Source organism: Ornithinibacillus sp. 4-3 (assembly GCF_040958695.1).
Lineage (GTDB): Bacteria > Bacillota > Bacilli > Bacillales > Amphibacillaceae > CALAMD01.
Genome location: NZ_CP162599.1, coordinates 2,710,555 through 2,768,225 on the forward strand (window position 1 = coordinate 2,710,555; position 57,671 = coordinate 2,768,225).

Annotated in this window: 47 protein-coding genes (1 of these 47 running past the window's edge); 14 read left to right on the plus strand and 33 right to left on the minus strand. The window is 35.1% G+C overall.

Annotation, left to right across the window (positions count from 1 at the left end):
* Positions 1-287, minus strand: the 5' portion of a protein-coding gene (locus tag AB4Y30_RS13345; RefSeq protein WP_368652713.1) for a GntR family transcriptional regulator. Its footprint begins 103 nt before the window's first position; only the first 287 of its 390 coding nucleotides appear in the window; its start codon is at positions 285-287; its stop codon lies off the left edge, out of view.
* A gap of 297 nt (positions 288-584) precedes the next feature.
* Between AB4Y30_RS13345 and AB4Y30_RS13350 the strand changes: the two genes are divergently transcribed.
* Positions 585-1,232 (plus strand): uridine kinase, encoded by a 648-nt coding sequence (locus AB4Y30_RS13350; RefSeq protein ID WP_368652714.1) that lies wholly within the window; start codon positions 585-587, stop codon positions 1,230-1,232.
* Positions 1,233-1,427: 195 nt separating this feature from the next.
* Here the strand turns inward: AB4Y30_RS13350 and AB4Y30_RS13355 are convergent, their stop codons facing one another.
* The 5 genes from AB4Y30_RS13355 to AB4Y30_RS13375 form a co-directional block, all read right to left on the minus strand.
* Positions 1,428-1,607, minus strand: coding sequence for an Arc family DNA-binding protein (locus AB4Y30_RS13355; protein WP_368652715.1), 180 nt, complete (start codon positions 1,605-1,607; stop codon positions 1,428-1,430).
* Between the two features lie 97 nt (positions 1,608-1,704).
* Positions 1,705-2,550 carry an SPFH domain-containing protein gene (locus tag AB4Y30_RS13360; RefSeq protein ID WP_368652716.1) on the minus strand — a complete coding sequence of 282 codons (846 nt, stop codon included), beginning with the start codon at positions 2,548-2,550 and terminating at the stop codon, positions 1,705-1,707.
* Positions 2,551-2,723: 173 nt separating this feature from the next.
* Positions 2,724-4,859, minus strand: a complete 2,136-nt coding sequence (locus AB4Y30_RS13365; protein WP_368655227.1) for an AAA family ATPase — start codon at positions 4,857-4,859, stop codon at positions 2,724-2,726.
* A gap of 314 nt (positions 4,860-5,173) precedes the next feature.
* Positions 5,174-5,947, minus strand: a complete 774-nt coding sequence (gene pdaA / locus AB4Y30_RS13370) for a delta-lactam-biosynthetic de-N-acetylase (protein ID WP_368652717.1) — start codon at positions 5,945-5,947, stop codon at positions 5,174-5,176.
* On the minus strand, positions 5,944-6,762 hold the full coding sequence (locus AB4Y30_RS13375; RefSeq protein ID WP_368652718.1) for a YfkD family protein: 819 nt from the start codon (positions 6,760-6,762) through the stop codon (positions 5,944-5,946). Before AB4Y30_RS13375 ends, pdaA begins: the two co-directional genes overlap by 4 nt.
* Positions 6,763-6,916: 154 nt before the next feature.
* On the opposite strand from AB4Y30_RS13375, the gene AB4Y30_RS13380 reads away from it, so the two are divergent.
* Entirely contained in the window at positions 6,917-8,194 is a 1,278-nt protein-coding gene (locus AB4Y30_RS13380) for an MFS transporter (protein ID WP_368652719.1), read from the plus strand.
* A 53-nt stretch (positions 8,195-8,247) separates the two neighbouring features.
* On the opposite strand, the gene AB4Y30_RS13385 is transcribed toward AB4Y30_RS13380, so the two are convergent.
* The 8 genes from AB4Y30_RS13385 to AB4Y30_RS13420 all read right to left on the minus strand — a co-directional run bounded on the left by AB4Y30_RS13385 (position 8,248) and on the right by AB4Y30_RS13420 (position 13,888).
* Positions 8,248-8,631: an OsmC family protein gene (locus AB4Y30_RS13385; protein WP_368652720.1), complete on the minus strand. Its 384-nt coding sequence runs from the start codon at positions 8,629-8,631 to the stop codon at positions 8,248-8,250.
* A gap of 240 nt (positions 8,632-8,871) precedes the next feature.
* A complete protein-coding gene (locus tag AB4Y30_RS13390; RefSeq protein WP_368652721.1) occupies positions 8,872-9,555 on the minus strand; it encodes an amino acid ABC transporter permease in 684 nt (227 codons plus the stop codon).
* A 12-nt stretch (positions 9,556-9,567) separates the two neighbouring features.
* A complete protein-coding gene (locus AB4Y30_RS13395; RefSeq protein ID WP_368652722.1) occupies positions 9,568-10,416 on the minus strand; it encodes a transporter substrate-binding domain-containing protein in 849 nt (282 codons plus the stop codon).
* A gap of 178 nt (positions 10,417-10,594) precedes the next feature.
* The gene (locus tag AB4Y30_RS13400) at positions 10,595-11,443 is read right to left on the minus strand and encodes a YihY/virulence factor BrkB family protein (RefSeq protein WP_368652723.1); all 849 of its coding nucleotides are present in this window, start codon (positions 11,441-11,443) and stop codon (positions 10,595-10,597) included.
* Between the two features lie 23 nt (positions 11,444-11,466).
* The gene (locus tag AB4Y30_RS13405; RefSeq protein ID WP_368652724.1) at positions 11,467-11,745 is read right to left on the minus strand and encodes a YtxH domain-containing protein; all 279 of its coding nucleotides are present in this window, start codon (positions 11,743-11,745) and stop codon (positions 11,467-11,469) included.
* A gap of 21 nt (positions 11,746-11,766) precedes the next feature.
* Positions 11,767-12,231, minus strand: coding sequence for a low molecular weight protein-tyrosine-phosphatase (locus AB4Y30_RS13410; RefSeq protein WP_368652725.1), 465 nt, complete (start codon positions 12,229-12,231; stop codon positions 11,767-11,769).
* Between the two features lie 77 nt (positions 12,232-12,308).
* The gene (locus AB4Y30_RS13415) at positions 12,309-12,977 is read right to left on the minus strand and encodes an SOS response-associated peptidase (protein ID WP_368652726.1); all 669 of its coding nucleotides are present in this window, start codon (positions 12,975-12,977) and stop codon (positions 12,309-12,311) included.
* A 140-nt stretch (positions 12,978-13,117) separates the two neighbouring features.
* Positions 13,118-13,888, minus strand: a complete 771-nt coding sequence (locus AB4Y30_RS13420) for a CAP domain-containing protein (RefSeq protein ID WP_368652727.1) — start codon at positions 13,886-13,888, stop codon at positions 13,118-13,120.
* A 716-nt stretch (positions 13,889-14,604) separates the two neighbouring features.
* On the opposite strand from AB4Y30_RS13420, the gene mreBH reads away from it, so the two are divergent.
* From mreBH to AB4Y30_RS13445, 5 genes are all read left to right on the plus strand, one after another.
* Positions 14,605-15,615, plus strand: coding sequence for a rod-share determining protein MreBH (gene mreBH / locus AB4Y30_RS13425; protein ID WP_368652728.1), 1,011 nt, complete (start codon positions 14,605-14,607; stop codon positions 15,613-15,615).
* Between the two features lie 435 nt (positions 15,616-16,050).
* The gene (gene erm / locus AB4Y30_RS13430; RefSeq protein ID WP_368655228.1) at positions 16,051-16,911 is read left to right on the plus strand and encodes a 23S ribosomal RNA methyltransferase Erm; all 861 of its coding nucleotides are present in this window, start codon (positions 16,051-16,053) and stop codon (positions 16,909-16,911) included.
* Positions 16,912-17,292: 381 nt separating this feature from the next.
* Complete coding sequence (locus AB4Y30_RS13435) at positions 17,293-18,447, plus strand: CaiB/BaiF CoA transferase family protein (RefSeq protein WP_368652729.1); 1,155 nt, start codon at positions 17,293-17,295, stop codon at positions 18,445-18,447.
* Between the two features lie 24 nt (positions 18,448-18,471).
* Complete coding sequence (locus AB4Y30_RS13440) at positions 18,472-19,659, plus strand: acyl-CoA dehydrogenase family protein (protein WP_368652730.1); 1,188 nt, start codon at positions 18,472-18,474, stop codon at positions 19,657-19,659.
* A gap of 87 nt (positions 19,660-19,746) precedes the next feature.
* Positions 19,747-21,189 (plus strand): NAD-dependent succinate-semialdehyde dehydrogenase, encoded by a 1,443-nt coding sequence (locus AB4Y30_RS13445; protein WP_368652731.1) that lies wholly within the window; start codon positions 19,747-19,749, stop codon positions 21,187-21,189.
* Positions 21,190-21,234: 45 nt separating this feature from the next.
* Here AB4Y30_RS13445 and AB4Y30_RS13450 read toward each other — a convergent pair whose 3' ends face one another.
* The 8 genes from AB4Y30_RS13450 to AB4Y30_RS13485 all read right to left on the minus strand — a co-directional run bounded on the left by AB4Y30_RS13450 (position 21,235) and on the right by AB4Y30_RS13485 (position 31,568).
* On the minus strand, positions 21,235-21,552 hold the full coding sequence (locus AB4Y30_RS13450; protein ID WP_368652732.1) for a DUF3870 domain-containing protein: 318 nt from the start codon (positions 21,550-21,552) through the stop codon (positions 21,235-21,237).
* Positions 21,553-21,724: 172 nt separating this feature from the next.
* Entirely contained in the window at positions 21,725-22,492 is a 768-nt protein-coding gene (locus tag AB4Y30_RS13455) for an IclR family transcriptional regulator (RefSeq protein ID WP_368652733.1), read from the minus strand.
* A gap of 117 nt (positions 22,493-22,609) precedes the next feature.
* A complete protein-coding gene (locus AB4Y30_RS13460) occupies positions 22,610-23,752 on the minus strand; it encodes a saccharopine dehydrogenase family protein (protein ID WP_368652734.1) in 1,143 nt (380 codons plus the stop codon).
* 112 nt (positions 23,753-23,864) lie between these two features.
* Positions 23,865-25,361 carry an aldehyde dehydrogenase family protein gene (locus AB4Y30_RS13465; protein ID WP_368652735.1) on the minus strand — a complete coding sequence of 499 codons (1,497 nt, stop codon included), beginning with the start codon at positions 25,359-25,361 and terminating at the stop codon, positions 23,865-23,867.
* A gap of 81 nt (positions 25,362-25,442) precedes the next feature.
* Positions 25,443-27,119, minus strand: a complete 1,677-nt coding sequence (locus AB4Y30_RS13470) for a thiamine pyrophosphate-dependent enzyme (protein WP_368652736.1) — start codon at positions 27,117-27,119, stop codon at positions 25,443-25,445.
* 66 nt (positions 27,120-27,185) lie between these two features.
* Entirely contained in the window at positions 27,186-28,367 is a 1,182-nt protein-coding gene (locus AB4Y30_RS13475; RefSeq protein ID WP_368652737.1) for a M20 family metallopeptidase, read from the minus strand.
* A 175-nt stretch (positions 28,368-28,542) separates the two neighbouring features.
* Positions 28,543-30,141, minus strand: a complete 1,599-nt coding sequence (locus AB4Y30_RS13480; protein WP_368652738.1) for an ABC transporter substrate-binding protein — start codon at positions 30,139-30,141, stop codon at positions 28,543-28,545.
* Positions 30,142-30,389: 248 nt separating this feature from the next.
* The gene (locus tag AB4Y30_RS13485; RefSeq protein WP_368652739.1) at positions 30,390-31,568 is read right to left on the minus strand and encodes a M20 family metallopeptidase; all 1,179 of its coding nucleotides are present in this window, start codon (positions 31,566-31,568) and stop codon (positions 30,390-30,392) included.
* A gap of 125 nt (positions 31,569-31,693) precedes the next feature.
* Between AB4Y30_RS13485 and kynU the strand changes: the two genes are divergently transcribed.
* The 3 genes from kynU to kynA are packed head-to-tail and all read left to right on the plus strand — an operon-like array spanning position 31,694 to position 34,456.
* Positions 31,694-32,974 (plus strand): kynureninase, encoded by a 1,281-nt coding sequence (gene kynU, locus AB4Y30_RS13490; RefSeq protein WP_368652740.1) that lies wholly within the window; start codon positions 31,694-31,696, stop codon positions 32,972-32,974.
* Positions 32,971-33,621, plus strand: coding sequence for an arylformamidase (gene kynB, locus AB4Y30_RS13495; RefSeq protein WP_368655229.1), 651 nt, complete (start codon positions 32,971-32,973; stop codon positions 33,619-33,621). The genes kynU and kynB overlap by 4 nt, the downstream gene beginning before the upstream one ends.
* Positions 33,614-34,456 carry a tryptophan 2,3-dioxygenase gene (gene kynA, locus AB4Y30_RS13500; RefSeq protein ID WP_368652741.1) on the plus strand — a complete coding sequence of 281 codons (843 nt, stop codon included), beginning with the start codon at positions 33,614-33,616 and terminating at the stop codon, positions 34,454-34,456. The genes kynB and kynA overlap by 8 nt, the downstream gene beginning before the upstream one ends.
* A gap of 64 nt (positions 34,457-34,520) precedes the next feature.
* On the opposite strand, the gene AB4Y30_RS13505 is transcribed toward kynA, so the two are convergent.
* The 3 genes from AB4Y30_RS13505 to AB4Y30_RS13515 are packed head-to-tail and all read right to left on the minus strand — an operon-like array spanning position 34,521 to position 37,726.
* Positions 34,521-35,573: a C45 family autoproteolytic acyltransferase/hydolase gene (locus AB4Y30_RS13505; protein WP_368652742.1), complete on the minus strand. Its 1,053-nt coding sequence runs from the start codon at positions 35,571-35,573 to the stop codon at positions 34,521-34,523.
* A 28-nt stretch (positions 35,574-35,601) separates the two neighbouring features.
* Positions 35,602-37,482 (minus strand): ABC-F family ATP-binding cassette domain-containing protein, encoded by a 1,881-nt coding sequence (locus AB4Y30_RS13510; protein WP_368652743.1) that lies wholly within the window; start codon positions 37,480-37,482, stop codon positions 35,602-35,604.
* A gap of 22 nt (positions 37,483-37,504) precedes the next feature.
* Positions 37,505-37,726, minus strand: a complete 222-nt coding sequence (locus tag AB4Y30_RS13515; protein WP_368652744.1) for a hypothetical protein — start codon at positions 37,724-37,726, stop codon at positions 37,505-37,507.
* Positions 37,727-37,925: 199 nt separating this feature from the next.
* Here AB4Y30_RS13515 and AB4Y30_RS13520 point away from each other — a divergent pair, with 199 nt between their 5' ends.
* Positions 37,926-38,915 carry a P1 family peptidase gene (locus AB4Y30_RS13520; protein ID WP_368652745.1) on the plus strand — a complete coding sequence of 330 codons (990 nt, stop codon included), beginning with the start codon at positions 37,926-37,928 and terminating at the stop codon, positions 38,913-38,915.
* Between the two features lie 498 nt (positions 38,916-39,413).
* Here AB4Y30_RS13520 and AB4Y30_RS13525 read toward each other — a convergent pair whose 3' ends face one another.
* A complete protein-coding gene (locus AB4Y30_RS13525; protein ID WP_368652746.1) occupies positions 39,414-40,085 on the minus strand; it encodes a uracil-DNA glycosylase in 672 nt (223 codons plus the stop codon).
* A gap of 74 nt (positions 40,086-40,159) precedes the next feature.
* Entirely contained in the window at positions 40,160-45,355 is a 5,196-nt protein-coding gene (locus AB4Y30_RS13530; protein ID WP_368652747.1) for an AAA family ATPase, read from the minus strand.
* A gap of 379 nt (positions 45,356-45,734) precedes the next feature.
* On the opposite strand from AB4Y30_RS13530, the gene AB4Y30_RS13535 reads away from it, so the two are divergent.
* On the plus strand, positions 45,735-46,859 hold the full coding sequence (locus AB4Y30_RS13535) for an IS4 family transposase (RefSeq protein ID WP_368652633.1): 1,125 nt from the start codon (positions 45,735-45,737) through the stop codon (positions 46,857-46,859).
* 227 nt (positions 46,860-47,086) lie between these two features.
* A complete protein-coding gene (locus AB4Y30_RS13540; protein WP_368652748.1) occupies positions 47,087-47,224 on the plus strand; it encodes an anti-repressor SinI family protein in 138 nt (45 codons plus the stop codon).
* Here the strand turns inward: AB4Y30_RS13540 and AB4Y30_RS13545 are convergent.
* A complete protein-coding gene (locus tag AB4Y30_RS13545) occupies positions 47,211-47,939 on the minus strand; it encodes a response regulator transcription factor (protein WP_368652749.1) in 729 nt (242 codons plus the stop codon). The two genes, AB4Y30_RS13540 and AB4Y30_RS13545, sit on opposite strands and share 14 nt — an antisense overlap.
* A 449-nt stretch (positions 47,940-48,388) precedes the next feature.
* On the minus strand, positions 48,389-49,345 hold the full coding sequence (locus AB4Y30_RS13550) for a Gfo/Idh/MocA family protein (protein ID WP_368652750.1): 957 nt from the start codon (positions 49,343-49,345) through the stop codon (positions 48,389-48,391).
* 330 nt (positions 49,346-49,675) lie between these two features.
* Here AB4Y30_RS13550 and AB4Y30_RS13555 point away from each other — a divergent pair, with 330 nt between their 5' ends.
* Entirely contained in the window at positions 49,676-51,160 is a 1,485-nt protein-coding gene (locus AB4Y30_RS13555; RefSeq protein WP_368652751.1) for a catalase, read from the plus strand.
* Between the two features lie 129 nt (positions 51,161-51,289).
* Here AB4Y30_RS13555 and AB4Y30_RS13560 read toward each other — a convergent pair whose 3' ends face one another.
* The 4 genes from AB4Y30_RS13560 to hprK form a co-directional block, all read right to left on the minus strand.
* On the minus strand, positions 51,290-53,020 hold the full coding sequence (locus AB4Y30_RS13560; RefSeq protein WP_368652752.1) for a methyl-accepting chemotaxis protein: 1,731 nt from the start codon (positions 53,018-53,020) through the stop codon (positions 51,290-51,292).
* Between the two features lie 37 nt (positions 53,021-53,057).
* Positions 53,058-55,193, minus strand: coding sequence for an EAL domain-containing protein (locus tag AB4Y30_RS13565; protein ID WP_368652753.1), 2,136 nt, complete (start codon positions 55,191-55,193; stop codon positions 53,058-53,060).
* Positions 55,194-55,424: 231 nt separating this feature from the next.
* Positions 55,425-56,582, minus strand: a complete 1,158-nt coding sequence (locus AB4Y30_RS13570; protein ID WP_368652754.1) for an NAD(P)/FAD-dependent oxidoreductase — start codon at positions 56,580-56,582, stop codon at positions 55,425-55,427.
* 68 nt (positions 56,583-56,650) lie between these two features.
* Positions 56,651-57,565 (minus strand): HPr(Ser) kinase/phosphatase, encoded by a 915-nt coding sequence (gene hprK, locus AB4Y30_RS13575; protein WP_368652755.1) that lies wholly within the window; start codon positions 57,563-57,565, stop codon positions 56,651-56,653.
* Positions 57,566-57,671 lie beyond the last annotated feature (106 nt).

Genomic DNA, 57,671 nt, shown 5'->3' on the forward strand with positions numbered 1-57,671 from the left:
AATATTTCTTGCATTTCTTCTTGAAAAGATACATCTGCCTTTGGAACTCCATCTGGGTTAATCACAACCCCTTTTTGACGATGATTTAAAATAAATCCTTTTTGTTCCAGCTCTTTATATGCTTTATTCACGGTGTGTAAATTGATTCCGATATCTGCTGCTAATGAACGAACAGATGGCAATCGTTCACCTGCAACAAGCTCCTGCTTGGCAATACCTGCAATAATACGATGAATAAGCTGTACATAAATTGGCGTTTTAGACTCAAACTCTAAATGAATAATCAAAGGAATCCATACTCCTTTCTAAAGAATTCATGTTATACTTGTAATATAACATACATTCCGAATATATCAAAGAGGTTTCATAAAAAACTGCCTTAATTGTTTTTATAAAAACAATTAAGGCAGTTTTTCATTGGATTGGGAATTATCATTATTAAGTTGATTTAGAAATTAGGATATGTAAGTATTATTATTTGAATGAAAAATGCAGTATTTAACAGGACGATTACCAAAAAAACCATCTTGTAGTATTAATAAAGAAGGCAAGGAAAAATAAAGAGTAATAAAAGCGAGGGAATTATGGACAATATATTGTATAAGATAGCTAAATTAATCAGAAGTAATGAAAGAAAAGTCATAATCGGTGTTTCGGGTCATGGTGCTGCTGGAAAAACAACGTTCACTAATCAACTTATAAAATTATTAGGACAAGATGATGTAAATTATATTAATACAGACCCTTACATCATTAGTACTTCTAATATGAGAAAGTATGCTGTTATTAATTACGAATATAAGAATGAAAACCACCGTTATAAGATGACAGCTTGTCACCCAGCTGCTCATAATATATCAATTTTAGAGCGTGATATACATATGATTAGAGATGGTTTAGATATTTATACATTAAGCATAGATAATACGAAGAGTAAATTGAGCTCTTCCGAAAAAAAGATACATATTATAGAAGGTATGAGTGTTGCATTTACCAATCCAGATTTATTTGATTTAAAAATTTACTTGTATACGGATGGAGAAACGGAATTAATGAGAAGGTCTTTTCGTGATGTTACTGAAAGAAGAGTAAACTTAGATTTTTTAAGGCAATCTCACGAAGAGCGTAGAATTCAATATGAGCTTTTTATGCATCCTTACCATCAGGATTTTGATATTGTTATAAGAAATTCCAATGAAGGTTTCTTTCTAGAAAAAGACAATCTAAATTAAATGTGATGTGTTGTAATTCAATGAGGTCAAAAGACCTTCAATATAGGTATTATATTGAAGGTCTTTTGATACAAGAAAATATTCTTTTAATAAATTTTTACCCATTTGTTAATTCGTATATCCTTGATATAAATCAGGCTATAATGATCTGTTTAAACTTAAAATTTCTCAATACAGTTCTCGCAAAAAAACCGTTCACTCTTCATCTTCCTGCTGGTGTTTCTTCGGCAGACGACCAGCCCGCTTGACTGCATCGCGTAAGATAAATTCTAGATGGCTGTTAACACTTCGAAATTCATCCTTTGCCCATGCTTGCAAGACATCGTATAATTTCGGGTCTATGCGCAAAGGAAAGCTCTTCTTTTTATTCGACATAGAACCCCTTCTTTCTTATCAATATTTTCATCTTCAACTTATCTAAGTATCGCCTAATGAGTAACATTTTGACAAGTGGTTTAGATGGAAAAATCATTTATTGATATAGAGATCCCGTGTTAAGGACTGGCTGTGTACCATTTTCCGACACAATTGCTACTAATAAATTATTAATCATTGTCACTCGACGTTCATCATCCAATTCAATAATTCCTTCTTGTTCAATTTTTTCAATTGCATGCTGAACCATACCTACAGCACCTTCCACAATTAATTTACGCGCTTCGATAATAGCACTTGCTTGTTGACGTTGTAACATAGCTTGAGCAATTTCAGTAGAATATGCTAAATGTGTTAATCGTGTTTCAATCACTTCTACACCTGCTACCTTTAAACGCTCTTGCAATTCTACTGCTAACTCGTCTGAAATCCCTTCCGTATTGCTCCGTAAAGTGAGTACTGAATCATCAAATGAATCATAAGGATATTTTGTTGCTACTGCCCGAATTGCAGTTTCACTTTGAATAGATACAAATTGCTCATATTTATCAACATCAAAAATAGCCTTTGCTGAATCTACCACTTTAAAAACAATAACCGCTGCAATTTCAATGGGATTACCATTTATATCGTTTACTTTTAATGTTTTACTATTAAAGTTACGGACACGTAAGGAGACTATTTTACGTACTGAAAATGGAACAGTAATTAAAATACCTTCTTGGCGTATACTCCCCATATATTTCCCAAGAAAAATGACAACTGCTGCTTGATTCGGTTGAACTAATGTAACTCCACTTCCCAGTGCTGCAGCAATAAGTAATGCAATTACTCCAATAATAAATTGTTGTTGAATAAAACTAAAAACCGTTGCACCAATAAGCAGAATAATAATGAAAATACCTACATAACCATTGATCGTCCAAGCTTTTTTCTCCTGCATTTTATTCACTCCTCTATAATCAAATCATTTATATATTAAAATGATATCACTTTAATATAACTTTATGCAAGAATTATCTTTTAAGAAGTCGGAATTTCAAGTATCAATTTTTGAAAGATTAAATATCTAAACAAAAAAACCCTGAGAAAATTTTCTCAGGGGGCATTTATACATTATTTACTTTGTACAACGATCTCTTCATCTACTACATCTACTTGTACATGGTCAATTTCATCATTTTCTAATAAGAGATCTGTTAATTGATCTTCAATTTTATCTTGAATAACTCGGCGTAAAGGTCTAGCACCAAATCGCTTATCGTAGCCAAGTCTCACTAATTCTTGCTTCGCTTCATCTGAAATAGCGATTTGAATATTACGTTCTTCCACTGTTTCTTCTAGCTCGACAAGCATTAAGTCTACAATTTGTAGTAAATCTTCTTCTGTTAATTCATTAAATGGAATAATCGCATCAAATCGATTTAGAAACTCTGGTTTAAAGTAATTATTTAAGTTTTCTAGGATAGATACTGACTCGTGGTTCGGTGAATTAAATCCAACGTTTGTGATTTTATCGCCAGTTCCAGCATTACTTGTCATAATAATTACCGTATCCTTAAAGCTAACTGTACGACCATGAGAATCTGTCAAATGACCATCTTCCATAATTTGTAGGAACATATTCTGTACATCTGGATGTGCTTTTTCAATTTCGTCTAATAAAAGAATTGAGTATGGGTTGCGACGAATTCTTTCCGTTAACTGTCCTGCCTCCTCATGTCCTACATATCCTGGAGGTGAACCAATAATTTTTGATACAGAATGCCTTTCCATGTATTCACTCATATCTAAGCGAACATATGCGTCACGACTTCCAAATAATTCTTCAGCTAGAACCTTCGTTAGCTCTGTCTTACCTACTCCAGTAGGCCCAACAAATAAGAAAGATCCAATTGGTCGATGTTTTGCCTTTAATCCTGCTCTACTACGACGGATAGCCTTAGCAATCTTATCGACTGCTTCTTTTTGACCAATTACTTTTGCACCTAATTGTACGGCTAAATTTTGCATTTTTTTCTGTTCATCAGCTTGTAGTTTCGTAACAGGAATACCTGTTTTTTCTTCTACAATCAATTGTACATCTTCTAAAGTAACTTCAGCATGTGCTTCTTTAGCATTTTCTTTTGCTTTCTCTAATTGCTTTTGTAATTGTATTTCTTGGAATCGTAAGTTAGCAGCTCTTTCATAATCTTCTACTTCTGCTGCTGCTTCCTTCTCCTTAACGATTTCCTGCAAACGGAGTTCAATCGAATCAGAATCTTTCTCTCCATTTAATAAATTAATTCGTGAACCAACTTCATCCATTAAATCAATTGCTTTATCTGGTAAGAATCGATCTTGAATATAACGTGCAGAAAGTGCAACAAATGCTTCAATAATCTCATCTGAGTACTTCACTTCATGAAATGCCTCGTAACGATCTTTAATTCCATGTAAAATTTGAATAGCATCCTCTTTAGATGGCTCTTTCACAATAATTGGTTGGAAACGACGTTCTAATGCAGCATCTTTTTCAATTTGACGATATTCTTTTAATGTTGTTGCCCCAATGATCTGCATATCCCCACGAGCTAGAGCAGGTTTTAAAATATTTCCGGCATCCATTTGTGAATTCTCCGCAGAGCCAGCTCCAACAAGTAAATGAATCTCATCAATAAATACAATTACTTCCTCACGGTTGCGAATTTCTTCAATTAATTGCTTCATACGCTCTTCAAATTGTCCTCGAATACCTGTATTAGCAACTAATGACGCTACATCGAGAATATATACTTCCTTGTCCATCAATTTAGCAGGTACATCGCCTTCGACAATTTTTACAGCTAAGCCTTCCGCAATTGCTGTTTTACCTACGCCTGGTTCCCCAATAAGCACTGGATTATTTTTATTTCGACGATTTAATGTCTCAATAACTCGCTTAATTTCATTTGTTCTACCAATTACTGGATCAATTTCATTTGCTCTTGCCTCATCTGTTACATTTTTACCTAATTGATCAAGGAGACCTTGTTGTTTATTCTTTTGTTTCTGCTTTGTTTGTACATTTCCTTGAGGAAAGCCACCTTGGAAAAATCGTTTAGCAAAATCATCATTTGCTCCACCAAAAGATGAGAAGCCTGTTGAACCAAACATTTGACCTTGTAGCTCTTTATAACATTCCTGGCAAACCTGTAATTGCATTTTTTGACCATTTATTTGTACGGCTAATTTAATATTTGCTTCATTTGTTTGACAATGTTGGCATTTCATCATTAACTTCCTCCTTTTATTTATCTTAATTTATACAGTCATCTGTTATACGAGTTGTTTAGTTAAATACATAGGTCTTAACAGCTGTCATCCTTTCTGTTATAAAAGGGTTTTGACTTTGACTAACTTTGACCTTAATCATATTATACTCTGACCTTTTTTGACTTTCAAGTACTTTTTACCATTTTTTTTACTTTTTTCTTTAATATGTAGGATTAAATATTGTTCAAACGTAAACTAACGTCCCCTACGCCTTCTAAAATCACCAGAAAAAATGCCCAATTAAAATTTGATTTAACTGGGCGTCTGATATATTAAGTTATGGATGGTATATTGTTTTTGACCAATAGATCATTTAAGCTTTTAAATTGATAGCCTTGTCGTTTTAATTCTACAATCACGCGTTCCAATGCTTTGGCATTGTCTTCAGATACCGTATGCAATAAAATGATTGCACCAGGATGAATTTGTTCTATGATTTGATCATATGCATATTGCCAGCCTTTTTGTTTATTCGTATCCCAATCATGGAATGCAACCGACCAGAAAACATGAACATATCCTAATTCCTCTGCATGAGCTAATGTTTGTTCGGAAAAAGTTCCCCGCGGTGGTCTGAGAAAATTCATTTCCTTTTGATCAGATATTTTTGCTACTGCATCTTTCACTAAATCCAATTCTTTTTTTATCTCTTCCTTAGATAATGTTGTAAAATCTGGATGGCTATGGGAGTGATTTCCGATAATATGTCCATCCTCAACCATCCTCTTAATTAATGCAGGCTGGTCCTTCACATAATGACCAGTTACAAAAAAGGTTGCAGGTACATTTAATTTCTTCAAGGTATCTAAAATTTCCTCTGTATATCCTTGTTCATAACCATTATCAAAGGTTAAATAAATGTTCTTTTCCTCTGAAAAATCGGCATAGTATGCTTGATGCCCTTCAATAATTTCTTTATATTTACCTACGTCTGGAATTTCTTGATTATTATTCTTCTGATAGCCCCAGCCATAGCCCGCTGCTTCTACAATATTTGTTCCCAACATGAAACTAAGTGCGCAAAAAATTACAAATAATATTCTCATTCTGCTTCAGTCCCTTGCTTCAATTGAAAAGAGAAAGTTAAATAATCCTGAAGTGGCATCCAAGCTGCAATCCCTTGCTTCGTTACATTTTTTAGAATAATTTCTGTTTCTTTTCCTTTTAATTGCACATATACTTCACCAAATACAATCTGTCCTTTTTCATATACTGCTGGTACAAATGTCGTTAATGTCCCAGCTTTATTTGGTGGAATAGTGTATGCATTTTCCTTTTTTGTTCCTTGACCAATAGTTGTTTGAAAAGTCAATGGAAGATCCGTTTTCTTTCTTGCAGCAAATAACATCATTTGTTTTACAGCATCTGCATGTTCTATTTTACTTGTTAGTACTCCACTTATTTGTTTGGTTACATTTTGGTCGTAATGGAGCTTCTGATTCACTGTTGATTCAATATTATTCCATTCATTTTCATGGACTTTTTGATACTCCCAATTGACCTTTGTTTCCTTTGTTTCATATTGAATTGGCCAACGTCCAAGATAAATCATTCCACGATATCCAATAGCTATTGGTGAAGGTTTGATTGTTGTTTCATTTAATAATTCAATTAATGCCTGATTATCAATATTGTACTTTAATCCATCTATCCATCCTTTTGTTGTTTCACTTGCTTCGACCTCTTCATCAGCCTCGTTATTATTTGTGTATGTGTTTTCTTTATCTATTGGTAACACATGATTAGGAATGGTAAAAGGAGTGGAATCTGACTTCTTATCAGCGGCAAATGTTAAAGCAGGATAAAATAAATTAAAAATAAGAAAGAGCAAAAATGTCTTTTTCCAGATCTTTTTTTGCATCCATACATCTCCCTTCTTTTCCTTTTAGCTTTTTCGTAACGAGTCAAATATATACATTTGATAAATGGTAACATTTTCAGCAAGCTAATATTTTTTGTTTTTTTAGAAAATATGTTAAATTTAATTTAATTTTATAAAGAAGGTGTTGAAAAAAATGAGTTCCTCGAAACCAAAATGGTACTATGGCTGGTACATTGTCATAGCCGCTTCAGTCATTACATTATTTACATCAGGATTACGGATGAGTTTTGGTCCATTTTTCAATCCTATTTTAAACGACTTTCAATTGTCTCGTACAGATTTATCTATTATTGTTGCAATTGGAATGATCGTTTATGGAGTAGCAATGCCACTTGCTGGTTATCTAGAAAGCCTTTGGAGCGCGAAGAAGGTTTTATTAATTGGTTCTTTTTTCGTTCTCGGTTCTTCGCTTTGGATGACAGTGGCAAATAGTGCTACAGAGTTATTGTTATCATTCGGTATCGCTTTATCCATTGGATTAGCTTTCACCAGTCAGACACCATTAACTCCTGTTATTGCACGTTGGTTTATTAAACGTCGAGGACAAGCGCTTTTTTATCTATCGACAGGCTCTATGACAGGAATTGCAATTATGAATCCTGTCTCTAATATTCTGATCCAAAACTTCACTTGGCAAAATACAATGTTAATTTTTGGAATTACTTTTTTTATTTTAATTATTCTTGTTGCTTTATTTGTTCTTCGTGAAAATGTACCTGAGGGAGCAGATGAATCAATTGCCAAGACGAAGGTCATCAAGACAACAAAAATACCTATCGAAGAGCCAGCAGTTCAATTACGACTTATTGATTCCATCAAAACATTACCTTTTTGGCAAATTTCTATTGGTTTATTCGCATGTGGATACAGCATGAACCTACTTGGAAGTCACGGGGTACCAATGTTAATCGACCATGGGTTCTCATCTTCCATTGCGTCGGGTGCCATTGGCTTCATTGGACTTGTCGCCATTCCTGGCACACTAATTTTAGGAAGTTTAGCAGATAAAGTACCGAAGAAAAATATGCTTGCATTAATTTATATTGCACGGGGTATTGGATTTATTTTTATCGTTCTCGTTATTAGCACCTTCCAATTATATATGGTCGCATTAATTGCAGGATTAGCCTGGGCTGGAAATGCTGCTTTAGGTTCTGCAATTCTTTCGGATATATATGGTGTACGTCAAGTAGGGATGCTATATGGCCTTGCTTTATTTATACACCAGATTGGAGCTTCTATTAGTACGATACTAGGTGGATGGGCATATGAAACTTTTCATACTCACCTTATTTCATTTGGAAGTGCAGCAATCCTCTTATTAATTGTTGGAGTGATTTCACTAAGAATCCCGCAACGTTTAAAATTAAGAGTTCCAGTTGCTAGTGAAGCTGTACCTGTTACAAAATAAATCTAAAAAGCCATCACCTATTTTTATGTAAAAATGAGATGATGGCTTTATTTTTATTCTTTTATCGTAATATATTCTTTAATTTCAATACTATCTTCAACAGAGCGAACCATTGGACAATTCTTTCTTGCTAGCTTTAAATTTCGTTCTAATTTTTCTAAGCTTATATCTGTTTTTCCTACTTCAAAATGTAAAGTAATCTTAGTAATTTTATTTGCCTCATCTGGATTTCTTTCTACATCAGCAGTAATTTCCAACTCGTTAAGTTCCAAACGCTGTTTTACTAGAATTTTACGAAATACAGAACCACTACAGCCAGCAATAGAAGCAACTAGTAATTCTCCCGGGCGGAAACCATGCTCCTTTTCACCAGACATCTTTAATGTACCATGAGGTAATTCTGTTTCTATTCCAGTTTCAGTTAAAATATATTTCATTTTCTGTCCTCCCAAATATTCTTATCATAAAAGTACTTATATCTATTATAGATGGACCTATTATGAAAAAACAAAAATTTGAGTCTATAAAAATATCTTCTTTCTTCTTATTTAAGAATAATAGATATTAAAGTCATTAATAAAAGCGATATCTCGCTATTAAAGAAGTTATTTGACTAAAAAATAAGGCTGTTTGAAAAATCAATCTTAATGATTTCAAAAACAGCCTTACTTATATGTTTATATATATTTACTATTCCTAGCTTCTAAACGATCTTGGAAGAATCCGATAATGATACAAATTGGCCAATAAATAAAGGCAACTAATATATATAAGGTTAGTGAATCAAATTCTCGCCCTGCTACAATTTGTGCCTTTTGAAATAACTCTGGCACTGTTATCACCGCAGCAAGTGATGTTGCTTTCACAATATCCATAAACACATTGGTTAATGGTGGAATTGCAATTCTTGCAGCTTGAGGAATGATAATATGAAATAAGGTTTGCCAGTAAGTTAAATTTAATGCTCTCGCTGATTCCCATTGCCCTCGATCAATACTGTTCAAAGCGGATCTATTAATTTCTGCAATATAAGCAGCACTATTTAAACCAAATCCTAATGAAGCTGCTGTCAGTGCTGTAAATTGAATTCCAACAACAGGCAATCCAAAATACAGAATAAATAAGAATACAAGCATTGGCGTACCACGCATAAAGGATATATAAATACGAGCAGGCCAGCGTAAAATTATCTGATTAGATCCACGCATTAAAGCTAATGGCATACCAAGTGCTAGTCCCATTGCCATTCCAATAATAGATACAAGCAAGGTTATTGGTAGTCCTTCTAAAACAAATGGGAGACTTTCTATTGCTAATTCAATATTAAATAATCCACCGAAATCAAACCCATTGAAGTCCATTTTTATCTACTCCTATAAATCTAACCCTTCAATTTCCTGAATATCACCTTCTGGTTTCTCTGATGCATCTTCAATATAGAACTTCTTAGCTAATTCGGATAATGTACCATCTTCACGCATTTCAGCTAATACTTCATTAATTTTTTCTGTTAATTCGTCTTCATCTTTTGGTATAACAACAGCTTGCTCTGTTGGATGAATTTTTAAATCTGGGTGTAAATGGATATCAAATTCTGGAAATGCTTCTACACCAAATTTTGATAAATAATAATCATTAATAATTACATCTGTTCTTCCATTATGCACATCACGTAAATATGCTTCATTTGGCGCATTTCCGTATGTAATAATTTCCGCTCCAAAATGCTCAGCAATTTGTCCGAAAATAGTTGTTGCTCCACCACCATACTTCTTACCTTCTAAGTCCTCTAATGAGTTAATTCCTGAATTATCTTCCTTACGCACGACCATTGTTGTATAGGAATATTTATAAGGCTCACTAAAATTAAATTCTTCTCTTCTTTTATCTGTTGCTTCGATATCATTTGCTGCTACATCAATTCTGCCACTATTAATTGCTGGTAACATACTATCAATACCCATGATTTCAAACTTCACATCAAGATCTAAACGTTTAGCAATTTCTCGCATTACTTCTACATCATAACCTGTTAATTGGTCTTCTGTTTCTTCTTCCCCATCAAAGTAAGATGCTGCAATCAATGTTCCAGAAGTACCAACTACTATTTCACCCGCTTCTTCAATTTCTTCCCAGCGGTTTTTGTCTCCATCACTACTATTACTACAAGCCGTTATCAGTAAAACGGACATAAATATAAATAAACAAAGCCATTTTTTCATTATGAAACTACGCTCCTTTTTTATTGTTATATTTTTTTTACAAGACTTATTGTAACAACAATCCACTCTACATTCAATGTTTTTAACTCTGTTACATTATTATCAACCTATCTGTATTAATAAAAAGACAACAAAAAACAGGCTCTATATTTTTATAGAAACCCGTTTTAAATAATGCTTAATCTTCGTCATTTTTATCAATTTTTTCTTTTATTAATTTATCTTTTTTATTCACTGCGTTAATTACGCCACCTGTAATAATAATAATGCCAGAAATGTAGAACCAAATCATTAAAATAATTACTGTACCTAAGCTTCCATAGGTTGCTGAATAATTTCCAAGTGTATTTACATAATAGGAGAAAGCGAGGGAAATTAACTGCCAACCAATTGTTGCAAATAAAGCTCCCCAAAGAACTTCTCTCAATCTAACCTTTACATTTGGAATGAAGATGTACAATGCTAGTAAAACAAGAAAGATAGCTGCCGAAGAAACGACCCAGCGTAAGGAGTTCCAAATGGGTACAAATTCATCTGATAAACCAACGAAAGAAAATAGATATATCCCAATCATTTCACCAAATATCGGTAATAAAAGAGAAATAATAATAACAAGTACCATTGCGATTGTCATTGCCACAGCAATTAATCTTGAAATAAGAAAAAACCTTGTATCTTCTACTCTATATGCTTTATTCAATGCTTTTGTTATCGCATTTAAACCATTAGAGGCAGACCATAGAGTACCAACGATACTAATGGAAAGCAATCCTCCATTTTGCTGACTGAGTAGCTGTGATACATTTGTATTAATAAAGCTCGCAATTTCTGTTGGCATATAGTCACTGATAAAATCAACAACAGAAATCTCATTTAATGGTAAATAACCAACTAAAGTAACTACAAAGAGAAGGAAAGGAAACAGAGATAGTAAAAAGAAATAGGATAACTGAGCAGCTAAACCGAGTACATCAGCATCTCCAATTCCTTTTACTAACCGTTTAGAATATTCAATGATTTTTTGCATTTAACTCCCCCTCTTTATTTCTATTATTTTTTATCCACTACTTTTCCAATCGTTTTTTCTACTTGTTCTAAAGCATTGATTGCTCCTTCTGTTGTAGAAGCAATTCTTTGATTAAAAGAATCTACTGCCTTTCGAACTCCTCCTATTGCTTCTGTTGGATTTTGAATACATTGCTTCGCACAGTTTGATGTACTTTTCATTTTCTCTACAACATATCCTCGAGCATCTTTATTAAACAAAGCTACTATTCCACCAATCACAGCACCTGCAATAATTCCTTGACATAAAATTCGTTTACCCATAATTACCGCTCCTTTAAACATTTATATTAGAGTTGTCTTGATTTCTTTCAATAAATTTCTGCATCCGAGTGTGACAAGTTCATATGTATAATTAAAATCTCCTGTATAATATGGATCTGGAACATATGTCACATCATCATCTTCTATGAAATCCGTTAATTTCGCAAGTACCACATCATCATTTTCTTTTTTCAATTGTAAATCAGCAATATTTTGATCATCCATCGCAATCATATAATGAAAAAGATGCCAATCTCTAGTATGTATTTGTCTTGAAGTAATGCCATGATGACTAATTTGATGCTTTTCTAATATTTCCTGTGTACCTTGATGAGGTGGCTCACCTGCATGCCAACCGGCTGTCCCTGCAGAGTCTACCATGATTTGATCAGCTAATCCTTCCTCTTCAACCAATTTTCGAAAAACAGCCTCAGCCATCGTCGAACGACAAATATTTCCTAGACAAACAAATAGAACACGTACCATTATCATGTCCCCTTTTTTCTCTATTATAAAAATATAAAATAAAAGCTTCAAGTTGATAAAACGAAACTGTATAAATCCTACTGTTTAAAAACTTCTATACATGTTGGATCATTATTTTTAGCTTTGTTAATATAATCAGAGACTGGATATGCTGTGAGAGGCTCCATTTCTATACATTGTAAAAAGTGATAAGCATTCATCGCTCGATTCATCTCAGGCCTAATCCACTCCTCTTCATTATCTTTTGGTAAAATAATCGGCATCCGATGATGAATATTTTGCATAAAGGCATTAGATTCCCTTGTTAAAACAGTACAAGTAAAAATAACCTTATCTCCTTGTTGCCAGCGGTCCCATAATCCGGCAAAAGCAAATAGTTCTCGATCTTCTACTTGAATACGGTAAGGTTGGTTTGTTTCCTCTGTTTTATGCCATTCATAGAAGCTATCCGCTATAATTAAACATCTCTTGCGTGCCATCAAATTTTGAAAACTTAGTTTTTCATGAGCTGTTTCACTTCTTGCATTAAATATTTTATAAGCCATTTTTTCGTCCTTTGCCCAGGATGGTACAAGACCCCAACGTAAATATCCAGCACGTCTTTCTTTCCCATCATGAATAACAACCAATATTTTACGCCCTGGAGCAACATTATAACTAGGTTCAAAGTCATTTATCTTATTTTGAATTTGAAATGCTTCTATTAATTTTTCTTCATCCACTAGTATGGTATAACGTCCACACATTTACGCACCCCCTATTCTCTTATCTATTTTATCATTCTCAAGAGGAAAACGACCACTCATACATCACCTCAAAAAAGAAAAGAGTGATTGAAAAGCGCTTATATCATGCACTTTCAATCACTCCTTATTGAATCAAATCTTTATTTACCAATAAACTGTTGTGTCCAATGATTTCCTTGCTCTACAAAACCAACACCAATATGAGTGTAATTAGCATTTAAAATGTTTGCACGGTGACCTGAACTATTCATCCAAGCTTGTACAACCTCTTGTGGTGTTCTCTGTCCTTTGGCAATATTCTCACCTGCTGTTTGGTATGTAATGCCGAAAGAACGCATCATATCAAATGGTGATCCATATGTTGGACTTTGGTGATCAAAATAATTTTTTGCAGCCATATCACGAGATTTTTCACGAGCAACTTTACTTAATTCTTGATCTACTTTTAATGCAGACAAACCATTTTTAGCTCGCTCTTGGTTTGTTAATTCAACAACTTGCTGTTCAAACTCACTAAGCTCTGTTCCAGCATTGTCTGTCTCATTTTGTTTTGGCGGATTATTTTGTTCAGTCTCTTGCTTCGGTGGAGTTGTTTGTTCCACTTCTTGTTTTGGTGGATTTACTGGCTCCGCTTCTTGCTTCTCTTGCTCTTGTTTATCTTGATCTTGTACTTCTTGTTCTTGCTTATCTTGCTTATTTGGCTTCCATTGCTTCTTAGGAGTTTCTCCATTTATTCCAAAACAGTTTGAAAAATAATTTTGGAATATCTTTATCGCCTGTGCATCATCTGCAACAAAGCGTACATTCTCCTTCACCATATCTGGTTTAGCAGCTGCCTCTGCTGCTGGTATTGCTCCTCCGAAAATAAGAATGGAGCCTGTTGCTATAACGGCAATAACTTTCTTAAACATCTTTGCATCTCTCCCTTTGTTTTTTCTTACGCATTTATCTTAACACCAGTTTTTTTGTCATAATTACGGGAGAATTTGCCAAATGTCTATTCTAGGCCTTCCTTTCTAACAAATGCTTTTATATCTATATTTTTTCATTAGTAAAAAATCCCTTCGCTAACATAATTTAGATGTAATGGCGAAAGATACATAAATATGACTATTGACAACTTTTTTCAAGCCGACTTTTGTTACAAACGTCCCTTTTTTTGTAATCATTTTGTTACTTTTATCATCTAAATAAAACATTGATATAGAGCGCTTTATTAGCATTTCAATACCATTTTTTTACAACTGAATAACTACCCCCAAAAAACCTCTTCTGCATGAGAAGTTTATAGGTAGTAATATTTTTAGTATTTATGCTTTGAAATAACGATGTCCAGATTTTTTTAAACTCGCCTCACTATTAATGAGGGGTTAGCCCCCTTCCTTAAATCTGAGACATTTATCAAAGCTGTTATTTTAGTTTCAATTGAGGTTTAACATTTGCTAAGTAGGCTAAATTTAAAAGAAGCAGAAACCTTATATTGAGCAAAGATAAATGAATAATGAAAAGGATCCAAACGAGATCTTTCATTGGAGTAACCTTATAAAAGATCTAATTTGAGCAATAGGAAGTCAACTACTGGCTGCCCTTGACGCACTTAATTGAATGTTATTGGAGGATTATTAATATGTTAGCAAAAGCAGAAATCGGGATAGACTTAGGTACAGCAAATGTACTCATTCATGCGAAATCAAAAGGAATTATTTTAAATGAACCAGCAATTGTTGCTATTGATACACAAACAAATCAAGTAGTTGCAGCAGGATCAAAAGCAAAGAACATGGTAGGTAAGACACCACGTCATATTCGATTAGTCCAACCTTTGCGTGGTGGAGTTATTGCAGATTTCGAAATAGCAGCCCAAATGCTAAAGGAATTTATGCAAGTAGCAAGTAAGAAGGTAGGTAGTTCTTTAAGAAAGCCGACAGTTGTTGTTTGCGTTCCTTCTGGAAGTACAGCAATTGAACGACGAGCAATTCATGATGCGGTAGTAAGCTTTAGCTCAAAGAAAGTATTTCTAATTGATGAACCTGTTGCCGCAGCAATTGGTGCTGATTTACCGATTGACGAACCTGTTGCAAGCGTTGTAGTAGATATAGGTGGGGGAACTTCAGAAGTTGGCATTATTTCCTTCGGTGGAATTGTATCTGGAAATGCCATTCGAGTTGGCGGAGATGATATTGACCAAGAAATCGCACTTCATATTCGTAAGCAACATAATGTTTTAATTGGAGAGCGCACTGCAGAACAAATAAAAATAACGATTGGAAATGCACAAAAAAATCATGAAAAGGAAACAATGGAAATTCGCGGACGTGATCTTGTAACAGGATTACCGAAGACAATCACTATTACCTCTGATGAAATTCATGAAACAATTGAGAGTGTACTATCACAAATCTTAGAAAATATTCGGGCTGCACTAGAAAATTGCCCACCGGAATTAAGTGGAGATATTGTCGATCAAGGTATTGTTGTTACTGGTGGAGGTGCTTTATTAAAAGGAATGAAAGAATGGCTAACTGAGGAACTAGATGTACCTGTACATCTTGCTCCAAGCCCTCTTGAATCTGTAGCTATTGGTACAGGCCGCTCCGTTTCAATGATTCATAAACTGCAATGGAATATGAAAATATAGGATATTCCGCTTATGACTTGGAGAAAATCCATTTTACATTGATTTATTTTAAAGAAGATTATAGAATGAGAGTTAGATTTTACATTTAGGAGGATTATTAAAAATGACGCATATGAGACTTCGATTCCTAACTTTGAACCAGTAATTAAATACGTTCAAAGGCTCTGTTTTGTGTTTGCAGAGTAAACGGGATAAGTCTGTCCTTTTTTAATAACCTTTATGTCATATAAAAATATATGTAATATAGAGAAAGGCGGATTTTTCTGCCTTTCTTTATTTTTTATATTAAATTTAGCCATTCTTTGTTTTTACCAAAGACAGGTTTATTTGCTGATGGGCTCTAATGGCCTCTCATTAAATAAAGATGGGTATTTCCCTTTACTCTCCAGTCGCAAGCAGGTGCTTGTGATTTTTTTATGGAAAGGAAGAGGAAATATGCAGACAAAGAGAAATAAACGAATGAAAAAAATAAATCATGGGAAACCACCAAATTTTTCTGGACAGCATTTAATGCATAATAAGAGGCTGGTCCATGAGATTATAGATCAAGCAAAAATCAACACAGATGATTTAGTATTAGATTTAGGTGCTGGAAAAGGAGCTTTAACAGCTGTTTTAAATAAAAAAGCGAAGCATGTACTCGCTGTGGAATATGATAATAAGTTCGTTGAAATTTTAAAACAAAAATTAGGCGATGATCCGAATACTAAAATTATTCATCAAGACATTTTGAAGATTCATCTACCAAAGCAACCATTTATCGTTGTTTCTAATATCCCATATTCTATTACTACACCAATTATGAAAATGCTGCTAAATAAACCTTCAAATAGTTTTCAAAGAGGTGTTATTGTCATGGAAAAAGGCGCTGCTAAAAGGTTCACATCGCATTTTGTGAAAGATTCATATGTGCTCGCTTGGAGAATGTGGTTTGATATTAGATATGTTAAAGGAATTTCAAGAAATAATTTTTCACCACCTCCAAAAGTAGATTCAGCGATAATTACAATAAATAGAAAGTCTAAACCACTTGTACCTATTAACGATTATTTAACTTTTTGGGGATTGATTGATTTTGCTCTTAAAAATCCCCAATCACCTATTGATTTTGCACTAAGAGGTGTATTTACCCCAACTCAAATTAAGCATTTAAAAAGAAATCTTCGAATAAATCATGAGTCTCCAGTTGCGACTTTATCAGAACAGCAATGGGAAGGCATTTTTGAAACAATGATAAAGCATGTTCCAAAATTTAGATGGCCGAAGATAAATCAAGCTAAAATAAAACATTTTTGAATTGTTATGGTTGATTAAAAGGCGAGCTTTTAAATTCAATACGCAAATTTTTCTTCTATTGAAGAAGTTTTTAGACGATAATTTATTCTTTTTTATATAAAATTTAACTTTTTCGTGATATTACCTAGCATTTGCTTATTATTCAGAATATAATAGAAGATAAGAGTCATGTATAAACATCTCACCATGTGATAAACACATGACCATTCCAAATTATCTATATAAAATAACTGCAATAATCTGTTCGCAGTTCCATTCCAGAACTATCCCAACAGATAAAGGCCAGTTCAAGTCGACTTGTTGCTTTTTTCCGTAGAAAGTGGGAGTTGATTTGAAGTGGCCACTTTTTGATATATCATGTTTTTAGAAGGGAGTGAGAATGTGGCTGGCGCATTAAATAATATTCGTATTCTCGACCTATCTCGAGTTCTTGCTGGCCCCTACTGTACAATGGTTTTAGGCGACTTAGGTGCAGAAGTGATTAAAGTGGAAGCACCTGGTGGCAGTGATGAAACTAGAAAATGGGGACCGCCTTTCCAAGAGGGTGTAAGCGCATACTACTTATGTGCAAACCGAAATAAGAAAAGTATCACAGCAAACTTGAAGTCTGAAGAAGGAATAAAGATAATTAAAGAGCTTGTTAAAAATAGCGATGTCATTATTAATAACTTTAAAACAGGCACGATGGAAAAATTTGGTCTCGACTATGAGACGTTATCGGAAATCAATCCAAGTATCGTGTATGCATCCATTACAGGGTTTGGCGAAAATGGACCATATAAAGATATTCCAGGTTATGATTTTATTATCCAAGCAATGAGCGGATTGATGAGCATTACGGGTGATGAAGAATCTGGGCCTCAAAAGCTTGGTGTTGCGATTGTTGATGTACTTACAGGACTTTATACAACCATTGGTATTCAAGCAGCTTTACTCGAAAGAACAGTATCTGGTAAAGGGCAGAAAATTGATATTTCCCTTTATGATACAGCAGTAAGCTCCCTTGTTAATATTGGTAGTAACTACTTAATGTCTGGTAAAATCCCTCAAGCACTTGGGAATTCCCATGCTAATATTGTTCCATATCAAACGTTTAAAACACTTGATGGAGAAATGGTGATTGCTGTTGGGAATGATCATCAATACCGTGCACTATGTAATGTATTAGGAAAACCAGAGCTTGGAAATGATGAGAGATTTTTAACAAATCCTGATCGTGTAAAACATCGCGATATCATTGTACCGCTACTACAAGAAGTATTTTTAACAGAAACATCTAATTATTGGCAAGAAAAATGTCATGAGAATAATATTCCTTGTGGGGCTATTCAAAACATTGAACAAGTTACACAAGATCCGCAGCTCCAAGCTCGAAACATGTTTATTGAGCATGAACATCCAGTTGCGGGAACCATTAAAATGATTAATAGTCCATTGAAATTATCTCGTACACCAGTAAATGTGAGACAACATCCTCCAGAGCCTGGTGAGCATAATGATGAAATTATTAATCCATTGAATTTATCAAAAGAATAATAAAACCATTTAGGAGATGAAAATATGAATTTTGATTTCACAGAAGAACAGGATATGTTACGTAGTACAGTAAGAAGCTTTGTTGATAAAGAGATTATTCCAAATATTTCTGAATGGGATCGTCAAGGAAAATTTGATCCAGCGATCTTTAACAAATTATCTGAATTAGGTTTAATGGGTGTTTGTATTCCTGAAGAATATGGCGGAAGTGGAATGGATTATAATTCTTTAGCTATTGTTTGTGAAGAGCTAGAGCGTGGAGATACAACTTTCCGTACAGCTGTTTCTGTACATATCGGTTTAAACAGTATGACTCTATTACAATGGGCAAATGACGAGCAAAAGAAAAAATATCTAGCACCACAAGCTGTAGGTGAGCAAATTGGTGCATTTGGATTAACAGAACCTGGCGCTGGTTCCGATGTTGCTGCAATGCAATCAACTGCAACCAAAGATGGCGATCATTACATCTTAAATGGTTCAAAAACATGGATCTCTTTATGTGATGTTGCAGATAACTTCATCGTATTCGCTTATACAGATAAGTCGAAGAAACACCATGGAATTTCTGCATTTATCGTAGAAAGAACAATGGAAGGATTCTCTTCACAAGCAATCAAAGGAAAAATGGGTATTCGTGCTGGTAACACAGGAGAAATTTTCTTCGATAATATCCGTGTGCCAAAAGAAAACCTTCTTGGTGAAGAAGGTGAAGGATTTAAAATTGCAATGGCTGCATTAGATAATGGACGTTTCACTGTTGCCGCTGGAGCAGTTGGACAAATTATGGCTTGTCTAGAAGCTAGTGTGAGCTACTGCCATGAGCGTGAAACATTCGGACAGCCGATTGGTAAGCATCAATTAGTTCAACAAATGATTGCTAACATGGAAGCAGGACTTCAAATGAGCCGCTTACTTGTTTATCGTGCGGGTGAATTAAAGAACCAAGGAAAGCGTAATACTCGCGAAACTTCATTAGCTAAATGGCAAGCATGTGATTTTGCTAATAAGGCTGCAGACGATGCAGTACAAGTTCATGGTGCATACGGATTCTCTGATGAGTACCCAGTAGAAAGATTCCTACGTAACTCTAAAGCACCAGTTATTTATGAAGGAACAAGAGAAATTCATACCATTTTACAAGCAGAATATGCTTTAGGTTATCGTGAAGATAAACCTTTAAACAAAATGCTACCTGCTTGGAATAATTAATTAAAAAACTTGATCAGATATCGTACCTCAACAATAGAGCGTACGATATCTTTTCTATCACTAATATCATAGTTGGAGGGATAATAAATGTTCGAAAAACAAACAAAAAGTATTTTTATTAATGGAGAATGGCAAGAACTAGGCCGTACAGAAACTGTTTATAATCCTGCTACAATGGAAGCTATTACAGAGATTGCTTATGGTGGAGCTGAAGAAGCAGAAGCTGCAATTGCTGCTGCAGATGAAGCTTTTAAATCATGGAGTAGTCTAACTGGACGTGAGCGTTCAAAAGTTTTATATAAAGCATATGAACTTATGGTAGAAGATGCAGATCGTCTTGCTACTATTTTAACTTCAGAACAAGGAAAGCCTTTCGCAGAAGCAAAAGGAGAAATTCTAAGTGGCGCAAGTTTCCTACTCTGGTATGCAGAGGAAGCTAGCCGTGCATACGGAGAAATTATCCCTGCCCCAGCAAAAGGAAAGCGTCTTCTAGTTATCCCACAAGCAATTGGGGTAGTTGGGGCGATTACACCTTGGAATTTCCCTAGCTCAATGATTACTCGTAAGCTTGGTCCAGCATTAGCTGCTGGTTGTACAGTTGTACTAAAACCTGCTGGTGTAACACCACTTTCTGCAATTGAATTAGTGAAAGTTTTTGAACGTGCTGGTTTACCAAAAGGTGTTATTAATTTAGTAACTGGAAATTCACAAGAAATTGGGAATGCAATGTTAACGAATAAGAAGGTTCGTTTAATCACATTTACTGGCTCTACTGAAGTTGGAAAGCACTTAATGCGTGAAGGTGCTAACCATGTGAAGAAGCTTGCATTAGAACTTGGTGGACATGCACCAATCCTAGTATTTGAAGATGCTGATATTGAAAAATCAACTACATTAGCATTAGGTAGTAAATTCCGTAATGCTGGTCAAACTTGTATTTGTGCAAACCGTTTATACGTTCATGAATCCATTGCTGAGAAATTCACTACTCGTTTGAAAGAAAAAGCAGAAGCAATGAAAATTGGTAATGGTTTAGAAGAAGGTACTGAAATTGGTCCACTAATTAATGAACAAGCAATTGAAAAAGTAGAAGAACATCTAAATGACGCATTAACAAAAGGAGCTGCCGTTATTACTGGTGGTTCGAAATGGGATGGAGATTTAGAGGGTAATTTCTATAAACCTACTATTATTTCTAATGTTAAAGATGACATGATTATCATGAGTGAAGAAACATTTGGACCAATTATTCCAATCCAAACATTCAATGATGAAGATGTTGCGATTGCTAAAGCAAATGACTCCGATTATGGTTTAGCTGCTTATGTATTCACTGAAAATACAAGCCGTGCTGTTCGTGTATCTGAAAAATTAGATTATGGTATTGTTGGTGTAAACGATGTATTCCCTGCTACACCAGAAGCTCCATTTGGAGGAATTAAACAATCAGGTATCGGTAAAGAAGGCGGTCATTACGGACTTGAAGAATTCATGGAGCAGAAGTTTATTTCTTTAGGTATTGATGAATAAGAATTACAATAAAAATAGGTGTAAGGGCTTTTAATACCCCTTCACCTATTTTTCCTTTTTTGTATACAATACATATTGCTTATATAAGTCCTTTAATGCTGATTCTAGCGCACTTCCAGCTTTCCCTAGATAATGTCCCTTTACTTGCTCGACAGGAAATTCGATACCGTCTTGCAGACTATATCCTCGTAATAAATGTTGAACAAATTCGCGACCATGCAATGTTGCTAATGTACAGCTTGCTGTTACAATAACCCCATATTTCTTATCAATTTCAGCTGTAATTGTTAATGTTTCATAGATGCTTTTTGCAGCCATTCCAGATGGAAGACGTGCATGCCCTGCAATAAAAACTGTGTTCATACTAATTCCTACCTTATCATTTATTTCACATGGATGATTATACAAGCTTATAGAACGATAGTCTATCAAGAAAATTAAGATCAGGCTAACCAAGATACTTTAAATAAGCATCCTCGTTATAAAAAGTTGATTAAAAAAGTTTCTTTAATAATAAGCTTTTTTATTCTTGATCTTATGCGTTTTCACGATATCCTAATTCTTTAGAAATGCGTTGTGCTGTCTCTTCTGTTTTTAATTTTATCATCTGAAGACGTTCTCCTTCAAAATTACTGGAAAGCCCGCTTACCGCTAATGCAGCAACCACTTCTTCTTGATAATTAAAAATAGGATAAGATACACCTGTTGTATCTTCATCTTGCTCAGCAACACTAAAACCAAAACCATTTACTCGAATTTCATCAAGCTCACGTCTAAGTTTTTCCTTATCTATTAGTTTATTACCATCAATAGAATACATTGCTGCATCCTCTAGAATTTCTTCTTGCTTTTCTTTTGGTAAATGAGCTAATAAAAGTTTTGGTCCAGAGCCTAAATGCAATGGTAAACTCTTTCCGATTCTAGTAAATAGACGAAGCGCACGTTTGCTTTCTACTTTCTCAATATATGTAGCTTTTTTCTGATTCACAATAACAAGGTGAACAACTTCATTTATTTCATTTCCTAGTTCTTCCATATACGGAAGAGCAATACTTCTTAATTCCATTTGTTCGGAAGCAAGCTGGCCAAGTATTAATAATTTTAAGCCTAATCGATAACGGCTGTCATGTATTGAATGCTTGGTTTTGGATAAAAGCTCACCTTCCTCTAATGTTGTTAAAATACGGTAGGCGGTAGATTTAGGTATGCCTGTTTTTTCAGAAACCTCATGTAAAGTAAGTTCTCCCGCTTCTGCAATAAAAAGGTCTAATATTTGTAATGCCTTGCTTACACTTTGATTCATATAAATAGCTCCTATCATGATTTGGTTCCACGGGAAAATTTAACTTCTATCGCAGAAAGCTCAACTAGTTTGTCTATTAGCAGGAAATTAATCCCACTAATAGACTTTTTATAATTCTTATACTTCTTCGATATTTACTCCACGCTTAGCAATTTCCTCAATGTACTCTTTACCAGGTACTACTTGTTCTGGAGGATATACTCCACGTTTTGTAATTGTTCCATTTCCAATCATTTGTGCAGCAATAGAAATTGTGTTTGCTGTTGCTCTAGCCATTGCTGTCACATTGTTTTCACGGTCTTTATATGTAGACATTTCGTATTCATAAGTTGTTTCTACACCGTCTTTATCACCAGAAACAAGCACTTTTAATAGTACTACATCATCTTTATCACCAAGCTCTACAATTGGCTCAAGTACTTTTAATAGTACTTCACGTGGATTGATTTTTTCTCCTTTTACTTCTACTTCATAGTCAGAACGAGTTAAGTTTAAGTCAACAAGTAACTGAAACTTCTCTGCATGTCCTTTATAGCGAATTGTCTTATATTCTAATGTTTCTAATTCTGGGTAAGAAATAGATAATGTTGAAGTTCCACCAGATGTGTGGAATGCTTCTAAAGGTCCAAATTTGGCGAAATGAATTTCTTCAATTTCTGATAAAGAAGGAATTTCTTGCCCAACTCCATTACGCACAATAAAAGAAGGATCTGTATAGTGATCGAATACACCTTCCATAGAGAATACATGATTATATTCAATTGGTGGATCTGGACGAAGTGGAATACCACCTACATAAAGTTTAATGGATTTAACTTCATCTAATTTACTAGCACCGTATCCAGATAAGATGTTAATCATCCCTGGAGCTACTCCTAAATCAGGAATTAAAGTAACATTTGCTGCTTCAGCTTGTTCTTTAAGTGCTAATACTTTATCTGTCATATGACCAATATGACCACCTAAATCAACGGAATGAACGCCTACTTCAATTGCTGTTTTAGCAACAATTTCGTTAAATGAATAGAATAAAGCATTCACAATAACATCAAATTGCTTCATATAATTAGCTAATTCTTCTGTATTACTTGCATCTACTTGATAAGCTGTTAATTTAGAAGAATTTAATTGATCGACAACACTTTGTGCTCTAGATAATTCAATATCAGCTAAACCAACTGCTGTTACACCTTCACTTGATACTAAATCACGTGCTGTTTCTTTACCCATTAAACCTGAACCAAGTACTCCTACTTTCATTACATTCACTCCCCAAATTATTATCTTTGTTTATTAGTATATTTATTTATGAATCGTGCTCCCCCTTAGCTAAGAAAAGAGAGCACGATTTACAAAACAATAGCATTAAAAATTAGTTATTATCAATTTGTGCACGCTGTAATTTACCACTGTAGTCTACATAAATTGCTTTCCACTCTGTAAATACATCTAGTGCTTGAACTCCGGAATCACGGTGTCCATTACCAGTACCTTTTGTACCACCAAATGGTAAATGAATCTCAGCTCCTGTAGTTCCCGCATTCACATAAACAATACCTGTATCTAAATCACGCTGTGCAGCAAATACACGGTTTACATCTTTTGTAAAGATGGAGCTAGATAAACCATAAGTTACACTATTATTTACTTCAATTGCTTCTTCAAAGCTCTTCACTGGAATTAGTGATAAAACTGGTCCAAATACTTCTTCTAAAGCAATACGCATATCTGGTTTAACGTCTGTAAACAGAGTTGGCTCGAAGTAGTTTCCGTTTGCATATTCGCCTTCATTCATAATACTTCCTCCAGCAACAAGCTTCGCGCCTTCGTTTTTAGCGATATCGATGTAGCTATTGATTTTCTCTAAGCTACCTTTATTAATAACTGGTCCAACCTTAACAGATGAATCTAAACCATTACCAATTGTTAAAGACTTCATTTCTTCAAGTAGGCGTTTTTCTAATTCTTCCTTCACATCTTCATGTACGATTACTCGGCTACAAGCTGTACATCTTTGACCACTTGTACCAAATGCACTCCATAAAATACCTTCAACAGCTAGGTTTAAATCTGCATCATCCATAACGATTACAGCATTCTTACCGCCCATTTCTAGGGATACTTTCTTCAATTGCTGACCACATTTTCCTGCAATATCACGTCCTACATCATTAGAACCTGTGAAAGAAATAACACGGATTCCATCATGGTGTACCATTGCGTCTCCTACTTCAGAACCAGAACCATACACAACGTTAATAACACCTTTTGGTAGTCCAGCACTTTCGAAAATTTTCACAAGCTCATGTGCCATAATTGGAGTTTCTGTTGCCGGCTTCCACACTACTGCATTTCCTGAAACAATTGCTGGGAAAGATTTCCATGTTGCAATTGCAATCGGGAAGTTCCATGGTGTGATAATTCCCACTACACCAAGTGGAGAGCGTACACTCATCGCAAACTTATTTCTTAGCTCACTAGGTGTTGTTTGTCCAAATAGGCGACGCCCTTCTCCAGCCATATAGTACGCCATATCAATTCCCTCTTGAACTTCTCCACGAGCTTCCTCGATTACCTTACCGTTTTCTAAAGTAAGTAGTTGTGCAATTTCTTCCTTACGCTCTTTCATTAGGTCTCCAACACGATAAAGTACTTCTGCACGCTCAGGAGCCGGTACTAATGCCCATTCTTTTTGTGCAGCTTTTGCAGCTTTTACAGCGTCATCTACACTTTTAGCACTTGATAATGGTACTTCAACAACTGCTTCGCCTGTTGCTGGGTTGATAACATCTGTGTGCTTATCTCCTTCAACCCATTCACCATTAATATAATTTTTTAGTTTTGAAACATCTACTTTTACTTCTGCCATGCAAATTACCTCCATTTTTTTATAAAAATATATAACATTATCTGCCTTCATTCTTATTTAGAAGTCGTTAGGCTATCTTACTTACTTTTTATTAGCTCGTAGTTGCGCAATAGTTGCACCTACAGAGATTTGTTCTTTATCTATAATAATTTCTATTACAGATGTTTTTTTACTTGCCAAAGCATCCTCTAATGCTTTTTCAAATGCTTCAGCAGTATCTACAGAATATCCGTTTGCTCCAACGCTTTTCGCAAAATCAGCAAACTTCACTTTGCCAAGATCAGTTGCAATAACCTTTTCTGGGTAATGCATTTCTTGGTGCATTCGAATGGTACCATAGCTGTTGTTATTAAACACTAGGCTAATAATCGGAATATCATAACGAACTGCTGTTTCAATCTCTTGAGCTGTCATCATGAATCCACCATCTCCGGATAAAGATACAACTACTTTGTCTGGAAAGGCAAGCTTTGCCCCAACTGCTGCTGGCATACCATAGCCCATTGCACCAGAGGTTGGGCCAACATACGTATGCTTTTCACGGAAAGAATAGAAGCTGTGTAACCAGCCTGCAAAATTTCCTGCATCATTAGTAATTAAAGCATCATTAGGTAATTTCTTATCTAATACCGCAATAATCTTCTTATTAATATAATCAGTATCTGTAACGCTTAATTCACTAACTGCTTCGTATACAGCACGTTTTTCCTTAGCCCATTCTTCCCAGCTTGATGTTAATTCCATACTTTCTAATGCTTTTAGAGCTTCTTTCACATCAGCTACAATTCCTATCTCAGGAACATAAATCTTACCAATCGTATCAAAATCAATATCGATATGAATAAGCTTCTTATCATTTGTAATGATACTATAATCCTGAGTCGTATTCTCAGAAAACCTTGTACCAAGTCCTATAATCAAATCTGCTTCATCCACTGTTTTACGAATATCCTTCGCCAAACCTAAACCAAGATGCCCTACATATAAAGGATGTTGATGTGGAAAGCTATCATGTCTTCTAAATGCTGCTACTACAGGAATGGAATATTTTTCAGCAAACTGTATTAGCTCCTGCTCTGCTTGGGAGCTCTTCACTCCTCCACCTGCGATAATCAGTGGGTGTTTTGCTGCTGATAAAATTTCTTGAACTGCTTTTACCTCATCACTTGCTGGGGCTGGTGTCGGTTTCTTTAATGTTGGTCCAAAATGCATTTCCGCTTCTACTGGCAATACATCTTCTGGCAAAGAAATAACAACAGGTCCAGGTCTACCTGTTTGGGCAATACGAATGGCCTTCTGCACAATTTCTGGCATGCGTTCTGGGTCACGAACTTCCACTGCCCATTTTGCAATAGGCTTGAAGAATTGATCTAGCTCCACTTCCTGAAATGCTTCTCTCCCCTTTACCTTGCTATGTACTTGCCCAAGAAATACTAACATCGGAGTAGAATCCTGATAAGCGGTATGTACACCGATCGTTAAATTTCCTGCTCCTACTCCACGAGTCGCCATTACCACGCCTGGTTTTAAAGCTGATTTCGCATAGCCTTCTGCCATAAAGGATGCACCACCTTCATGACGTGCTGATATAACTTCCATAGCAGGTTCATCATAAAGTGCATCTAATACTGGTAAATAACTTTCTCCTGGAACACAGAATACCTTTGTAATATCTTCGCGTTTCAGACATTCAACAAGCGCCGCTGCCGCAGTCATTGTTTTTGTTTCTTTTGCTGGAATGTTTGCTACCACTATCATCAACAACTCCTCTTCATATGTTTGAATACAAAATCTATTTTGCTAGATAGACACTTTCATCACTGATTAAAGTGTATCTAATGCTTTCCATACATTCTGCACTTGTAATGCCGCTCCAATTGACAGACTATCTTCATCAATATCAAATTGACTTGTATGCCCGCCATGGATAATTCCTTTTTCTTCATTACGGCACCCTAATTGGAAAAACGCAGATGGAACTGCAGCTGCAAAATATGCAAAATCTTCTACACCCATATTAGGTAAGTCCATCCACTGGACATTTTCCTTACCAAGAAGCTCGTCACCACTTGCTTTAACAATATCAACCATTTTATTATCATTAATTAAAGAAACATATCCTGGATGATGTTCAAAATCATAATCCCCACCAAGACTGCGGGTGGTAAAAGATAAAACTTCTTTAACTCTTTCAATAACTAACTCTCTTACTTCAGGGTCTAATGTACGTACTGTTCCATTTATTACTACTTCATCTGCAATTACATTACTCTGTGTTCCTCCAGAAATAGTACCTAATGAAATAACAGCGGCCTTTCTTGGATCAACGTTACGGCTTACAATCGTTTGCATAGCTGTAATCACATGTGCAGCAATGACAATAGCGTCACGTCCATTATGTGGGTATGCCCCATGTCCCTTTGCTCCTTTTATAGTAAGCTTGATTGAATCAGAAGACGCATTCATTTGATCATAAATAACACCAATTTTTCCAGTAGGTATTCCAGTTGACATATGTAACCCAAAAGAAGCATCTACCTTGGGATCTTCTAATACTCCTTCAGCAATCATTGGTTCTGCTCCCCCAACAGTCTCTTCTGCTGGTTGGAACATTAACTTCACATTTCCTTGTAGTTCATCACGATGTACTTGCAAAAGCTTAGCAGCTCCTAATAACACTGTCATATGCGCATCATGACCACAAGCATGCATTTTTCCTGGAATAGTAGATTTATAATCTACATCATTTTGTTCATCAATTGGCAAAGCATCCATATCTGCTCGAAGTGCAATTGTTTTTCCTGGCTTCACACCTTTAATAAAACCAACTACACCTGTATTGGCTATTTTTTTACACGGAATTCCCATCTCTGTTAAATACGTTATTATTTTTTCCTGGGTACGAAATTCTTCCATTCCAAACTCTGGGTGACGGTGAAAATCTCTACGCACATCCACTAACCAAGGCTGGATTCGTTTCGCTTCCGATAATATTTCGTGTGGCATCTCTATTTCCAGCACCTTTCAATTATTTCATTTAATGAAATGTCATTTCAACTACCATAACTAGTATAATCTGTAATTTTATTATTTTCAAATATTTAATCGGAATTTATTTAGGAAAATTAATCAGAAGAAGACAACAGCCCTTCTAAAGAGCTGTTGACTAAATACATACTATTTATTCTGTTTTAGTAATATTCCATAAAATAGGTCCTGAAATAAATTGTAATCCATCAATATTTTCTCGTAGTGACACAATATTGGTAGTATTTCCAGCTTTTAATGCTGGCATCTCCTCATAATAAACTCGGTGAAATTCCTCTGAGAAGGATTGTGCTTCTTCAAGAGATGATGCTTGTAAAATTTGTTCAGATAAACGCTGTAATTCTTCACTTTCCGGCCAACCAATATACTCAGGGTTTAAGAATAGTTGCTGAATCGGCATCGGGCGAAATGCAAATCCAGAGTAGAATGCATCAAATGCAGATGGATCTTCTGCCATTTCGATCGCAGTTGGCCAATCTCTTACATCCATTGTTACATTCATTCCAACTGCTTCTAATTGTGATTGCATAATCACAGCTGTATTATAATGTGTTTCATAATCACGATTTGTTAACAGCACTACTTCTTCACCATCATATCCAGCTTCATCTAATAACTGCTCTGCTAATTCAGGATCATATGTGTGATAAATATCACTTCCAGCATCCGTATACCAACCTGCCTGTTCCTCTTTAACTAATGCATGATCCTTAATATAGTATTCTTCATTTACAAAAGATGCTGTTAGTATATCTTCCATATTAATAGCAGCATTTGCAGCTTGCCTTATTTTTTGGTTAGAAAAGACGCCTTCTTTATTATTTAACATGATGATTAACATAGAACTTGCAAACACTTCATTCCTTACATCTCCAGCAGCTTCTAATGTAGCTGCATCATCATGTGGTATATCAATTGCAATATCATATTCACCAGTTTGTATTCCTGCAAGTCGAGTGGAAGAATCAGTTATAAAATGGAAATACATATCATCCATAGGCGCTTTCTTTTCACCCGCAAGTCCGTCAGCCGGTTCAGAACGTGATTGATAATCAGCAAACTTCTTCAGATGAATATATTGATCCTGCCGCCATTCTTCTAATGCATATGGTCCTGTACCAACGATTTCTTCTACTCCATCATCACTTACATTTTCAATAACATCTTTAGGCATAATCGCAGCAAATTGTGTCATATCTGCCAAAACGTACATATCTAATGTAGAAGGGTTTTCAATTTCTGCGACAACAGTATAATCATCCTCTGCTGTAAAAACGGTTTGACTGTGGTAAGTTTTTGCTTGAGCTGACTGTCCTTGCCATCTTTCTAATGAGGCGATAACATCTTCTGCTGTCATGTCTTCACCATTGTGAAACTTGATTCCTTCGCGAAGATAAAATGTAATTGTTTTTCCATCCTCACTTATTTCATAAGATTCAGCTAACATTGGCTCTACTTCTAAGCTCGAATTTAAAGTAACAAGTGGCTCAAATATATGTTGGGAAATATCTCTTGTGGCAGTTGCAGTTGAAAGGTGGATATCTAATGTTGGTGGTTGTGCACTAAATGCAATATTTAATTCCCCACCTTGAGTTACTTCGTTCTCTTCTTCATTTTCCTGGTCCCTGTCATTGTCTTCATCGTTATTGGTGTTTGATGAATCACTACATGCGATTAAAATACCTCCTAATAACAGGATAATCAGGATGCTCATTATTCGTTTTACATGCATATTCATTTTCTCTCCTTTTCTTTAAAAGGATAAATAACCACACTTAAGGATGACTATTTATTCTGATATTTTATGTTAAATTCTAGTAAGCTGTCTTTTTTACCTCCTTTTTGTTTCATTTATCGAAATAAAATTCCAATTTTTAGTATAATTTATAATTTTACCCGTTTCAAATATTTTAGAAAATTAATCAAAAAAATAGAAGAAAGCATTTAATAATGTAATGCTTCTCCTATTTCTACATAATCTTATTTTGTTTTTTGTGCTTCTAATGTTGCCGCTCCTAGTGTGCTTGCCGCAACTAGCATTGTTCTTTCATCAATATCGAATTTCGGATGATGGTGTGGGTATGCATGATCCCAATCTGGGTGTTTAGCTCCTGTAAAGAAGAAATTCCCTTTCACATGCTCTAAGTAATATGAAAAATCTTCTCCACCCATTGTTGGTACCATTTCTTTTACTTCTTCCACATTTGGTACAGATTTCGCCACATCCATTAAAAATTCTGTTTCTTCCTTATGGTTTACTACAGCGGGATATCCACGATAGTAGTTAAGCTTATATTCAACATCTGCAGCTACGCATACACCTTCAACAATACGTCCGATTTCTTTTTCAATTAAATCGCGAATCTCTGGTGTAAATGTACGAACAGTTCCACCTAAAGTAGCTTTATCTGCGATAACATTAAATGCGTTTTGTGCAACAAAGTTTCCTACTGTTACAACAGCTGACTCAATTGGATCCACACGGCGACTTACGATTTGCTGTAATTGATTTACTAAAGTAGAAGCAACAACTACTGCATCCTTCGTTAAATGAGGCTGTGCACCGTGTCCACCTTTTCCTTGAATTTCAATTTCAAAACGATCAGATGCAGCCATAATTGGTCCCGTTACTGTTTCAATTGTACCCAGTGGGAAAATTGACCAAATATGTGTACCAAAAATCACATCTACACCATCTAAACAGCCATCTTCAATCATTGGTTTCGCTCCACCTGGTGCAAGCTCTTCTGCATGCTGATGAATAAATACAACATTTCCTTCTAGCTCGTCCTTCATACCGTTTAGAACTTTAGCTAGTACAAGTAAAGTCGCTGTATGTGCATCATGACCACAAGCATGCATTACACCATCGACTTTAGAACGAAATGGAACATCTGTCTCTTCATGGATTGGTAAAGCATCAAAATCCGCTCGAAGTGCTACTGTCTTACCTGGTTTCGCACCCTTAAGAGTTGCAACCACACCATTACCACCAACATTAGTTCTCACATCATGTCCCAAGTTACGATGATATTCTGCAATATATTTAGGTGTTTCTGATTCTTGGTGAGATAGCTCTGGATGCTGGTGCAAATGACGACGAATTTCAACCATCTCATCATAATGTGCTTCTAATTGCTTAAATAAGGTTTCCTTCATGTATATTTCCTCCATTTGTTCATTGTTCTTACATCTTAAATTATAGAGTTATACTTCCTAATCAGCAATTAGAATGTTTTTTATGTATACTAAAACTATTAAACTAATTACAATCATATAAAGAGGTGAATTCATTGGATACAACAAAAGCTTATGCGCAAAAACTTGATCAAGAAGATATATTAAAATCCTTTCGTAATGATTTTTATTTACCAAAGGAAACCATTTATTTTGACGGTAATTCACTTGGGCTCATGTCCAAACAAGCTGAATCTACTTTACACACTTTGCTAGATTCTTGGAAAACGTACGGAATTGATGGATGGACAGAAGGAGAGCATCCATGGTTCTATCTATCTGAGAAATTAGGAGAAATGACTGCACCACTAGTAGGTGCTCATAAAAATGAGGTAATTATTACAGGCTCTACAACAACGAATCTACACCAGTTAGTTGCAACGTTTTTTAAACCAGAAGGAAATCGCAATAAAATTTTAGCAGATGAATTGAATTTTCCATCCGATATCTATGCATTACAAAGTCAATTAAAACTAAAAGGACTTGATCCAAAAGAGCATTTGATTCGTGTGAAAAGTAAAGATCACAATACATTAGCTACTGAAGACATTATTGCAGCAATGACAGATGATATTGCATTAATTGTTCTCCCAAGTGTTTTATATCGTAGTGGACAAATATTGGATATGAAAACATTAACAACTGAAGCGCATCGTCGTGGCATTATCATTGGTTTTGACCTTTGCCATTCTGTCGGTGCTATTCCACATGAATTAGCTGAATGGGGAGTAGATTTTGCTTTTTGGTGTACGTATAAGCATTTAAACGGTGGACCTGGAAGTGTTGGGGGACTCTATGTTCATCAAAAGCATTTTGGACATGCACCAGGATTAGCTGGTTGGTTTAGCTCAAAAAAGGACAAGCAATTTGATATGGAGCATACATTGACACATGCTGATACTGCAGGCGCTTATCAAATCGGTACACCTCATGTGCTTAGCGCTGCTCCATTACTTGGTTCTTTAGAGATTTTCCAGCAGGCAGGAATTCATGCCATTCGTCAAAAATCTCTACAATTAACCTCCTATTTCTTAGAGTTGCTTAAAACGGAATTAGGAGATTATGATTTCGTTATTGCCAATCCACTTGATGAGGAAATTAGAGGTGCCCATGTCTTCTTAGAACATCCAGATGCTGCACGTATTTGTAAAGCATTAAAAGCAGAGAAAATAATTCCAGACTTCCGCAGTCCTAACGGAATTAGAATTGCTCCTGTAGCACTTTATAATACTTTTGAAGAAGTCTGGAACGTTATTCAAATATTGAAGAAGATTATGGAAGAAAAACGTTATGAAAAATTTGAAAATGTGCGAGGTGTGATTGCATAGTGAGACAACCATGGATTGATATTTCTCAAGCCTTAACAAATGATATGGCTCATTGGCCAGGAGACACACCATTTACCCGTGAATTAACATTTTCCAAAGCTGAAACAGGATCTGTTAATATCGGACAAATCACTACAAGCTTACATACGGGAACACATGTAGACGCACCATTCCATTTTGATAATGATGGAAAAACAATTGAACAGCTTGATATTAATGATTTTATTGGTAAAGCAAGGGTTTTTGATATTTGTGAAGCAGAAGAAATTAATGTAGAGGTTTTAAAACAATTTACATGGGAAAATGTAACCCGAGCATTATTTCGTACCTCTTTCATTGATAATCTAAAGCAATTTCCAGAAACAATTCCAACGATTGATCCTGCAATAGCACCCTTCCTAGCAAGTAAAGGTGTCAAACTATTTGGGATTGATTTACCATCTGTTGATGCATTGGATAGCAAAACATTAGAAACACATCACGCGTTTGCTGAACATGGAATCCATATTTTAGAAAATATCGTGCTTTCTGATATACAACCTGGAGTATATGAATTGATTGCTCTACCACTAGCAATACATGGAGCTGATGGAAGTCCTGTCCGTGCTGTGATTCGTAAAATCAAGGAGGAAAAGCAACATGGATAAAAAAGATTTGGCCTATTCCAATGAAAAAGAAATCCATACTGATTTTAAAAAGAAAATGACTTATGGAGAGTACCTAAATCTAGATATGATTTTAAATAGCCAACAGCGTCGTTCTGGTCATCATGACGAAATGCTTTTCATCATCATTCACCAAGTCAGTGAACTATGGCTAAAATTAATTCGCCATGAAACAAAGGCAGCTATCGAAGCAATTCAACATAATGCTTACCAAGAATCCTTTAAGATGCTAGCACGTGTATCTAGAATTCAATCACAAATTATTCAAGCTTGGGATGTTCTCTCTACATTAACGCCTGCTGAATATATGGAATTTCGCGATACTCTAGGCAATGCATCTGGATTCCAATCTTATCAATATCGTTTAATTGAATTTGCACTTGGCTATAAAACACCACATATTTTAAAAATTTATCGTAAAGACCCTGAATTACTAAAAGAATTAGAAGAAGCTTATCATGCTCCAGGTCTTTATGATGTTGCTATTGAAGCATTAGCAAAAGCAGGATTGGAGCTTGATGAGGAAATAATCAACCGTGATTATTCTGTTTTATATGAATACAATGAATCTGTAGAAAAAGCATGGATGGAAGTTTACCGAGATGTAGATAAATATTGGAATTTATATCAATTAGCAGAGAAATTAGTAGATATCGAGGATTGGTTCCAGCAGTGGCGATTCCGTCATATGAAGACAGTCGAAAGAATTATTGGTCATAAGATGGGTACAGGTGGTTCTTCCGGTGTAGGCTATTTAAAGAAAGTTATCGACCATTACTTCTTCCCAGAGCTCTGGGCATTACGTACGAAATTATAATAATCAAGAGGATTGAGCAGGAAAATATGCTTAATCCTCTTTTAAAATGCTCTCTATCCTTCGTCTAATATTCCTCTTTATCCATATGTAAGAAAAAAGCTTCTGTATCAAGCTCTCCAATCATTCGTTTAATAAACAGCTTTTCTCCCGATAGCCATTTGGCAAAATCAAAAATAACTGGTCGAGCATTGCCACCTAAACCAAACCATACTTCCTTTTGCTTTGGTAAATACGCAGAAGTATGAATGGTTCCAGACCAGCTCTTATATTGATGGGCAAATACATCCCCTTCTCGATTATTCATATAATGAAAAGCATCGCTGACAGTATTTAAATTTTGCTTTTCTGCTTGGATTGCTGCCATTCTTCGGAATGAATCATCAAGATGATAACGATTTTCGTCTGTTAATTCTTCAAAGTGATTCGTGCAGATATTTGCTTCTCTTACAATAATCTTCCTTGGAGTCGCTTCAACTGCGTAGGTAATCCCCTTTGTATCTAACACGACATAAGTAAAGGAGTGACGATGCGGAATTTCTTTTAATACCTCGCATGCTTGTTCTACATTTTCACATGTTTCTAAAATAATTCTAGCGATCATATTACAGACAAAACCTGCTCCTGGCTTCTTTTGATGGATATAATTATAACCAATCGCCAACCCATGCTCATTCATCCCATCCATGCGCCCTGTGATCAACTGCGAAGGCCCAATAATAGCATGTCCTTTATCAGTCGGTTGAAATAATACAAAACGCCCTTCATATGTTTTTGGATGATAGTCATAATTTCGAATCATATAATCTTCTGTTGTGTAAATGGAACAACCACTTTTACGATATTCCATCTGGTATCCACTAAAGAATTTTATTATCTCTTCTATCGGCCATTCTAATGCATCCTGCAAGCCAAGTAATTCATCCCAAATTTGTGGCGCAAAGGTGAAAATAACCTCTTTAGCTTCCTGTTCATCAACAGAAAACCGTGGTCTATTCACCTTCCACTGTTTCTTACGATTCTTCAATACTAACCCATCTTTTAAAGCGTTCCCTTGCATCCAACCTAAATCATAATGACTGCCTCTACATTGGATAATCTCACTGTATATTTGCTTCAATATTTTCTCCTTTTCATATGTTGTAGTATTATTTTAGTTCTTCAACAAGTAAGGACAGCTCTTCCCAACGCTCCATCTTTATTTCTAATTGTGTATCGACTTCCTGTTGTTCCGCAAATAAATCCTGTACCCGATCAAAGTCACTTCCAGCCTCAGCAATAGCCGCTTGTAATGCTTCTTGCTTCTCTTCTAGCTCCATAATTTCATTTTCTATGGAATCCCATTCCCTTTGCTCCATATAAGAAAGCTTCTTCTTTTTCTTTTCAGTGACTTCAGGAGCTTTAGGCTGCTGGCGGACTGGCACTACTTCCTCAAATATCGCTTTTTCCTTCTCTAAAAATTCACTGTAATTACCGTAAAAATTCTTGATTGAACCACTTCCTGTAAATACAAGTAATTCTTCTACAATTCGGTCAAGAAAATAACGATCATGTGAAACGGTTATTACTACACCAGGGAAATCCTGTAAATATTCTTCTAATACACCTAATGTCTGTGTATCCAAATCATTTGTCGGCTCATCCAGTAGTAAAACATTCGGCTCTGTCATTAAAATCTTTAATAAATATAAACGGCGCTTCTCTCCACCAGATAATCGACGAATGTATGTCCATTGCTCTGCACGAGAGAATAAGAAATGTTCAAGCATCTGTTCAGCTGTTATTGGTCGACCATCCTTCGTATAAATAACTTCAGCCACGTCTTTAATATACTCAATAATTCGTTTTTCACCGTTAAGCTCTTCGTCACCCTGAGTATAATAGCCAAATTTTACTGTTTCACCTACTTCAACTTCTCCTTGATCTGCTTGTAGGCGACCAGCAATGATTTGGAGCATTGTTGTTTTCCCAGTACCATTTGGACCAATAATCCCTATGCGATCTTCTGGTTTAATTAAACGGCTAAATGGAGCAATAATCTGCTTTCCATCAAAGGATATGGCTACATCTTTTAGTTCCACTACTTTATTTCCTAGACGAGTAGAACCTACTTGAAAATCAACCGCATTATGATCAGCTGTAAATTTTTTATCCTGTAACTCCTCCACTCGTTCAATACGAGCTTTTTGTTTCGTTGTCCTAGCACGAGCACCTCGGCGTAGCCAAGCCAATTCTCTACGCAATGTACTGCGATGCTTTTGCTGTTCTTTCGCTTCTACTTCCTCACGCTCTGCTTTTTTCTCTAAAAACACTTCATAATTACCTTCATACGTATATAAAACACCATGATCCAATTCATAAATTCGGTTGGTGACACGATTTAAGAAATAACGATCATGTGTTACCAATAATAAAGCCCCTTGATAAGTCGTTAGATATGTTTCCAACCATTCAATTGTCATATTATCTAAATGGTTTGTTGGCTCATCTAAAATTAGTAAGTCCGCAGGCTGAATTAAAGCATTTGCCAAAGCAACGCGTTTTTGCTGTCCACCTGATAAAGCGCCAATTTTCTTTTGGAAATCTTTAATCCCCAATTTCGTTAAAATCGTTTTAGCCTTTGTATTTGCTTCCCAAGCTTCATGTTCATCCATTGCTTGCTGCATCTTCATTAAACGATTTTGTGCTCCTTCGTTCATTGGGTCTGCTTCCAGCTCGAGAAGCGCTTTTTCATAGTCACGCATCACCTGCATCACAGTGGTTTCACCCAGATATATTTGCTCTAAGACAGTTAACGCAGGATCTAGATCTGGATCCTGCGCTAAGTATTCAATCCGATAATCCTTTGCTGCTTTAATTGTCCCTTGATCAGCTGTTTCTATTGATGCGATTATTTTTAATAAGCTTGACTTTCCTGTACCATTCACACCAATTAAACCAATTCTGTCTAGGGGACGAATAGTGAAATCAAGTGATTGAAATAATACTTTATCTCCATATGACTTTTGTAAGTTTTCTACTGTAAGCATTTATAATCCGCCTCGCGTTTTCTTAGGATTTCTTATTCGGATGATCTTGCTTTTCTTTTCTTTCTCGAATGAATTGTTTAATAAATAGAACAATCAAAAATAATAACCAAGATGTAATCGCATAAAAAATATAGACACCTGTTTGGTATAAATCATTGAAAAAAGCAAGCATTCCTAGCCAAATAACACTAATTGCAATGATTTGATATAGTAAAATCTTCGCTGGTATGATAATCTCCCCCATATTCAATAGAATCCTATGTCCATTCTAGCTCAATCTAGCAATATTTTCTATAAAAAGAGCTATAGCTCCTGGTTTTTAAAATTTTATGAACACAATTAATCAATCACATGGAGAGTTCTGTCTATTCTCATTTATTCTTCTAGCATGTGCTATAATGAACTTGTTTTCTAATCCATTATATCGTAAAGGAGAATTACATATGCAACTTCCAAAAGGAGCCAAAAATTGTATTACGGATATTGCAGGTGTTCAAGTTGGACATGTAACTTTATATGAAAAACTCAATGATAAAGATGTGATTTGTACAGGAGTCACTGCGATATTACCACATACTGGTAATCTCTTCAGAGAAAAGGTCCGTGCTGCAAGCTATGTTGTGAACGGATTTGGAAAAACTGCTGGTCTGATACAAGTAGATGAACTAGGGTTAATTGAATCACCAATTATGCTAACTAATACTTTTAGTGTAGGTCCTGTATTACAAGGGGCATTAACCTATATGTTAGAGGAAACAGAGGAAATTGGAGATTCTACAAGCTCTATTAATATTGTGGTTGGTGAATGTAATGATAGCCATCTGAACTCTATGCGCCTACAAGCTATCAAACCAGAGCATGCGATAGAAGCTATTCAAAAAGCAACCAATGAACCAGCTGAAGAAGGTGCTGTTGGTGCAGGAAAAGGAATGGTTTGCTTTGGTCATAAAGGTGGAATTGGTACATCCTCAAGGGTGGTAACGGTGGAAGAGAAGGATTATACGGTTGGTTGCCTAGTACTATCTAATTTCGGAAAACGTGACGATGCACTATTTGCTGATCTAACTCCTCAAGGAGAAATAGATACTCCAGATGGTTCTATTATGATGATTATTGCTACAGATGCCCCATTATATGATCGTCAATTACGCAGAATTGCAAAACGTGCCGGTGCTGGACTTGCCCGCACAGGTAGTAGCTATGATAATGGTAGTGGAGATATTGTTATTTCTTTCTCTACGGCAAACAGATACAAACATCATTATGAAGGTGCAGAAGAAGCACTAACACATCTTCGCGACGATCACTCAACCATGAATAGATTTTTTCAAGCTGTTACAGAAGCAACGGAAGAAGCTATTCTTAGCTCACTTAGAAATGCAGAAACAACAGAAGGGAGAAATGGACGAGTTATCTATCAAGCAAAATTTTAATATAATTTCATAGAAAAATGTGTCCAGCAAATCAGCGAAATGATTTACCTGGACACATTTTTTCCTTGTAAAGATATCTTTGCATCTACAAACAAATTTAACTTATCAAACAAGAAGGATACAATAAAGAAAGTAAAAGTAGCACAACAACATGTTAGTATTATTCCTATATATATTAGGTCATTACTCATCAAATAAAGAGTCGTACCAATCCCCATTCCAGCGATAATATACCATAAGGAATTTATGAAATGATTCATTTGTTTATGCCTATTTACAAATTCTATCAAATAAGCAAAAGAGATACCAAGTAGCAAATAAAATAGGATAGAATAGGATATTGTTATTATAATCATATCTATGAAGGAGTATGATTCTCTTCCCTCTACACCTGCTAATAAGTAAGCTATGGTTGTAAAAACTATACTAAAAACTAAGCAAGAACAAAGAGCTATAGCCAATTTTCTATACATCAATGCACCTACATTCCCTTTTCCATCACAACCGCCAATCTATTTCTTCTAATCCAGCTTGACGCAAAAATTCATTAGTTTTTGAAAACGGCTGACTTCCGAAAAAGCCGCGATAAGCAGATAATGGGCTTGGATGTGGCGATTTAATAATAAAATGCTTGCTTGTATCTATTAAAGCTTGTTTACTTTGCGCGGCACTTCCCCATAGGATATAAACAACTGGTTTTTCTTTTTGATTTAATGTTTGAATAACTTGGTCTGTAAATATTTCCCAGCCTTTACCACGATGGGAGTGTGCTTGTCTGCTCCGAACAGTTAGGACCGTATTTAATAAGAGCACACCTTGTTTTGCCCAGCCTACTAAATATCCGTCTTTTGGTGGTTGATATCCTAAATCACTTTCTAATTCTTTAAAAATATTCTGCAGTGATGGCGGATGTGGAATTCCTTTTTGAACTGAAAAGCTTAAACCATGTGCCTGATTTGGCCCATGATACGGATCCTGCCCTAAAATAACAACCTTAACATCTGCAAATGCTGTATAGTGTAGAGCATTAAAAATATCATTCATATGTGGAAATATTGTCTGCGTTGCATATTCTTGCTTTAAAAATTCGCGTAGCTGTAAATAATACTCTTTCTTGAATTCATCTTGCAGCAAATCATGCCAGTCATTTTGTAATATTCTTTTTCCCATTTGTTTGCCTTCCTTTATCTTGTTTCTTTATTCTAGAATAACATAACTCGATGGTTTGTTCGCTTCACTTCCTGTTACTCATCTACATCAAATGTTGGTAAGGTGAAGGAAAATATTGTCCCTTTTCCAACATTGCTTTTTACATTTATTTCCCCTTTATGTTGCATAATAATCTCTTTTGTTATTGCTAGTCCAAGCCCATGGGTTGCTTGTCCATTTGCAGGTTTATTTGAATAAAAACGATCAAATATAAAAGGAAGATCCTCTCCAGTAATTCCTTTGCCATTGTCAATAACGTGAATAGTAACTTCATTAGGATTTGAAAACTCTAACCGAAGTTCAATCCTTGTTGGCTGCGCATGTTTCACAGCGTTAAACACTAAATTATTCATTACTTGCTCTAGGCGACTTATATCTGCTTCTACTAATGGGTAACGATCTTCAGGCTCATCCATACTCCATTTATAAATAATTTCTTCATACCGCATCTCAAAATCAAATTGTTTACACAAGTACTTAAATAACTGATCGACTGGAATAGCTTCAAATTGAAAAAGAAAATTACCAGATTCTAGCCGAGTCATATCAAATAAATCTTGAATTAGTTTATTTAAAGAAGTAAGGCGATCTTTCACCACATGCAAATAATGATGCTGTTTTTCTGGATCTTCAATTACTCCTTCTAATAAAGCCGTAACATGATTTCGAGCAATTAAAATCGGTGATCGTAAATCATGAGAAATATTCGCCAGTAATTGTCGACGTTGTTCCTTTGATAAAGCAAGGGATTGATTGGCTTGAATTAATTTTCCATTTACTTGATTTAACTGTATGGTTCTCTCTTTTACCTTATCTTCTAAGTCTTGATAGAAATAGGCATTTTCAATAGAGGTTGCTGTCTGAGATGCTAATAAAGTTAACAAGACAACTCGGTCCTTTGTAAAAGTATATGATGTCTTATTATTTTCTAAATAAAGGATTCCTGTAACATGTTGTTGAAAGACAATAGGAATACATAAGACAGATTTCACTTCATTATTCTTAATATAAGGATCGTTTACAAAATCTCCATCTTTATTTGCTTGACCTAATACAACAGTATCCTGACTTTGATGCACATAATGAATAATGGAAATTGGTAAATTATCCATGTTCTCGACTTTCTGCGTTTGTGGATACAACTTTAAGCCTTTCTCAGCATTATTGGAGGCTGCAAGTTCTAATTCTCCGTCAACCATAATCATTACATATACATCGACCGCACCCGCATATGTCATAATAATATTTAACAGCTTCGATATTAACTGATCGAAGTTTACTTCACGAGCAATCGTTGTCATGGATTCCATTACTGTTTCAACATCAATAAATTCATTTTCTAATGTAATATTTGTTACATTTTTTGTATAACGATCAGTAATATAATCAGAATGCATGGAATACAGCACATGAGCAATTCGCTCCGCTCCCCATTTTAAATAGCCATCATACGCTTCTGTCATATATGCTTTTGCTGGTGTATATAATTCTTCATCAATAAAGTATAATGCTGCATACTCATTAATAATGGCTGCATCTTGAAGAAATCCATGTTTTTCTGCGTACTGTAGCGCTTCATTATACATTTGAATTAAGCCGGCCTTTTGATTACTCATTCTTAAGAATTCTGCTTTAATTAATAAGTATTTATGTCGATAATTCTCAGGACAAAGCTTTGCCCATTCTTTCAACCTTTTTAGTTTCTTGTTTATTTTCCTTTTGGCAGCAGATAAGGTCATTGTATTTCTATCCACGAATTTCAATATCCATAAGCAATAATAAAAATAATATTCTGGTGTAGCAATAAGTGTTGGTAAGGCCTTTGACTTCTCTTCCAAAATTTCAATAATTTCCCGTGCCTTTTTTTCATTTAAAAACAAATATGTCATTTGTAATCGGAAGGTATAGTGAATGATAAGTGCAGCTTCATCCTCTGTAAATAAAGGAAATTCCCAAACTACTTCACTATCTCCTTTTGAGAGAATTTCAAGCCAATCCTGCATTTCCGATAGAAAGTCATTGGCTAATGTATATTTATATTGTTTCGCTAAGGAAAGTTGACGTTCGATTGTTTCTAATATCGTACGCAAATTTTCTCCTTTATAAAACATTACACAACCAATAAAAGCGCTACATGCTCCGGCTAAATGGAGGTTTCCAGCTTCAATATTTAGCTGCTGTGAACGTTCTAAATATTGTAAACTAAGTCTTAGCTGTGCCTTCCAATGATTAACAAAACTACCAAATACAAAATAGATTCTTCCTTTTAAGCTTGCGTCATTAAATTTCTCAACATGTTGCATCGCCAGTTGTGAAAATTGAAAGCTACCTTCATAATCATTGAATCCCGCACTTAAAGTTAATGCATAATTATTATATACGAGACAAGTAGTATCCATATCTCCATACTTTATTGTTAGTTGTAATGCCTTTAACATCAATAATGTTGCCATTTTGTGGTTAACATGATATGCAGAGCCATTCGTATTAATTAGTGTTTGCATCAACAGCTTTGGGTGCTCTGCTGTAGCAGCAGATAGCATCAATAATTTTTCAGGTGATTTCCTACCAATTGCTAGTTTTGTTTTCATAAATTCTTTTAGTAATACTGCATTTGATGGTGTTTGATTAATTTCTAAGCCTAATAACCGCAAGCCTTCCATTCCAGCCCTTACTGCATTTTTGACTTGATGTGTATGGGTGTACAGACGCACCTTCAAATTATAGACAGCTATCTTCTCTTTTAATTGTAAAGGGAAGGTTAGCATCTCATCTAAAATAGCTTCAGCTTCTGGAAATTTTTGATTTAAATAATGCACCTCTGCCAAACCAAAAACGATATTACATATTAATTCATAAGAAAAAGGATTCTGCCATACTGCTGTTGGTAAAAGCTCACGTGCTTTCTGATAATAAAGGAGAGCAGACATCGTTGCCCCTCTTTGTATGGCTGACTCACCAGCTTCTTTATTCATTTTAATTAATTCGATTTTTTCCTCTGTTGTTAAATAATCAGCAACAGAATTTAGATGTGAAACGATATCAAACAAGTATTGACTTTCAGATTCTGTATCTGCCGCTCTTAAATATCTACCAATCCTCAAATGATACTGCTCCCGCTTTTCCAAAGACATCATGTCGTAAAAAGCTTGCTGAACCTTATCATGTAAAAATAAATATTTTGGTGATTCCTGTTTTAGCAAAGGAAATATTTCATTAGGATAAACCCATTTATAATGTGCATCCTGCGGTAAAATAAGACCTTCTGTTAGTGCACACCAAAGCTGTTCTGATAATACAGAAGCATCTATTTCCACAATGGATGCCAGTGTATGATGTTCAAATTGATTTCCAAGACAAGCTGCAATTTGTAGGATTTCTATTGTTTCTTTTGGTAGTTTTTCTATCCGTTTCATGATGACTTGAATAATGGTATCCGTAAGATCTAAATCTGTTAGATGTTCAGGATACAATTGCCATTTCCCAACTTGACTATCAAAATCAATAATTTTCTCTTCTACAAAAGAAGTTAATAATTGTACGATAAACAACGGATTACCTTGTGTAATACGATAGATAATTTTAGCCAATGCTACTTTTTCTTCTTGTTCAATAGAAATGGTGTCACTTATCCATTGCAAAATATGATTAAGCTCTAATGGTTTCATATTTATTTCTACAATAGGTTTATGTTGATCTCTTAGTTCAGATAACATTAGTTCAAGTGGATGACCAACCATAACCTCCTGATCACGATAGGCACCAACAACCATAAAGTGCTCTGATTCATGATTCAAGATTATATGTTTAATTAAATCTAATGTGGCATAATCTGCCCACTGTAGATCATCAATAAAGAATACAAGCGGATGGTCCTTACTAGCGAAGATACTAATAAATTGACTTACTGCTTGTAAAAAACGAAAATGAATCCCTTCTACCGCAATAATTGGTACTACTGTTTGTTTTCCAACTAACCATTCTATTTCTGGAATCAAATCGGCAATAACGCTAATATAAACGGGAGACATCATTTGTTTGATTTTTTCTTTCCACTTAGATGTCGCTTCTTCTCCTTCAGCCATAATTTGTTTTAATAATGTTCGAAATGCCTGTACAATTGGAGCATATGGAATTCGATTTTGAAACTGAATAAACTTTCCTGAAATAAAATAACCTTTATGAATAATTATCGATTTTTCCAATTCACCGACCAACGCTGTTTTTCCTATACCAGAACGACCAGTAATAAGAGTAAGTCGTGAGCCTGTTTCTTTCGTTTTATAAAAATGATCTAATAATTGCTTGAGCTGATCATCCCTTCCGTATAATTTGTTTGTAGGATTAAACAAAACATACTGGTCCTTCTCTCCTAATGAGAAATCAGCTATTTCTCCTTCACGAGTTAACATTTGCATGCATTTCTCAAGATCCTCTTTTAATCCATAGGCACTTTGATAACGGTCTTCAGGAGATTTCTCAAGTAACTTCATAACAATATTAGAAACAGTCACTGGAATAGTTTTATCTATTTCATGTGGCGGTTTTGCTTCTAATGCTAAATGTGCATGGATCATGTCTACCACTTTATCAAATTTAAATGGAATTTCACCGACAAGAATTTCATATAAAATAACTCCTAGAGAATATAAATCAGAACGATTATCTAGTAAGCGATTCATTCTTCCAGATTGCTCTGGAGACCAGTAAATTGCATCATAAATTAAATTACGATAATAAACCGGTTGAACCATTTCTGATTGCAGCATTGTTGATTGATGTAAACCAGTAATTTTGATCTCCTTTTGATGCATATCCATTAAAATAAATTGCGGCTGTAAAAATTTATGAATAATAGATTCTTGGTGTACAGATGCTAATATACTTGCAAGCTTTGATGCAATATGAAGAAAGGTATGAAGATCAAGAACTAGATGCTTACGCTCATCTATCCATTGCCTTAATGTTTTTCCTGAAAAGTATTCTGTAACAGCCAGAACTTTATTCCCGTGTTTTTCTATTTTCGATGGCTGTAAAACAAAGCTAGGTGACAGACGACTACTCATATGAAAATCATGGATGGCTTCCGCAGCACATAATGCTAAATTTGTATTTTTCAATTGTTTTAATGTAACGATTTTATGATCATCTTTACCATAAACTTTATATAAATTCCATGAACGTTCATCGATAAGCTGTTCTAACACACGATAGCCTAAAATATCTTTCATTATCCTCATCTCCACTCAGCATCCCATTCATTAAATACCTAGCGAATCCATTTGCCTATGTTTAATATTGTTACTAGAGCCCCCTATTTGTTCTTTCCTTCTTGTGAAATCTCTTATTTCAAAGAGGAAAATTGATTATATATTATCCTACATTCTATTTCTAAGAAATTTGAATTAACTTTCTCTAATGAACAATCAGCGTTCTTATTAATGATAATATTAAGAATAATTAATCTAAACTTAATCACTAGCGTCGCATTAAAAAACAAAAGTATAAAGTAAAATACTGAATTTTCTTTAACTATATTTTTCCATAAAAAAATCCTTTATAATGGGGTTTGGTAGTAAACTATCCAAATCCAATATAAAGGACATACACATGGATAAGTTTACACGAAAAACATCATTTGAACAATGGTTTTCACCGATTTCGACTGAACTTTTTAATGAAATGGTTGGAAACTTTCAATTAGATTACTATACAAAGAAGCTTTATATGGCGCCATTCATGAAGTTACTGCTGTTTGCGCAACTTCATGGTACCGAAAGTTTACGGGCGTTAGCTGACGCTGTTTTTTCAGATGATCTTCAAAAAGCAGTTGGGTTTGAATCCATTAGCTTTTCACAATTAGGCAGAAGACTAAATGAAGTGCCTACTTCTTTTTTTGAAGCCATCTTCTTAAATCTAGTAGCGAAAATTCATGAAAAAACAGACTTTCAGCACAGAAGAAAAACGTCTACACCTTGGATGTTGATTGATTCTACCACATTACCTTTAAATTTAACGAATCACAGATGGGCTGAATTCCGAAAAACAAAGTCTGGCGTAAAGCTTCATCTGCGCCTTGTATTTATGGAAAAAGGCCTTTCTTATCCGGACAAAGCAGTCATGACGAACGCAATAGAACACGACCGTGGACAGTTAGAAGTATTTGTTGACGATAAAGAATGCATGTACGTTTTTGACCGTGGCTACTTGGATTACGAGCGTTTCGATCGCATGACAGATGACGGCTATTTCTTTGTATCACGTTTAAGGAAAAACGCTGTCGTTCGGGTAATTAAAACACTTGAAGTTCCATCAAACTCATCTATTTTATCAGATGAAATGGTCGTTCTCGGATCAACTCAAAACCGAACAGAACACGTTTTTCGTAAAATAAAAGTACTGGATGATAAAGGGAAAGAACTCACGTTAATTTCAAATCGGTTTGACATTAGCGCAGTTGAAATCGCCGATGTTTACAAGTCCAGATGGGCAATCGAACTCTTTTTCAAATGGATGAAACAACATCTCTCAATCAAAAAGTTCTACGGGCATAGCGAACAAGCAGTCCATAATCAAGTGTACGTAGCGATGATTGTCTATTGTTTAAACGTACTCGCGCAGCTAAGCACAAACAGCTCGCGGACTTATCTCCAAATCAGTCGTTATTTAAAAGCCGCAATTTGGAAATCTGCCCATATTTGGATTCGTAAAATCAAAGGAAAAGGTGTCCCGTAAAACTTTTTAATTTTTGTCGCACTCGTCTTTGGCTATAGTCAAAAAAATGGATGTTTACTACCTTTGTTTAGGTGCTTTCAATTTTTTCTTTAAAACCAGAAATGTAGTTCAGAACATTCTGCATTTATTTATGCGACGCTAGTGAAACTTAATCTAAACTTGATTTATTTTTTAACCTTCCTCTATATACTTTGAAGTAGTAACAAGTTAAAGGGGGAGAAATACAAATGAAAATAAAAACTAAAGATAAAAATAAAGTTTCCTATGATCCTGAATGGGTTGCTCTAATTATAGAAGCAAAAAAATTAGGTTTAAGCGCAAAAGAAATTCGACAGTTCATCAAATATCAACTTATGCATCAATAAACCCATTAAACTTGTATCCAATTCCACGAAATGTTTGAATATATTCAATGTCATTTCTGTTTTGTTCTAGTTTCTTTCGTAGATTACTAATATGGACAAGTACAGTACGATAATCGCCTAAGCTATCTTCACCCCACACCATGTCAAAAAGCTGCTCTACACTGTAAATGCGGTCAGGATTCTTCGCAAGGACACATAAGAGTTGGTATTCTTTCGCTGACAGCTTCACAGACTCTTCATCTAGTAGAACATCCGCACTTTCCAGCTTAATAATCAAACCAGGAAACATTAAATTATTTCCATTCTCTCTACTTGTTTTAAGACTAGTATTTTCTTGAGCTGGAAATGTCCGTGTTCTTCGTAAATGCGCCCGCACTTTGGCAACAATCACAGAAAAGCTTGTTGATTTTTCAATAAAATCATCCGCACCAATACTCAAGCCAATTATTTTATCCATATCTTCATTTTTAGAACTATAAAATAAAATAGGTACTTCTGTTTTCTTTCGTATATATTGACAAAGTTCAAAGCCATCTAAATGCGGCATCATTACATCTAGAATAATTAAATCAGGAATATCTTCATCAATTAATTGTAAAGCTTGATAACCGTTTGAGGAGGTAACGACTTGAAAATGATTCTTCTCTAAATATACTTGCAAAACGTCTCGTACATCAGCATCATCATCGATGATTAAGATTTTTTCATTAGCCATCTTTATCCCTCCTTCCTTATATAAAATATTGATTATCAATTATTATTAAGAAAATGTCCAGTTTTTGAATAGTTCGAGTATTCATTATATCGTTTTCCACCCTTATTTACCATGACTTTATTCCTGTTCATCTTAATCTTTCGGAATTATAAGTAAAGAATATATCGTGTAAGTTTTCTTTAAAACAATGAAGTGTTAAGCAAAGCACATAAAAAAATAGCATGCTAATTCTTTCTGAATAACCCATGCTATTTTCATATTCATGACGTCATTAAAACTATAATATGAAACAATCTATTGAATAATACATAAGTAAAGGATAGTAGAAATTGTGAAAAATCAGTTTCAGAATTCGAATATCGATATAAAAATAAGGATACGAAAGACTAGATGATTTCGTATCCTTATATATTGATTTACACGCTTGAAAAGAATTAATAGGAATAGCTTTAGTTCTTTCCTAATAATTTCTCCAGTACTGCTTGAACTTCATAACCTTCTTGGAAATCAATTAAGTGAGCTGGTTCTCCTTTAGCCGCCTTCACCAATTCATCTACCAGTAGCATTTTCGCTTCACGATCACGATGAGATAATACTTCCTCTTCCTGATCTAAAGAAGAGAATGTTAATGTTCCCCAGTTTAATAGAGATAATACTCCCTTCTCCCCATAAGCACGTAATGCAACATCTTCCTGCTTCGCAATATTACTTAGTCCATTTACTAAAATAGGTGTTCCATCCTCAAGCTCTAGACGAGCAATGATGCCAATCTCACAGTCTTCTTCATTATCTGGATAATCAATAAATGAATTTACATTCGTTACCTTCCCAAAAATTTGTTGGATAAATTGAAGATAATGTGGCATTACTTCACGAATGTATCCACCTTGCTCTCTTTTAGCAATCCATGGATTTTGTTGCCATGCCCTAGGCCATGTTGTAAAATGCATTTTAAAATCAATTCGTCTTAATTTGCCAATGATACCGCTGTTCAGCTTCTCTTCAAAGAGCTGTACAGGTGGTGTGTATGGCAATGGGAAATTCATTGCGGTCATTACTCCTGCTTCAGCAGCTTTTTCTGCCATATCTTTTGCTTCTTCATATGTATTTGCAAGCGGTTTTTCACATAAAATATTTTTCCCTGCTGCCATTACATCAAGTGCAATTCCATGATGGAACTTTGGTGGTACTGCTACATAAACCAATTCGACACGATCATCATGGATCAAATCCCTATGGTCTTCATATGAAGTCGCCTCTACATATGTCTCTCTAATTTCATTCATTCTGTTAACGCTTACATCACAAATCGCAACAATTTCTGTTTCTGGATGAGCGATAAATTGTTTAATTAATCTTTCTCCAACTGCTCCTAAACCAATAATACCTATGTTTAGTTTTCCCATTATTATCACCTTCAATAAATAGTATAATTAGTAATCCGAATAAATCATAACATATTTTCGAAAATTCTTCCTCTTTTGCCTACCTGAAAGTAGAGAAACTTTTTTAATAATCTAGTAGCATAATTCGGTTTCCATATAGCAATTAAAAATTAAAGCTATTTAAATGATTATTATTGATAGGTAAATTTTAAAATAATTAGACAATCGTCACATATTATTTATAATTATTACAAGAAAAAAGCCATTAAATTTACTATCAAATTCTGATTACTCATGTTATAATAATCATTATAAAGAAGTATAGATTATAATTTATGAGGAGTGAATGAATTGGAAGATAAGAAAAAGAAGTTAACTACAGTAGCAGGGGCTCCCGTGCCGAATAACCAAGATTCATTAACAGCAGGCCCAAGAGGTCCTATGCTCCTTCAAGATGTTTGGTTTTTAGAGAAATTGGCACATTTTGACCGTGAAGTAATTCCAGAGCGTCGTATGCATGCGAAGGGTTCAGGTGCTTATGGAACATTTACCGTTACACATGATATTACACAATATACATCTGCAAAGATTTTCTCTGAAATAGGAAAGCAAACAGATATGTTTGTTCGTTTTTCTACAGTAGCTGGTGAGCGTGGAGCAGCCGATGCTGAGCGCGATATTCGCGGATTTTCTATGCGTTTCTACACAGAACAAGGAAATTGGGACCTTGTTGGAAATAATACGCCTGTATTTTTCTTTAGAGATCCATTAAAATTCCCTGATCTTAACCATGCAGTAAAACGTGATCCACGTACTAATATGCGTAGCGCTAATAATAACTGGGATTTTTGGTCTTCTCTTCCTGAGGCATTGCATCAAGTAACCATTGTAATGAGTGACCGTGGTATTCCAAAATCTTATCGTACGATGCATGGATTCGGAAGCCATACCTTCAGTATGATTAATGCAAAAAATGAGCGTGTTTGGGTTAAATTCCATCTTCGTTCACAACAAGGCATTGAGAACTTAACAGATCAAGAAGCTGAAGATGTTGTAGGTAAAGATCGTGAAAGTCATCAAAAGGATTTATATGAAGCAATTGAAAATGAAAATTATCCGAAATGGAAAATGTACATTCAAGTAATGACAGAAGAAGAAGCAAATAACATGCCTTACAATCCATTTGACTTAACAAAAGTTTGGTATAAAGGTGACTTCCCACTTATCGAAGTTGGAGAATTTGAACTTAATCGTAATCCAGAAAACTACTTTGCAGAAGTAGAACAAGCAGCATTTACACCTGCAAACGTAGTTCCAGGAATTGGCTTCTCTCCTGATAAAATGTTACAGGGACGTCTATTCTCATATGGAGATGCACAGCGCTATCGTTTAGGTGTAAACCATCACCAAATTCCAGTGAACCAACCGAAATGCCCTGTACATAGCTTCCATCGTGATGGAGCAATGCGTGTAGATGGGAATATGGGAAGCACACTTCACTATGAGCCAAACTCTTATGGTGAATGGCAAGAACAGCCAGATCATAGTGAACCAGCATTAGATTTGTATGGAAATGCCGATCGTTGGAATTTCCGGGAAGATGATAACCTTTATTATGAACAACCTGGTAAGTTATTCAACCTAATGAGTGACGATCAAAAAGAATATTTATTCGGTAACACTGCTCGCAATATGGCAGATGCAGAAAAACATATTCAAATTCGTCATATTATTAATTGCTATAAAGCTGACCCAGCATATGGTCAAGGTGTTGCAAAAGCGGCAAATATTGCTTGGGAAGAAGTCGAAGCAGCATTAGATACAGAAAATGCGTAAGAAATTTAAGCCTTTCACAGAAACCAGCTTTTGCTGATTTTCTGTGAAAGGCTTTTTTAAAGAGAAAAAATCGTCCTTTCTAAAATAGAGTACTCTATTTTAGAAATAAGACGATTTTTTATTTTATAATTAAAGAACTGCCTCTAATTGAGTTAATAGGGAAATAACTTCCTCGGAAGCTTCTGATAAACGTTGGAAGCTTTGTTCAGCTTCTACCATATTTCCAGCCTGATATTCACGTACTGCTCGAGCAGCATATTCATGAACAGACTTGTGCGGTCCTTCTAGCTGCTGGAAAATAGCATTACTTCTTAATTTCTCCGATTTCACACTATAGTACCAGTTTCCTAGTCTACAATTTTCATAAGATCCAGCTTGTTTAATGCCGATTGTTTCTAACCCTAATAGCATATTATAAACTTTCCACTTCCATAATAAATGGTCTGTTTTCGTTATACGAATAATATCTTTTTCCGATAGTTTAACATTTGTCGAAAATACTTGATTCCGATGCCCCTCCATTTGCTTACTTAAATCAAAAATAATTTCGGCTGTGTCTAATGCTAGTTTTTGTGAACTATTTGTTTGTTCAAATATTTTCGAGTTACGTTGCGCAATCTCCTCTACTGCAGAAGTTTGCTCTTCTGACATAGCTGCAATTTGTGATGTGGATTGATTTATATTTTGCATCGCTGAAACGATTTTATTTAATGCCTCATCAGCTATTTGAGCATCTGATACGCTTTTAGCAATTAACTTTTCTGTATTTTCCATTTGATTCGTAACGATACCAGACACATTTTGTAAAGAGGACATGTTTGAAATAATCTGCATCGTTTGATCTTTTGTATGCTCAGCAAGCTTGCGCACTTCATTTGCCACAACAGAGAATCCGCGGCCGTGCTCTCCTGCCCGTGCTGCTTCAATGCTCGCATTTAAAGCTAATAAATTTGTTTGATCTGTAATATCCTGAATAACTTCTACAATATGCTGTGTTTGATCAATTTCCTGATTCAATTCCTCAACATGTGTTACTACTTGGCGATAGACTTCACCAACTTCTTCTATCTTCCCAAGTGTGCTATTCACAATTTTCCTGCTATCTTCTGCTGATTGTACAGCAGCATCTGTTTCCTCAGCAACACGTACTGCGTAATTAGCTACTTCAAAAATAGATGCATTCATTTCCTCTGTCGCGCTGGATACACTATGACTTTCTTCATTCATCGAGTTCATCTCTGAAATTAGTTGTTTGGATGTATCTAATTGTGTCGTATAATCTAATGTTTTAGAAATTCCAAATAGGAATGATTTGAATGTCTCTTCCATATATACTTCTACAATAAGCTGCTGATCAAATGCCATTAATTTCTGCATCGATAAAACACATTGCATCATTTGATCTGGATTCTTATACATTTTCTCCATAATAATGGTCGTTAGTAAATGCATTAATAAATGATGTGCAGAAATAAAATGCTCTGCAGTTAAATTAATGCGGCTATGTACTTGTCCAATCATAATACGATTTCGAATATAATCCCGATCTACATTTGCATCTAGTAGCCGTTGTACGTATTGTTCCATTGTCCCTTGTAGACGATCTAATGTAGAGTTCTCAATAATCATCTGATGTAAATGTTTATCTGATGTAATTTGACTATAAAGTTCACTTACAGCCTCTTTCTTATAAGGGAGTAAAAATTCTGAAGCTTGTTTTACATCTACTAATGTTTGTTCTGAGATTCCTAAATATGCGAGACGCTGTTTTACACGTTCTCCAACATCCTTAACATCCGTATCTCCTGTCCGCTCAATATATTCATTCCAAGTTTTTGGCTTTTTAAATAATATTTTCATCATCATCACCTGCTATTTCCTATATTTAAAAGAAAGTCTAACTAAACGAAGCTAAATATTGTTCAAACTTTTCTACGGATAATGGCTTGCTAAAGAAATATCCTTGGCCATTTGTACATTGCTTATTTTTTAAGAAATCCCGCTGTTCTTCCGTTTCAATTCCCTCAGCGATTATCACAATTTCTAAGTTTTTTGCTAACGAAATAATTGCTGATACAATTGCTTGACTCTCTTCATTCTTATCTATGTCTTGAATAAATGAAGCATCAATTTTTAAAATATCTATTGGTAAATTTTTAATATAACTAAACGAACTGTATCCTGTTCCAAAATCATCTATGGAAATATGTACACCTAGGTTACGGATTTCTTGTAATGTAGAGAAAACCTCATTATTATCTACTAATACGCTTTCCGTAATTTCTAGTTCTAACTTTTGTGGATCAAAATCATGCTCTTCTAAAATTTGCTTTAGCTTTCTTAAAAAATGATGGTCTGATAATTGCTTCCCGGATAGGTTTACAGAAACAATTAGCTGTTCAAATCCATTTGCATGCCATTTTTTGGTCTGTTCACATGCAGTCCTCAATACCCATTCCCCGATACTGATAATTAGTCCGGTTTCTTCTGCTAAGGGGATAAATTTATTTGGAGGGATTTTCCCTAATTCTGGATGGTCCCACCGTACCAATGCTTCCATCCCCATCACTATATCATGTGTCAAATCAATTTTTGGTTGGAAATCAATATAAAATTGTCCTGTTGCTACCGCTTTTTTTAATTCATTTTCTAGCAATGTTCTCTCTAATGATTTTTGTTCCATTTTTTCATTAAAAAATGCATACGTTCCTTTTTCTTGCTTTTTCACCTCGTATAAAGCTGTATCCGCTTTTGCTAGCATAGCATCAATAGTCTTTCCATGTTGAGGATACAAAGCTATCCCTGTACTAAATGAAATATTATATTCTCTATCTCCAACAATGATTAATTCTTCAAAGTCCTGTTGAATTTTTTTCACCAGGTTCTCTACTTCAGATGCACTGGCTATATTGCCAAGTAGCATGGTAAATTCATCCCCACCAAAGCGCGCTATTAGATCGGTAGGCCGCAATGATTTTTGAATCCTGCTTGCTACCTCTCTTAAAACTCTATCCCCTTGCTCATGTCCCCATGTATCATTAATATTCTTGAATTGATCCATATCTAAGAATAATACAGCAAACATCGAATCTTTTATTTCTGCAATTTCGATTTCTTCTCTAATTTGTTTCATAAAAAAGCGGCGATTCGGTAATTCCGTTAAAGCATCATGATATGCAAGATGTTCAATAATTCTTTCTGACTTCTTTCGTTCTGTAATATCACGCATCACCAGCAGGCGATGTTGCTCTTCACTATTGTCAATGGATAATGCATGAACTTTCGTTTCTACATCAATATATGTATTATTTTTTGTCATTAATTTAAACTCAAGTAATCTAGACCCTGTATCAGGTATCGAATCCTTAATGCTTTGAGCTATATAGATACGATCTTTATCCTCGATCCATTCAGATATTTTTTTCTCTGAAATTTCTTCTGGTGTATATCCTATTATCATTTCATGTGATGGGGATACATATTGGAATACTCCTTCTCGATCTACAACAGAAATAAGATCTGTAGAGTTTTCTGTAATAAGTCGATACATTTCTTCACTTCGTTTAAGTGCTTTTTCCATTTGTTTTCGATGGGTAATGTCATTGCGTATCGAAATATATTGATACGGTTTTCCACGCTCATTTAAAAATGGAACAATAGTTGTATCTACCCAATAAATTTCACCATCTTTTGCTCGATTACATATTTCACCATGCCAGACATTCCCTGTCCCAATCGTTCTCCACATATCCTTGAAAAAAGCATGTGAATGATGCCCAGAATTAATGATTCGATGATTTTTCCCAATTAATTCTTCCGGCTCATATTTTGAAATTTTTAAGAATAGTTCGTTCACATGTAAAATCGTTCCTCTTGAATTTGTTATTGCTACAATAGATGATTGGTCTAAGGCGAAGTTAATATCTTGTAAATTCTGTACAACATGTCGTTGTTGCATCACTTTCGCTAAATCCAAGCTGTCACCTTGAATTCCCGAAATATTTTCTTGTTTTTTGTCTTGGCTATGATCCATCTGTGTTTTCTCCTTACGAAAAATAACCGATCTATTTCCAAAGATCGGTCATTTTTACTCTTAAAACGAATAAGTACTAAAGTATCACAACTTTTTAGCATTTGTATACTTTTTAACATTTTCATTTTATTTTGAGTACTTTTGACTACTACTATTATAAAGGTTTATAACATTTTCGTCTATTTAATTTCGTCAATTGTCACAGAGTCCTCAATCTTTTATTTTACTTTATCAACCTGGAATATGACGTACTGTACCTGAATCATCTTTTTTATAAAAATCACGTGTAATAGAGAAAGCATCAATATTAATTTTAGGAGTCTTTCTTTGAGCAACCTGAGCCATCATATCACCTATGGCAGGTGATAGTGTAAATCCATGACCACTAAAGCCAGCTGCAATATAATAGCCGTCTACTTCTGGAACCGCGCCTAGGATTGGAATATCATCTACACAATGTGCTTCTGCACCATAGTATGTAAAATCAACTTCATAATCTTTAGCCGCTGGAATAATCTTTAATACCGTATTTCGTTGGTCAAGTAAATCTGCTTCATTATAACGACCTGTATATTGATCCGGCCCTGGTAATGTCGTATAACCACCACCGGCTCTTAAACGGCCATCAATCGTTTGTTTCAAAGAAATCTTCATTCCAATAGCTCCAATTGTTGGTCCAGGTAATAAGGATAATGGAGCAGCATACGTTGCAGACATTTGATGACGATATGGTTTTAATTGCGGCAAGGAAAGCCCAACTGTTTCATGTAATGTTGGTGACCAAGCACCAGCAGCATTTATAACTGTATCACAAGGAATAAACCCTTCATTTGTCTGTACACCTGTAATCTTTCCTTTATCTGTCTCAATAGAAAGTACTTCTACCCCTGTTCTTAATTCAGCTCCTAAACGACGAGATTTATTCGTGTAAGCAACTGTAGCCATTAAACCATTTCCTTGTCCACCTGCTGGATAGTAAATAGCTCGAGGGATTTCATCCGAAATATTTGGTGTTATTTCTTTTATCTCTTTTCCTTCTAAAATTTTCGCCTCAATTCCTTTTGCTTCATCTGCTTTTTGCCGCTTGATTAACTCATCCAGTTCATAGCGCTCATCAAATAAATAAAGCTGTCCACCTGGAATATACTCTACATTTGCTTCCAACTCTTCTTCTAATGTTTTCCAGCGATTAATACTCTCTTTTGCCAGCTCTAATTCTCGTACATCCCGATTATTTAACCGAATTCCTCCTGCAGTAGCTCTTGACGCTGCACCTTGATTGGCAACGCTTCCTTTTTCAAGCTGTAAAACGTCCACCCCATCACGAGCTAAATGATATGTGATAGATGAACCAATAATTCCTCCACCAACAACAATTACATCTGCCATTTTTATCACCTCAAAATATATTTTAACTCTTCCTCATCTTAGAAAGAATTTCACACAACCACTTTAAACTAATCTTCCTGCAGGCGTTCCTTAAACTCTTCCATTGCACTATAGCCTTGTTGATTTAAATACCAGTTATTAGCTGCTGCTTCTATTAATCCAGCAACATCTCGCCCTGGCTGTAACTGTATTTCAATATATGGGACCTTAACTCCCATATATTCTGAGTATTTTGGCTCGAGTTCCAGTTCGTTGTAAAGCTTCTTATCTTCCCATTTGGTTAATTCAATATCAAGCGCAATACGTGTTTCTTCTTGAAAAGCATTACGACCATACAATCGAACTACATTCATCAACCCGATACTACGTAATGCAAGGAATTCTTTATTATTCTCATTATGTGTTCCAAGTAAAGTTTGTGGCCCTAGCTTTTTTAATACAACCATATCATCTGCTACCAACCGATGTCCTTTACCAATTAATGTGTGTGCGGTCTCACTTTTCCCTACACCGGATTTCCCACGAAGTAAAATTCCTATCCCAGAAACATTCACACAAACTCCATGCATGATTTTCTCTTCTGCAAGTGATTTAGCCATATAGACATCTAATTTCGCAATAAATGAAGCTGTTGATTCTTTTGTAACAAGAAGCGGAATGTTCTCTTCCTCACAATATTTATTCAAATAGGTTAAGTCTGTTTGATCATCTGTCACGATAAAACATGGCGGATGATAATTAACAATATTACCAATACGCTTTTTACGTTCAGCATCTGATAGCTTATGTAAATAAGTTATCTCTTTTCTACCAAGAATTTGTACCCGGTTCATTGGGAAAAAGTCAAAATAACCAACAAACTCTAACCCTGGACGATGTGCTTTGGCCTGTGTTATCTTGCGATCTAATTCTTTTTCTCCAGTTAATATATTTAAATTAAATTTTTTTACTAATTGTTCTACAGTAATCGATTTTTCGTCCATTTTTATCTCCATTCTATTAAAAAATTAACCTAATGTTTGTTTCAAATATACCCTATTTATATACTTAATCATAGGTGAACAAAAAACCTCTTTCCATTCGAAATGT

Excerpts from the sequence above, each read along its gene's own strand:
- AB4Y30_RS13350 (WP_368652714.1), top strand. The coding sequence starts at position 585 with ATGGACAATATATTGTATAAGATAGCTAAATTAATCAGAAGTAATGAA.
- AB4Y30_RS13355 (WP_368652715.1), bottom strand. The coding sequence starts at position 1,607 with ATGTCGAATAAAAAGAAGAGCTTTCCTTTGCGCATAGACCCGAAATTA.
- AB4Y30_RS13360 (WP_368652716.1), bottom strand. The coding sequence starts at position 2,550 with ATGCAGGAGAAAAAAGCTTGGACGATCAATGGTTATGTAGGTATTTTC.
- AB4Y30_RS13365 (WP_368655227.1), bottom strand. The coding sequence starts at position 4,859 with ATGAAATGCCAACATTGTCAAACAAATGAAGCAAATATTAAATTAGCC.
- pdaA (WP_368652717.1), bottom strand. The coding sequence starts at position 5,947 with ATGAGAATATTATTTGTAATTTTTTGCGCACTTAGTTTCATGTTGGGA.
- AB4Y30_RS13375 (WP_368652718.1), bottom strand. The coding sequence starts at position 6,762 with ATGCAAAAAAAGATCTGGAAAAAGACATTTTTGCTCTTTCTTATTTTT.
- AB4Y30_RS13380 (WP_368652719.1), top strand. The coding sequence starts at position 6,917 with ATGAGTTCCTCGAAACCAAAATGGTACTATGGCTGGTACATTGTCATA.
- AB4Y30_RS13385 (WP_368652720.1), bottom strand. The coding sequence starts at position 8,631 with ATGAAATATATTTTAACTGAAACTGGAATAGAAACAGAATTACCTCAT.
- AB4Y30_RS13390 (WP_368652721.1), bottom strand. The coding sequence starts at position 9,555 with ATGGACTTCAATGGGTTTGATTTCGGTGGATTATTTAATATTGAATTA.
- AB4Y30_RS13395 (WP_368652722.1), bottom strand. The coding sequence starts at position 10,416 with ATGAAAAAATGGCTTTGTTTATTTATATTTATGTCCGTTTTACTGATA.
- AB4Y30_RS13400 (WP_368652723.1), bottom strand. The coding sequence starts at position 11,443 with ATGCAAAAAATCATTGAATATTCTAAACGGTTAGTAAAAGGAATTGGA.
- AB4Y30_RS13405 (WP_368652724.1), bottom strand. The coding sequence starts at position 11,745 with ATGGGTAAACGAATTTTATGTCAAGGAATTATTGCAGGTGCTGTGATT.
- AB4Y30_RS13410 (WP_368652725.1), bottom strand. The coding sequence starts at position 12,231 with ATGGTACGTGTTCTATTTGTTTGTCTAGGAAATATTTGTCGTTCGACG.
- AB4Y30_RS13415 (WP_368652726.1), bottom strand. The coding sequence starts at position 12,977 with ATGTGTGGACGTTATACCATACTAGTGGATGAAGAAAAATTAATAGAA.
- AB4Y30_RS13420 (WP_368652727.1), bottom strand. The coding sequence starts at position 13,888 with ATGTTTAAGAAAGTTATTGCCGTTATAGCAACAGGCTCCATTCTTATT.
- mreBH (WP_368652728.1), top strand. The coding sequence starts at position 14,605 with ATGTTAGCAAAAGCAGAAATCGGGATAGACTTAGGTACAGCAAATGTA.
- erm (WP_368655228.1), top strand. The coding sequence starts at position 16,051 with ATGCAGACAAAGAGAAATAAACGAATGAAAAAAATAAATCATGGGAAA.
- AB4Y30_RS13440 (WP_368652730.1), top strand. The coding sequence starts at position 18,472 with ATGAATTTTGATTTCACAGAAGAACAGGATATGTTACGTAGTACAGTA.
- AB4Y30_RS13445 (WP_368652731.1), top strand. The coding sequence starts at position 19,747 with ATGTTCGAAAAACAAACAAAAAGTATTTTTATTAATGGAGAATGGCAA.
- AB4Y30_RS13450 (WP_368652732.1), bottom strand. The coding sequence starts at position 21,552 with ATGAACACAGTTTTTATTGCAGGGCATGCACGTCTTCCATCTGGAATG.
- AB4Y30_RS13455 (WP_368652733.1), bottom strand. The coding sequence starts at position 22,492 with ATGAATCAAAGTGTAAGCAAGGCATTACAAATATTAGACCTTTTTATT.
- AB4Y30_RS13460 (WP_368652734.1), bottom strand. The coding sequence starts at position 23,752 with ATGAAAGTAGGAGTACTTGGTTCAGGTTTAATGGGTAAAGAAACAGCA.
- AB4Y30_RS13465 (WP_368652735.1), bottom strand. The coding sequence starts at position 25,361 with ATGGCAGAAGTAAAAGTAGATGTTTCAAAACTAAAAAATTATATTAAT.
- AB4Y30_RS13470 (WP_368652736.1), bottom strand. The coding sequence starts at position 27,119 with ATGATAGTGGTAGCAAACATTCCAGCAAAAGAAACAAAAACAATGACT.
- AB4Y30_RS13475 (WP_368652737.1), bottom strand. The coding sequence starts at position 28,367 with ATGCCACACGAAATATTATCGGAAGCGAAACGAATCCAGCCTTGGTTA.
- AB4Y30_RS13480 (WP_368652738.1), bottom strand. The coding sequence starts at position 30,141 with ATGCATGTAAAACGAATAATGAGCATCCTGATTATCCTGTTATTAGGA.
- AB4Y30_RS13485 (WP_368652739.1), bottom strand. The coding sequence starts at position 31,568 with ATGAAGGAAACCTTATTTAAGCAATTAGAAGCACATTATGATGAGATG.
- kynA (WP_368652741.1), top strand. The coding sequence starts at position 33,614 with ATGGATAAAAAAGATTTGGCCTATTCCAATGAAAAAGAAATCCATACT.
- AB4Y30_RS13510 (WP_368652743.1), bottom strand. The coding sequence starts at position 37,482 with ATGCTTACAGTAGAAAACTTACAAAAGTCATATGGAGATAAAGTATTA.
- AB4Y30_RS13515 (WP_368652744.1), bottom strand. The coding sequence starts at position 37,726 with ATGGGGGAGATTATCATACCAGCGAAGATTTTACTATATCAAATCATT.
- AB4Y30_RS13520 (WP_368652745.1), top strand. The coding sequence starts at position 37,926 with ATGCAACTTCCAAAAGGAGCCAAAAATTGTATTACGGATATTGCAGGT.
- AB4Y30_RS13525 (WP_368652746.1), bottom strand. The coding sequence starts at position 40,085 with ATGGGAAAAAGAATATTACAAAATGACTGGCATGATTTGCTGCAAGAT.
- AB4Y30_RS13530 (WP_368652747.1), bottom strand. The coding sequence starts at position 45,355 with ATGAAAGATATTTTAGGCTATCGTGTGTTAGAACAGCTTATCGATGAA.
- AB4Y30_RS13535 (WP_368652633.1), top strand. The coding sequence starts at position 45,735 with ATGGATAAGTTTACACGAAAAACATCATTTGAACAATGGTTTTCACCG.
- AB4Y30_RS13540 (WP_368652748.1), top strand. The coding sequence starts at position 47,087 with ATGAAAATAAAAACTAAAGATAAAAATAAAGTTTCCTATGATCCTGAA.
- AB4Y30_RS13545 (WP_368652749.1), bottom strand. The coding sequence starts at position 47,939 with ATGGCTAATGAAAAAATCTTAATCATCGATGATGATGCTGATGTACGA.
- AB4Y30_RS13550 (WP_368652750.1), bottom strand. The coding sequence starts at position 49,345 with ATGGGAAAACTAAACATAGGTATTATTGGTTTAGGAGCAGTTGGAGAA.
- AB4Y30_RS13560 (WP_368652752.1), bottom strand. The coding sequence starts at position 53,020 with ATGAAAATATTATTTAAAAAGCCAAAAACTTGGAATGAATATATTGAG.
- AB4Y30_RS13565 (WP_368652753.1), bottom strand. The coding sequence starts at position 55,193 with ATGGATCATAGCCAAGACAAAAAACAAGAAAATATTTCGGGAATTCAA.
- AB4Y30_RS13570 (WP_368652754.1), bottom strand. The coding sequence starts at position 56,582 with ATGGCAGATGTAATTGTTGTTGGTGGAGGAATTATTGGTTCATCTATC.
- hprK (WP_368652755.1), bottom strand. The coding sequence starts at position 57,565 with ATGGACGAAAAATCGATTACTGTAGAACAATTAGTAAAAAAATTTAAT.